This is a genomic window from Limosilactobacillus alvi (assembly GCF_016900115.1).
Lineage (GTDB): Bacteria > Bacillota > Bacilli > Lactobacillales > Lactobacillaceae > Limosilactobacillus > Limosilactobacillus alvi.
The window spans coordinates 1-57,671 of the sequence record NZ_JACJJQ010000001.1; the positions used below are offsets into that span (position 1 = coordinate 1).

The 57,671-nt window shown below is 43.3% G+C and carries 53 protein-coding genes, 2 pseudogenes and 1 other annotated feature (1 of these 56 running past the window's edge); of the genes and pseudogenes, 13 read left to right on the forward strand and 42 right to left on the reverse strand.

Going from position 1 to position 57,671, the window contains the following annotated elements; genetic code table 11:
* Positions 1-129: 129 nt before the first annotated feature.
* Positions 130-783: a histidine phosphatase family protein gene (locus H5993_RS00005; protein WP_204775727.1), complete on the reverse strand. Its 654-nt coding sequence runs from the start codon at positions 781-783 to the stop codon at positions 130-132.
* An 83-nt stretch (positions 784-866) separates the two neighbouring features.
* The gene (locus H5993_RS00010) at positions 867-1,571 is read right to left on the reverse strand and encodes a glucosamine-6-phosphate deaminase (protein ID WP_204775728.1); all 705 of its coding nucleotides are present in this window, start codon (positions 1,569-1,571) and stop codon (positions 867-869) included.
* 134 nt (positions 1,572-1,705) lie between these two features.
* Here H5993_RS00010 and nagA point away from each other — a divergent pair, with 134 nt between their 5' ends.
* Positions 1,706-2,854, forward strand: a complete 1,149-nt coding sequence (gene nagA / locus H5993_RS00015; RefSeq protein ID WP_204775729.1) for an N-acetylglucosamine-6-phosphate deacetylase — start codon at positions 1,706-1,708, stop codon at positions 2,852-2,854.
* Between the two features lie 67 nt (positions 2,855-2,921).
* Positions 2,922-3,491, forward strand: coding sequence for a L,D-transpeptidase (locus tag H5993_RS00020; RefSeq protein WP_204775730.1), 570 nt, complete (start codon positions 2,922-2,924; stop codon positions 3,489-3,491).
* A 133-nt stretch (positions 3,492-3,624) separates the two neighbouring features.
* On the opposite strand, the gene H5993_RS00025 is transcribed toward H5993_RS00020, so the two are convergent.
* Positions 3,625-4,698, reverse strand: coding sequence for a DHHA1 domain-containing protein (locus H5993_RS00025; RefSeq protein ID WP_204775795.1), 1,074 nt, complete (start codon positions 4,696-4,698; stop codon positions 3,625-3,627).
* Between the two features lie 12 nt (positions 4,699-4,710).
* A complete protein-coding gene (locus H5993_RS00030) occupies positions 4,711-6,261 on the reverse strand; it encodes an ABC-F family ATP-binding cassette domain-containing protein (protein WP_204775731.1) in 1,551 nt (516 codons plus the stop codon).
* Positions 6,262-6,407: 146 nt separating this feature from the next.
* Here H5993_RS00030 and H5993_RS00035 point away from each other — a divergent pair, with 146 nt between their 5' ends.
* A complete protein-coding gene (locus tag H5993_RS00035; RefSeq protein ID WP_180870825.1) occupies positions 6,408-6,920 on the forward strand; it encodes a flavodoxin family protein in 513 nt (170 codons plus the stop codon).
* A gap of 78 nt (positions 6,921-6,998) precedes the next feature.
* Here H5993_RS00035 and H5993_RS00040 read toward each other — a convergent pair whose 3' ends face one another.
* The 11 genes from H5993_RS00040 to H5993_RS00090 all read right to left on the reverse strand — a co-directional run bounded on the left by H5993_RS00040 (position 6,999) and on the right by H5993_RS00090 (position 18,464).
* Positions 6,999-8,597 carry an APC family permease gene (locus H5993_RS00040; protein ID WP_204775732.1) on the reverse strand — a complete coding sequence of 533 codons (1,599 nt, stop codon included), beginning with the start codon at positions 8,595-8,597 and terminating at the stop codon, positions 6,999-7,001.
* A gap of 609 nt (positions 8,598-9,206) precedes the next feature.
* Positions 9,207-9,920: an EAL domain-containing protein gene (locus tag H5993_RS00045; RefSeq protein WP_204775733.1), complete on the reverse strand. Its 714-nt coding sequence runs from the start codon at positions 9,918-9,920 to the stop codon at positions 9,207-9,209.
* 17 nt (positions 9,921-9,937) lie between these two features.
* A complete protein-coding gene (locus tag H5993_RS00050; protein WP_180870830.1) occupies positions 9,938-10,312 on the reverse strand; it encodes a 6-carboxytetrahydropterin synthase in 375 nt (124 codons plus the stop codon).
* 20 nt (positions 10,313-10,332) lie between these two features.
* Positions 10,333-11,667, reverse strand: coding sequence for a TIGR03111 family XrtG-associated glycosyltransferase (locus H5993_RS00055; RefSeq protein WP_204775734.1), 1,335 nt, complete (start codon positions 11,665-11,667; stop codon positions 10,333-10,335).
* Positions 11,668-11,669: 2 nt separating this feature from the next.
* Positions 11,670-12,260 carry an exosortase family protein XrtG gene (xrtG, locus tag H5993_RS00060; protein WP_204775735.1) on the reverse strand — a complete coding sequence of 197 codons (591 nt, stop codon included), beginning with the start codon at positions 12,258-12,260 and terminating at the stop codon, positions 11,670-11,672.
* Positions 12,257-13,795, reverse strand: a complete 1,539-nt coding sequence (locus H5993_RS00065) for a TIGR03766 family XrtG-associated glycosyltransferase (RefSeq protein ID WP_204775736.1) — start codon at positions 13,793-13,795, stop codon at positions 12,257-12,259. Before H5993_RS00065 ends, xrtG begins: the two co-directional genes overlap by 4 nt.
* 252 nt (positions 13,796-14,047) lie before the next feature.
* Positions 14,048-14,875 (reverse strand): Firmicu-CTERM sorting domain-containing protein, encoded by an 828-nt coding sequence (locus H5993_RS00070; protein WP_204775737.1) that lies wholly within the window; start codon positions 14,873-14,875, stop codon positions 14,048-14,050.
* Between the two features lie 551 nt (positions 14,876-15,426).
* A complete protein-coding gene (gene rbsK, locus H5993_RS00075) occupies positions 15,427-16,347 on the reverse strand; it encodes a ribokinase (protein WP_204775738.1) in 921 nt (306 codons plus the stop codon).
* A gap of 107 nt (positions 16,348-16,454) precedes the next feature.
* Positions 16,455-16,778, reverse strand: a complete 324-nt coding sequence (gene trxA / locus H5993_RS00080; protein ID WP_180870841.1) for a thioredoxin — start codon at positions 16,776-16,778, stop codon at positions 16,455-16,457.
* The gene (locus H5993_RS00085; RefSeq protein ID WP_204775739.1) at positions 16,779-17,540 is read right to left on the reverse strand and encodes a TerC family protein; all 762 of its coding nucleotides are present in this window, start codon (positions 17,538-17,540) and stop codon (positions 16,779-16,781) included.
* A gap of 15 nt (positions 17,541-17,555) precedes the next feature.
* Positions 17,556-18,464: an RluA family pseudouridine synthase gene (locus tag H5993_RS00090; protein ID WP_204775740.1), complete on the reverse strand. Its 909-nt coding sequence runs from the start codon at positions 18,462-18,464 to the stop codon at positions 17,556-17,558.
* 110 nt (positions 18,465-18,574) lie between these two features.
* On the opposite strand from H5993_RS00090, the gene H5993_RS00095 reads away from it, so the two are divergent.
* Complete coding sequence (locus H5993_RS00095; protein ID WP_180870846.1) at positions 18,575-19,489, forward strand: magnesium transporter CorA family protein; 915 nt, start codon at positions 18,575-18,577, stop codon at positions 19,487-19,489.
* A gap of 30 nt (positions 19,490-19,519) precedes the next feature.
* Positions 19,520-19,734 (forward strand): annotated as a pseudogene (locus H5993_RS00100) (DNA-3-methyladenine glycosylase); the annotation flags it as partial.
* Between the two features lie 254 nt (positions 19,735-19,988).
* On the opposite strand, the gene guaB reads toward H5993_RS00100, so the two are convergent.
* Positions 19,989-21,134: an IMP dehydrogenase gene (gene guaB, locus H5993_RS00105; protein ID WP_180870848.1), complete on the reverse strand. Its 1,146-nt coding sequence runs from the start codon at positions 21,132-21,134 to the stop codon at positions 19,989-19,991.
* Between the two features lie 272 nt (positions 21,135-21,406).
* Here guaB and H5993_RS00110 point away from each other — a divergent pair, with 272 nt between their 5' ends.
* A complete protein-coding gene (locus H5993_RS00110; RefSeq protein WP_204775741.1) occupies positions 21,407-21,673 on the forward strand; it encodes an ACT domain-containing protein in 267 nt (88 codons plus the stop codon).
* A gap of 9 nt (positions 21,674-21,682) precedes the next feature.
* Positions 21,683-23,026, forward strand: a complete 1,344-nt coding sequence (locus H5993_RS00115; protein ID WP_204775742.1) for a PFL family protein — start codon at positions 21,683-21,685, stop codon at positions 23,024-23,026.
* 1,070 nt (positions 23,027-24,096) lie between these two features.
* Here H5993_RS00115 and H5993_RS00125 read toward each other — a convergent pair.
* From H5993_RS00125 to H5993_RS00175, 11 genes are all read right to left on the reverse strand, one after another.
* The gene (locus H5993_RS00125; protein ID WP_204775744.1) at positions 24,097-24,969 is read right to left on the reverse strand and encodes an oligosaccharide flippase family protein; all 873 of its coding nucleotides are present in this window, start codon (positions 24,967-24,969) and stop codon (positions 24,097-24,099) included.
* Between the two features lie 370 nt (positions 24,970-25,339).
* On the reverse strand, positions 25,340-25,663 hold the full coding sequence (locus H5993_RS00130) for an ATP-binding cassette domain-containing protein (RefSeq protein WP_204775745.1): 324 nt from the start codon (positions 25,661-25,663) through the stop codon (positions 25,340-25,342).
* A gap of 212 nt (positions 25,664-25,875) precedes the next feature.
* Positions 25,876-26,646: a DUF1129 domain-containing protein gene (locus H5993_RS00135; RefSeq protein ID WP_180870850.1), complete on the reverse strand. Its 771-nt coding sequence runs from the start codon at positions 26,644-26,646 to the stop codon at positions 25,876-25,878.
* A 37-nt stretch (positions 26,647-26,683) separates the two neighbouring features.
* Positions 26,684-27,781 carry a redox-regulated ATPase YchF gene (gene ychF, locus H5993_RS00140; RefSeq protein ID WP_204775746.1) on the reverse strand — a complete coding sequence of 366 codons (1,098 nt, stop codon included), beginning with the start codon at positions 27,779-27,781 and terminating at the stop codon, positions 26,684-26,686.
* A 21-nt stretch (positions 27,782-27,802) separates the two neighbouring features.
* A complete protein-coding gene (locus tag H5993_RS00145; RefSeq protein WP_180870853.1) occupies positions 27,803-28,012 on the reverse strand; it encodes a DUF951 domain-containing protein in 210 nt (69 codons plus the stop codon).
* Positions 28,013-28,028: 16 nt separating this feature from the next.
* Positions 28,029-28,904, reverse strand: a complete 876-nt coding sequence (locus H5993_RS00150) for a ParB/RepB/Spo0J family partition protein (protein WP_204775747.1) — start codon at positions 28,902-28,904, stop codon at positions 28,029-28,031.
* A gap of 15 nt (positions 28,905-28,919) precedes the next feature.
* Entirely contained in the window at positions 28,920-29,870 is a 951-nt protein-coding gene (locus tag H5993_RS00155) for a ParB/RepB/Spo0J family partition protein (RefSeq protein ID WP_204775748.1), read from the reverse strand.
* A gap of 10 nt (positions 29,871-29,880) precedes the next feature.
* Entirely contained in the window at positions 29,881-30,612 is a 732-nt protein-coding gene (gene rsmG, locus H5993_RS00160; protein WP_204775749.1) for a 16S rRNA (guanine(527)-N(7))-methyltransferase RsmG, read from the reverse strand.
* Between the two features lie 217 nt (positions 30,613-30,829).
* Entirely contained in the window at positions 30,830-31,744 is a 915-nt protein-coding gene (rihC, locus tag H5993_RS00165; protein ID WP_204775750.1) for a ribonucleoside hydrolase RihC, read from the reverse strand.
* Positions 31,745-31,991: 247 nt separating this feature from the next.
* The gene (locus tag H5993_RS00170; RefSeq protein ID WP_204775751.1) at positions 31,992-33,209 is read right to left on the reverse strand and encodes a NupC/NupG family nucleoside CNT transporter; all 1,218 of its coding nucleotides are present in this window, start codon (positions 33,207-33,209) and stop codon (positions 31,992-31,994) included.
* Positions 33,210-34,029: 820 nt separating this feature from the next.
* Complete coding sequence (locus H5993_RS00175; RefSeq protein WP_204775752.1) at positions 34,030-35,379, reverse strand: amino acid permease; 1,350 nt, start codon at positions 35,377-35,379, stop codon at positions 34,030-34,032.
* A gap of 376 nt (positions 35,380-35,755) precedes the next feature.
* Positions 35,756-35,976: a binding site (T-box leader), on the forward strand.
* A gap of 55 nt (positions 35,977-36,031) precedes the next feature.
* Here H5993_RS00175 and H5993_RS00180 point away from each other — a divergent pair.
* Positions 36,032-36,850, forward strand: a complete 819-nt coding sequence (locus H5993_RS00180) for a homoserine O-acetyltransferase/O-succinyltransferase family protein (RefSeq protein WP_204775753.1) — start codon at positions 36,032-36,034, stop codon at positions 36,848-36,850.
* A 12-nt stretch (positions 36,851-36,862) separates the two neighbouring features.
* Positions 36,863-37,996: a homoserine dehydrogenase gene (locus H5993_RS00185; protein WP_204775754.1), complete on the forward strand. Its 1,134-nt coding sequence runs from the start codon at positions 36,863-36,865 to the stop codon at positions 37,994-37,996.
* A 293-nt stretch (positions 37,997-38,289) separates the two neighbouring features.
* Here the strand turns inward: H5993_RS00185 and H5993_RS09430 are convergent.
* From H5993_RS09430 to H5993_RS00205, 5 genes and pseudogenes are all read right to left on the reverse strand, one after another.
* Positions 38,290-38,427 (reverse strand): annotated as a pseudogene (locus H5993_RS09430) (IS110 family transposase); the annotation flags it as partial.
* A gap of 15 nt (positions 38,428-38,442) precedes the next feature.
* Positions 38,443-39,570 carry a trans-sulfuration enzyme family protein gene (locus tag H5993_RS00190; protein ID WP_204775755.1) on the reverse strand — a complete coding sequence of 376 codons (1,128 nt, stop codon included), beginning with the start codon at positions 39,568-39,570 and terminating at the stop codon, positions 38,443-38,445.
* Between the two features lie 2 nt (positions 39,571-39,572).
* Entirely contained in the window at positions 39,573-40,730 is a 1,158-nt protein-coding gene (locus H5993_RS00195) for a trans-sulfuration enzyme family protein (protein ID WP_204775756.1), read from the reverse strand.
* A 385-nt stretch (positions 40,731-41,115) separates the two neighbouring features.
* Positions 41,116-41,859, reverse strand: coding sequence for an amino acid ABC transporter ATP-binding protein (locus H5993_RS00200; protein WP_180870873.1), 744 nt, complete (start codon positions 41,857-41,859; stop codon positions 41,116-41,118).
* A gap of 3 nt (positions 41,860-41,862) precedes the next feature.
* The gene (locus H5993_RS00205) at positions 41,863-43,320 is read right to left on the reverse strand and encodes an ABC transporter substrate-binding protein/permease (protein WP_204775757.1); all 1,458 of its coding nucleotides are present in this window, start codon (positions 43,318-43,320) and stop codon (positions 41,863-41,865) included.
* Positions 43,321-43,928: 608 nt separating this feature from the next.
* Here H5993_RS00205 and tyrS point away from each other — a divergent pair.
* Both tyrS and trpS read left to right on the forward strand, forming a co-directional pair.
* Complete coding sequence (tyrS, locus tag H5993_RS00210) at positions 43,929-45,179, forward strand: tyrosine--tRNA ligase (protein WP_204775758.1); 1,251 nt, start codon at positions 43,929-43,931, stop codon at positions 45,177-45,179.
* A gap of 253 nt (positions 45,180-45,432) precedes the next feature.
* A complete protein-coding gene (gene trpS / locus H5993_RS00215) occupies positions 45,433-46,449 on the forward strand; it encodes a tryptophan--tRNA ligase (protein ID WP_204775759.1) in 1,017 nt (338 codons plus the stop codon).
* A gap of 360 nt (positions 46,450-46,809) precedes the next feature.
* Here the strand turns inward: trpS and H5993_RS00220 are convergent, their stop codons facing one another.
* The 5 genes from H5993_RS00220 to H5993_RS00240 all read right to left on the reverse strand — a co-directional run bounded on the left by H5993_RS00220 (position 46,810) and on the right by H5993_RS00240 (position 51,339).
* The gene (locus H5993_RS00220; RefSeq protein ID WP_180870879.1) at positions 46,810-47,658 is read right to left on the reverse strand and encodes a transporter substrate-binding domain-containing protein; all 849 of its coding nucleotides are present in this window, start codon (positions 47,656-47,658) and stop codon (positions 46,810-46,812) included.
* 204 nt (positions 47,659-47,862) lie between these two features.
* Entirely contained in the window at positions 47,863-48,603 is a 741-nt protein-coding gene (locus H5993_RS00225; protein WP_204775760.1) for an amino acid ABC transporter ATP-binding protein, read from the reverse strand.
* Positions 48,603-49,286, reverse strand: a complete 684-nt coding sequence (locus H5993_RS00230) for an amino acid ABC transporter permease (RefSeq protein ID WP_204775761.1) — start codon at positions 49,284-49,286, stop codon at positions 48,603-48,605. The genes H5993_RS00225 and H5993_RS00230 overlap by 1 nt, the downstream gene beginning before the upstream one ends.
* The gene (locus tag H5993_RS00235; protein ID WP_180870885.1) at positions 49,267-49,926 is read right to left on the reverse strand and encodes an amino acid ABC transporter permease; all 660 of its coding nucleotides are present in this window, start codon (positions 49,924-49,926) and stop codon (positions 49,267-49,269) included. Before H5993_RS00235 ends, H5993_RS00230 begins: the two co-directional genes overlap by 20 nt.
* A gap of 291 nt (positions 49,927-50,217) precedes the next feature.
* Positions 50,218-51,339 (reverse strand): vitamin B12 independent methionine synthase, encoded by a 1,122-nt coding sequence (locus tag H5993_RS00240; RefSeq protein ID WP_204775762.1) that lies wholly within the window; start codon positions 51,337-51,339, stop codon positions 50,218-50,220.
* A gap of 755 nt (positions 51,340-52,094) precedes the next feature.
* Here H5993_RS00240 and brnQ point away from each other — a divergent pair.
* Positions 52,095-53,486 carry a branched-chain amino acid transport system II carrier protein gene (gene brnQ / locus H5993_RS00245; RefSeq protein ID WP_204775763.1) on the forward strand — a complete coding sequence of 464 codons (1,392 nt, stop codon included), beginning with the start codon at positions 52,095-52,097 and terminating at the stop codon, positions 53,484-53,486.
* A 256-nt stretch (positions 53,487-53,742) separates the two neighbouring features.
* Here the strand turns inward: brnQ and arsC are convergent, their stop codons facing one another.
* The 5 genes from arsC to H5993_RS00270 all read right to left on the reverse strand — a co-directional run bounded on the left by arsC (position 53,743) and on the right by H5993_RS00270 (position 57,357).
* Positions 53,743-54,162, reverse strand: coding sequence for an arsenate reductase (thioredoxin) (arsC, locus tag H5993_RS00250; RefSeq protein ID WP_204775764.1), 420 nt, complete (start codon positions 54,160-54,162; stop codon positions 53,743-53,745).
* 81 nt (positions 54,163-54,243) lie between these two features.
* Entirely contained in the window at positions 54,244-55,107 is an 864-nt protein-coding gene (locus H5993_RS00255) for an aldo/keto reductase (protein ID WP_204775765.1), read from the reverse strand.
* A 19-nt stretch (positions 55,108-55,126) separates the two neighbouring features.
* Complete coding sequence (locus H5993_RS00260) at positions 55,127-55,885, reverse strand: NADPH-dependent oxidoreductase (protein WP_204775766.1); 759 nt, start codon at positions 55,883-55,885, stop codon at positions 55,127-55,129.
* 127 nt (positions 55,886-56,012) lie between these two features.
* The gene (locus tag H5993_RS00265; protein ID WP_204775767.1) at positions 56,013-56,552 is read right to left on the reverse strand and encodes a YagU family protein; all 540 of its coding nucleotides are present in this window, start codon (positions 56,550-56,552) and stop codon (positions 56,013-56,015) included.
* 253 nt (positions 56,553-56,805) lie between these two features.
* On the reverse strand, positions 56,806-57,357 hold the full coding sequence (locus tag H5993_RS00270) for a hypothetical protein (RefSeq protein ID WP_204775768.1): 552 nt from the start codon (positions 57,355-57,357) through the stop codon (positions 56,806-56,808).
* 238 nt (positions 57,358-57,595) lie between these two features.
* Between H5993_RS00270 and H5993_RS00275 the strand changes: the two genes are divergently transcribed.
* On the forward strand, positions 57,596-57,671 hold the 5' portion of the coding sequence (locus tag H5993_RS00275; protein ID WP_204775769.1) for an NEAT domain-containing protein. It continues 1,664 nt past the right edge of the window; 76 of the gene's 1,740 nt are visible here — the first part of the coding sequence; its start codon is at positions 57,596-57,598; its stop codon lies beyond the right edge, outside the window.

Genomic DNA, 57,671 nt, shown 5'->3' on the forward strand with positions numbered 1-57,671 from the left:
TTCGAGAATCAAGTGTAACTTGATTCTCCATTGCCTAAACGATTTCCAGATCAAGAGGCACACTGTTGCCTTTTGATCCAGAAGCTCGGTCATTTATGGCCGAGTAGTTCACAATATTATTCTTTTACTTTACTTATCATAAAATTCAACCTTCAAGTCACTATCCGTCATGATTAACTTAGAAAGACTCCCGTTCTTGGGCCGGACCGTAATATCGTACTTACCTTCCCCAAAACGTTCCATCAAACTTAAGACGGTGTTCCCATGACTAACCCACAAAACGTTGGCCTCATCAGGGAGGTCTGTCTGACGAATCAAGTCAATCCCCTGATCCATACGGTGCCAATATTCTTCATTATTTTCGGCATCGTGGAATGGATCAGCTTCCTTCATCCAATCCTTAGCTTGACCAATTGAATACTTGGTAACAATATCCTTGAAAGTCTTGCATCCATGAGGAGCCCCAGCTAAGTACCAAGCTTGGCCCATTTCCGTTCCTTCAAAAACCCCGTAGAATTGTTCCCGGAAGAAGGGACTAATGTGGGGTTCCTTAACGGAATCTTTTTCGTTTAGTTGCAAGATTGTGTGACAGGTTTCAATTGCCCGTGGTAAATCACTACAAAAGGCGGTATCAAAGTGGATATCCTTGACCTTTTCCCCTGCCAACTTAGCATCTTGCTTTCCCTTTGCGGTCAATGGTGAGTTTGACCAGCCTTGAAGCTTATTGTAAATGTTGTAATAGGTTTGCCCATGCCGGACTAAATAAATGTTTAACTTGGTCATTTAATTTTCCTCCCCAAATTACGGTTATCAACAATTTCATTTTACCGCGTTCAGGTGCGAAATAAAAATTAAAATGAAAGCCTTTACTTTAGCTTAGCAGCCGCTGCTTCGTCGACAATCACAATCGCATCTGGATGGCGTTGCAGAATACTTGCTGGAACGGTTTCAGTTACCGGTCCTTGGACCATCTTGGCAACCGCATCAGCCTTCTTTTCACCATAAGCCTCCAGCAAGATTTGATCTGCTTGCATAATACTTCCAATCCCCATCGAGATCGCTTGCTTAGGTACATCTGCTTCCCGATCAAAGAAACGGGCATTAGCAACGATCGTTGATTTAGTCAACGCTACCTCATGGGTTGTCCCATCAAAGGGGGAGCCGGGTTCGTTAAAACCAATGTGACCATTCCGCCCAATTCCCAGTAATTGGAGACCCACATGGTGATCAGCAATAATTTGGTCATAACGGGCACATTCAGTTGCCAAATCACTTGCCATCCCATTTGGCAAGTAAGAAGCGGCGAACGGTTTGGCTTTAAAAAGATGTTCATGCATGTAATAAGCATAGCTTTGGTCATGGTCAGCCGGCAGGCCAACGTATTCATCTAAATTAATCGAAACACAATCTTGAAAATCCAAATCACTCTTAACTAATTCGGCATACGTTGTTTCTGGCGTTCCCCCTGTTGCTAAACCAAAAGTCTTAACGCCCCGTTCTTTCGCCGCCTTAAAAATGTCCAAAGCCGCTTTTCCACCAGCTAGTGGATCCTTAACCGTAATAATTTTCATCGTAAAATCCCCCGTTCTCTTGTCATCGGTCTATACCAATAATATAACTTTTTCCCTTGCTTGTCAAAGACTTGCGTCGTTGGTCTATACCGGCTATGATAAAAATGATTAAGCAAAAGTTGAGGTATAAAACTATGACAACTGTCGTAAAACACGCTACGATCTACACGGGAACGGAAAAAATCGAGGATGGCTACCTCCGTTTCGACCAACAAATTCAAGCCGTAGGACCAATGGCCGATTACCATCCCCTCGTTAGTGACGACCAAGTATTCGATCTAGCAGGGCAAACGATCGTCCCTGGTTTTATTGACGTCCACAGCCACGGGGGTTATGGCTTTGATGCCATGGACGGTAACGCCGATGAAATTGATCAAATGGTCCAAAAAATGACCGCTAACGAAGGGGTTACTTCTTACTTCGCGACGACGATGACCCAATCCCATGAAAACATCGCCCACGCCATGGTTGGGATTAAAAAAGCCGCTACTAAGAACCCGGTTATCCAAGGAATTCACCTGGAAGGGCCATTTGTTTCACCACTCTTTAAGGGGGCCCAACCAGAAAAATACATTGAAGGACCTGATCTTAAAGCCTTTGAACACTGGAACGAATTAGCTGGTGGGATGATCAAGCTCGTCACTTACGCTCCCGAAAATGCTAATTGTGCCGCTTTTGAACGCTACTGCCTAGCACACGGGATTGTCCTTTCCGTTGGTCACAGTAACGCCACTCGGGCCCAAATGAAGCAATCCTTAGCAACCCACGTTACCCACTTGTACAATGCCCAACGAGAACTCAAGCACCGGGAACCAGGGGTAACTGGTCATGCCCTTTTGGAAGACAACATTTACACCGAAATAATTGCCGACAGTTTCCACGTTTACGCTGACATGATCAAGTTGGCTTATCAATTAAAGGGGGCCGATAAGATGGAACTCGTTACCGACTCAATGCGGGCAAAGGGAATGCCAGAAGGGGTGTCCGAACTTGGTGGTCAAAAGGTAATCGTTCAGGATCAGCAGGCTCGGCTTGAAAACGGCCACTTAGCTGGTTCCGTCCTTCAATTCCCTAACGCCTTCAGAAACATCATTAAGTTCACTGGCTGTTCAATTGCTGACGCCGTAAAGATGGCTTCGGGGAACCAAGCCCGGGAATTCAACCTCACCCAAAAAGGCACCTTAGAAGTTGGCAAGGATGCCGACTTAAACGTCTTGGACAGCGAACTTAACTTAGTCCAAACTTTCAGCTTTGGTCGGTCTTTCAACCCGGAAAATAACTAAAAATTAATGTTTTCGCCACAAAGAAGTGCTATACTCTTAAAGTTAATTTGAGGGAAAGGAACTTACTATGCGGAAAACCATTTTCAAACTGTTACTAGTTTTGGGGCTGTGTTTAGCTGGTCTTGGGACAACCTTACCAGTTCAAGCAAAAAGCACCCCATTTTGGCAACGGCCATCAGAAAAAAAGGCCTATCCAAATGTAAAAAAACACCCAAAATTATGGGTGCTCGTTTCAAAGAAGACCGAACGCACTTACCTCGTTGATAACGGCAAAATCCTATACACGATGCTTTCTTCAACGGGTTCAAAAGGTGAAAATAGCACCCCGACAGGGACCTTTACAATTCAGGACGAACGGGGCGACTTTTTCTATAATCAGAATAGTGGTGAAGGAGCTAAATACTGGGTTTCTTGGAAAGATCACGGGATTTACCTTTTTCACTCAGTACCAACCGATCAAAATGGTAATTTCATTACTAAGGAAGCCAACCAGCTTGGTAAACGGGCAAACTCCCACGGTTGTGTCCGCCTGTCGGTGGCTGACGCTAAGTGGTTTTACCAAAATATCCAAACTGGCACCAAGGTGGTCATTTCCAATTCTGGCAATATTAAACATTTAGTTAAAAGCCACTCATAATAAAAAGCGAGTAACTAGCAGAAATTACCTGCTAGCTACTCGCTTTTGTTTTAGCCTCTAAACAAGCTGACGGCCTTAAAGCTAGTTTGTCGTTTTATTCCGATCACCGCCCCAAACCCGGCAAAGTCTTTTTCTACTTAAACAACTTTGCCATCTTAGCAGCGATCTCGGGATCGAGGTTGTCAGCTAGCGAGGTGGTTGATGGTTGAGATTCGGTTTGTTCGCGCTTGATTAATTTCTTAAGATCATCAATTACGGCTTGTTCCCCGATCTTAACCATATTGAGACTCAAACGACCGCCTGCGGCATCGGCGTGGCCCCCACCGTTAAAGTAGGTTTCAGCAAACTTAGCCACGTCAATCTTACCGTTACTCCGGAGCGAAACACTCGTTGGGCTAATTACCATCGCCCCGTCAACATCCGGATGGGCTTCCAAAAGGGCGTGGGCAATTTCGGACTTGTAATCACTGGCGTAAACAAAACCCCAAATATGACCATCAAGCTTAGCTGTTAACACGTCCTTTAAATGGCTCTTTAAATAGTGCGCTCGCCGATCGTTCAAGGTCGTGATTAAAAGTTGGTTAGCTGTCCGGTATTTTTGCCAACCGACCGCAAAAACAGCCTGCACAAATTCTGCCGAATGATCTAAAGGATAGAACCAAAACAGCTGGTTCAATTCATCAGCTGCTTGACGTTCTTCTTTGGTCATATCAGGATCATTTTGCCAGTCCCAGGTGTCGTAAGCCCGAATGAGTTCCACCAGTTCTGCTAACTCGGCCTGGCGGTCAGGAGCCACGGCTGCGAAATTAGGTTGAGTTTGTATCCAATCCCAAACCAAACTGGTAGCACTGGGGTTAATTTTGGGGTTAGCCGGGATAATCGAGTTAACGGCATACTTCTCCCGGGCGGCCGCTTCGGTTTCGTGGTGGTCAAACACTAACCAGTGGTTGGCAAATTTTTCATCCAATTGTTGGAAAGTGTAATCACTGTCCGGGGTCATATCCATCATGTAAACATCGGAAAACTGGCCCATCGTTGGATCCTTAAACCAACGGCTTAGGGCCCCATCAATTTGACCGGCCCCAATGTTTTCAATTTCAAATTCCGTATCCTTAAACATTGTTGGTTGCAAAGCCTGCAATAGCAAAGGCCCTCCAAAACCATCTAAGTCATTATGGGAAAAAACCTTAATCCGTGTTTGTACCATCATTAATCCCTCCTAAGCCTGTTGCTTCAACGATAATTTTTCAACGTTCAAAATTTTATCTAACCAGCCATCCGTAAAGGAAGCTTCGTGACTGACCAAAATCAAATTTCCTGGAAAAGCCTGCAAGGATGCTTTCAAGGCTTCCTTTGTTTCATCATCCAAGTGGTTCGTTGGTTCATCCAGGATTAGGAAATTAGCTGGCGTTAATTCCAACAAAGCCAATTTAACCTTCGTTTGTTCACCCCCAGAAAGGAGATGCAGGGGTTTCATCGTATTTGCCGCGTTGATCCCGGCTGCTGCCAGTTTTTGGCGGATGGTTTTCGGTAACATTGTTGGAAAGTGATCCTGGATTTCTTGAAGGGGTGTCCGATTAGGATCGTCCCACAAGAGGTCCTGGTCAAAGTAAGCAATCTTGGCCGAAGGTGAGAATTCCGCCTCCCCACCAAGTGACTTAATTTTTCCAAGGATCGACTTAATTAACGTCGACTTTCCGACCCCGTTAAAGCCACTTAGAAGGAGCTTTTCGCCTGCGGTTAATGAGAAAGTTACTGGCGATAATAACGGTTGGCGATATCCCACGCTAAGGTGTTCAACCCGAAGTGCATTAGCGGACCCAGTTGATTCATACGGGAAGTGAAAATGGGCCTTTAAATTATCGGCCGGTGGGTCAATCCGGTCCATTCGTTTCAGCATCTTTTCCCGGGACTTTGCCAAAGTTGATTTTGACCCGGCCTTATTTTTCCGGATAAAACGTTCCGCCTTTTCAATTACAACCCGCTGCTTTTCGTATTCCCGTTCTTGAGCCAGTTTGTGTTCTTCTTTTTGCCGCATGGCTTGTTCAAAGCTTCCCCGGTACTTAGTAATTTTGCCAAAAGCTACGTCAATAATCGTATTGGTAACCCGTTCCAAGAAATCATAGTCGTGAGAAATGATCATCGCTGCGCCCGGATAGTCATTTAAGTAGCCAATTAACCATTCAATGTGGGCCGTATCCAAGTAGTTCGTTGGTTCGTCGAGTAAAATTACATCAGGCTTTTCCAAAAGCAACTTGGCTAAAATGACCTTCGACCGTTGACCCCCACTCATGGCCGCTACTTGGTGCTCAGCCCCGAGTTCGGTTAAACCTAACCCATCCATTACTCGTTCGACGGCAAGATCAATTCCGTAAAAATCGTTTCCATCCAGGATTGCTTGCAGGCGGGCCGCCCGATCCATTAATTTGTCATCCCCCGAGCTAGCATAGTCGACGTATAACTGATTAAGCTCATCATTGACCTTGTACAAATCATCAAAAGCGGTATGTAAGAAATCAACTAAGGTGATTTGGCCCGGAATATCAACGTACTGATCAAGGTAACCAATCTTGGTGTGTTTTTGCCACTGCACACTCCCAGCAACTGGCAGCACCTGGCCAATTAAAATCTTAATCAACGTTGACTTGCCAGCCCCATTCTGGCCAACCACCCCTATGTGTTCGCCCTTTTCTAACTGAAAGCTAGCATCATCATAAAGCTTTTTATCAGCAAAACTCATTGATAGTCCTTTTACATCTAAAAGTGCCAAAATATTCCCCTTCCCATTTTCAAATGTCTAGTCCTTAATAATAACACATTTCCAAGTCATCCTCCCGTAAATCTGAGGAAATTAGTGCTACAATAAAGTTGTCTAAGCGAAAAAGTTAACATTCCAAATCGAAGGGGGAAATCCACTTGTCAATTTTGATGATTACCGCAAGTCCCCAACCTAAGGGAGCATTGCAAAATCTGTGTCAACATTTTTTAAACGGGGTCGCTGCAACCAATCAAGCTGTTAAACAGTTTGATGTTGGGCAAGAACCCCTCCCACCATTAACGGTCAACGAAGATGGTAACTTTATTCCACCATCAACCCGGACCAAAGAATTAATGACGGCGATTTCCGAAGCCGATATCTTGGTTTTTGCGACCCCAGTTTACCTTTACGGAATGACGGCCCAACTTAAAGCCGTGATCGACCACCTGGTAACTTGGCCCGGAGCAATTGGCAAAGATAAAACTGCAATTCTCATTGCGGATAGTCCTAACGAAAACTTTGATCAAATTAAGTCCGAATTTAAGGCTATTTTCACCCACTTCGATTGGACCTTTGGGGGCCAGATCTTGGCCGCTAAAGTCCCCGATCAACCAGATGCCGATTTGCGGTTTTATCCCCAAATCGCCGAAGAACTGGGAAAAACTGTGTAAGAAAAAGCGAGACCGGGAAGAAACGCTTGTTTCTTCCCGGCCTCGCTTTTAGTTTAAGCAGGTTTTCTTTCGGCCTGTTTATTCATTTTCAATTTTCACATCCTGATTAACCTGTGCAGCAACTTCCAGATCCGGTCCATTAACCCGAGAATTAACTGCCCAGAGGTAGAAGAAGATGGCCGCAATGATGATCACGATAAAATCATACGGATACTTTAAAACATCCTTTCCGCCAAAGCCGGCACTCCCGAGGTAAGATACTCCGGAAATAAATATCAGGTTAACTAACAACCAGCCAGCTCCCTTTAGTTGCCGACGCATTGGGACATGGTTGTAACGTAAATCATAATAAAAATAGATTGGGAGTCCAAGTAAGACGATCCCAATAACTTCAACTGTAGTGGGCCACATTGCCCAGTAAATTACCAGGTCGGTTAAAACAAAGGAGAGGGGCGCGACCCAAGCCAAGTGTTTCGAATTAAAGGGCCGCTTAAAGTCAGGCCGAAGTTTTCGTAAGGCTACCGCAGTAACCGGACCGGTCGCGTAAGCAACGAAGGTTGAAATTGAAACCACCGTTGCCAACTTACTCCAATCCCGGAAAAAGTAAACCAGGACCATCGCTAAGCTTAAATCCGCAACCATCGCAAAGCGGGGAATCATATACCGCCGGTTCATCCGTCCAACCCAAGCCGGAACGTTTCCATTCCGCGTCATTGCCGCTAAGGTCCGCGCAGAAGTTGCCACAAAGGTCACCCCCGTCCCAAATGGGGAAACAAAGGCATCCAAGTAAAGTAACAAGGACAACCAATGGAGGCCTAATAAGATTGCCAGATCCGCAAACGGGGAAGCGTAGTTAATCCCGTGCCAGCCATATTTCGCTAAACTAGCCGGATCAACCGCACTCACAAAGGCTACTTGAAGTAAGATATAAATCACGGCGGTAATGGTTAACGAAATCCATACCCCTTTAAAAATATTCTTCTGCGGGTTTACCATTTCTCCAGCCATATTAATGACAGTTTGAAAGGCATCATAGGATAAAATAATTCCGGAAACCGCTACGGCTTCAAAGATTCCCCGCGTCCCATATGGCATGAAAGTTGTGGTGTTATGACCAAAATTACCAGCATGAAAACCCGTAATGATTAAAGTTAGGATCGTTAAGCTAGGAATTAAGAGTTTAAAAACCGCCACCAGACTGGTGAAGTGCGTTAATAATTTTACCGACCAGAAGTTAATAAGGGTAAAAACGATCATGATCAAAAAGACCACCATCAGCCCTGCTGTGGTAATCGCTCCATTAGCCATGAAATGCTTCGTCCAATTTGCCCACGCCCAGGGCCAAGTACTCATATATTGTACACAGGCAACCGCTTCGATTGGTAACAGGGTAACCAAAGAAACCCAGTTAGCCCAAGCAGCAATAAAGCCTAGTAAGGGGCCATGACTATATTGAGCAAACCGGCTCATTCCCCCAGACTCAGGAAACATCGTCCCCAATTCAACATAGTTAAACGCAATTAAAATCATAATTGCTGCCCCGATGATCCATGAAATGATGGCGGCTGGTCCCGCCACCCGGGCAGCGGCTCCGGAACCAAACAACCAACCTGAACCAATCAAGGAACTCAAAGCTAGCATGACACCGGAAAATAAGCTTATCTTTTGTTGCCGCATAATTTCCCTCACTTACTGGGATAGTTTTCTAACCCGATTTTGTCAATTTTATCAAAAACTAAAAATAATGGTAACTTTTAGTTTACCACACTTTATTAACTACCTGACCACCAAAGTGAACTAAAAAAGAGGATGGGGAGGCACTTCAGTTTCTCCCACCCTCTTTTTTCATCTCCGAATGTTACTCAGTAACTAAGGTCAAAGAGCACGGCCTTAGCGGATAAGTGCGAACGAAAGGTCGATTCTAATGAATCAACCTTCGTCCTTCTTATCCCAACCAGGCCGTCAAGGAGCTTTTTTCCCAACCTCTTATAAGCTCATATCAAGCTAAAGAGGATCGTACCAAGAAGAGAATGTCCATTTAACTACTGCTCCGGCAGAGCTATAAAAATGAATTTGATTCTATAACCAAAAGCCACCAATTAAGATTGAGTAGCCAAATTATCGTTAGTAGTTTACTGCTTCCGATAAGACCTCGCTATGAAATCACCCTGCTAAACATTGGTGTAAAATGGCCGTTCAAAGTTGGGGCGACTACGTTGCAACCTTTTAGATTGGTGGCTGTCTTTCATCCTTAAAACTTAGACTACCTACCAGATTCAGCGGCCCTTACTTTCTCTCTAGTAGCTTTTTTAATGGCATTGGTCGTTGCCAGAGAAAACCTTGTTGAAGAGTACAGCCCCGCTTTACTAATTGTTGAGCTGTTAAACGGTCTTCCATCCCCTCAACTACCAACTCTAATTCGCGGGAACTAGCTAGTTCATACCATGCATGAGCAAAATGGAGCATATTTAAATGATCCCGATTTTGGAAAATTAATAAAGAGAACTTAATCCGATCTAAGTATGGTGAGTTGTTAATCACCGTTTGTAAACTATTGTAGCCGGATCCAACATCATCCAAACTAATCCGAAAACCATGATCCTGAATCCGCGCTAACAAACTGGCAAACTGCGCAGTATCCTCAGCTTGGAAGTTGTTCCGCTCAGTAATTTCAATACTGACATTTGAAATTGTCCGCCGTAAGGCCGTTAAATATCGCCAAACATCTTGATACTTAAATTGCCATGGATCAAGATTAACATTTACCATGATTTCTGGTCGAGTTTGGGCTAAGATTGCTAAATTAGCTAACAACCACTCCCGCAACTCGTGCCGAGTTCGACGATTACCAGTTAAAGCAATAATTTCATGGGTCTCCAGTGGTCGTCCACCCCGATGCCGCAATAAGATCTCATAATCCTTAACCGTGTACTCTTGCAAGCTTCGCACTGCATAGATTGGTTGACAATACACTTCCAGCTGATCTGTTAATTGCGCCATTTATTTTCCTCCCAAGGCTACTTTTCTCGAACAAGAAAAAAGCGAGTTGGCGACTCACCAACTTCTAACTGTGTTAATGAACATTTGACACTGGCCAATTGACTATCAATTTGGTCAAAAAAGACATCCCCGATATTTTCCAACGATGGATTTTTCTTATCAAACGGAGGAATTTCATTCAAAAACCGTCCTTGCAGGGGTTCAATCACCCGTTGAATGGCATCCTCAATATCATTAAAACGGATGAAAGCTTGATCATCAAGTTTTTTAACTTCACAAATCAATTCCCAAGTGTGCGGATGAGCTTCCCCAATGTTATTATCCCACCGCATAGCATGACTTGCGTTGAGGTAAAACCGTAACCGGTAACGGTGTTGTTTTTGTTTTGACATTTTATCTTTCTTCCTTCATTTTAATCTTCTTTTTCCTCATGATACCTAACTTTCTTTAAATCTCGCCTAAGGACTTGCTTGATGGCGTGGCCTTCCTTATTCAAATTCAAAGCCGTCCACTTAGCAGGTGCTAGCATTGCATTGATTACTCCCATAACCCGGAAAAAGCTGATGACAAAGTTATATCCCGGTATCGTGAAAATCAGCCACCAGTGGTTCCGAGCATACGCTTGTTCCTCAGGTTTAAAGGCTAAGTACTTTAAAACATTGCTAAAATTCAAGGCAGCGATGAACAGATACAAAATGTACATCGCAATTACCGAGTATAGCAACATTACCGGTGAATAACCAAACGGCACTAAAACTAGCATGGCAAAGAGCCAAATCACCTTTAGAAAGGATACGGTGTGGTCAACAATTAATCGACGAACTAAGAAATTCTTCCAAATCTCTTTAAGGTTCAAATGATTTCCCATAAAATGCCGAACCACTTCGATTTCCCCCCGTTGCCACCGTTGACGTTGGACGTATAACTCATTCCAACCATCCGCTGGTTCAACATAAAAAATCGCATTCGGACAGAGGGCCACCCGGCCTTTAAGGTAGTACCGGACTTGGAAAGTCATATCGGTATCTTCGCCCACCGTATCAACATTATACAGGCGTGACTGCATCAAAGCAGCGCGTCGAAAGGCCGAAAAAGCTCCCGACATGGTAAAAATTTGATCGTCCTTTGATTCAACCGTCCGTCCCGCTAAGAAGGCAATTGCGTATTCAAGATATTCGTTAAGGTGAATTAAGCGGTGGTTTGGATCTTGCTTAATCAAAAACTTATTACTTAAAATCGTCCCCGTTTGAGCTTGGGCTTCCGGATGGGCCACAAAGTTTTGCACAATATTCATCAAGGCATGTGGTTCGAGCGTCCCATCGCTGTCCATCGTAATTACATAGTCCCCAGTACTAGCATAGATCGCCGTATTCAAAGCCCGGGCTTTTCCTTGTTCTGCATCTAACCACTGAAGCTGAAGTTCCTTTAGTTCACTTTGGGCCCGTTGGAACACTTGACGACTTTTATCCCGACTCTTATTGTTAGCACAAATAACATTAATTAATTCATTCGGATAAGTCGACTCGGCAATTGACCGCAAACAATTTTCCAGTGTATTAGCCGAATTATAAATTGGAATTAAGATTGTAATCCGTGGCATTCGCCCCGGAAGCTTCCCAGTTGGGACTTTAGTTGGGCGAAAATGATTCCAAAACCAAGCCCGGACCGCTGGAATTAACTCAAAAATTGCCGGAATAATTAACCAGGTTGACCAAAACCCCATCTGGATAAACATGTCACGCAACATACCTACTTACCTCCATAGTTAAAGCGAGAACCGGCTTGATCAAACTGAACCCGTGTAAAGACGTTGTAGTAGAGAATAATTACAAGCACATAGAAAATAATCCGCCCCAAGACCGAGTGAACAATAAAGAAGGCCCCACTTCCAGCATAATACAAGATGGAAGCAATTAAGGCTAAGCGGAAAACGTTCGCTAAGAAAATCCACCCGGTTCCCATAAAGGTCAATTTAATCTTTTGGTCCCGGTCATACATTGGGTAGAACCATAAGAGACTTAAGTAAGCAATGGTTTCAATAATCCCTGAACACTCATAATCAACAAAGAGCAACACGAGGCCATGCGCATTTTTAATACTGATCATCCCGTTAAGGTAGGAACTGGTATAGAGACCCGTTAAGTCGCCCCACCAACCAGTAACCTGGGTCACGACTGCCGACAAAAGCCAAACAAAGTAAGCCCGGGCAGAAAAGGCCATGATTAAGAAGAGGCCAATACTACCGAGCCAAAAGTGAATTGCTTGTAAGTGCGCCCGGTTAACGACCGAAAGCAAATAAAGCCAAACTATCGTCCCTAGAATAATCCATCCATTAATCATTTTGCTTCACGCTCCTTCCGTAGCCCAGTTACAACTAACAGGCGAGCAATTTGTTGCTTGGCAGCTGGTAACAGGAGCGCCCCTAAAATCAACATTTCCGGTAAAACTTGAATTAAATAACGACTTCGGCCCCCTTCAAATAGAAGCAAGAAGGCATAGGTTCCTAAAATTGTTAGTCGGAAGCCATTTACCATAACCCCCTTTTCCTGCCAACCAGCAACTAGAACAATTAACAAGGCAACCCAAGCAATTTGGGCAACAAAACGGAAAGTTGCAACGTTAGCCCCCTTTGGATAAAGGAAAGTCTGAAAGAGCCAGCGCCAATCTGAAGATGGTTTACCGGCATGCATAAAGGTTCCTTCTCCTAACCAACCAAAGGTCCCATCTGCCGTATTGTAACCTTGCTTTTGTATTAAGAACCAAAGGTGACCCCAGAAACCATCTTCTTGTAAGTGTTGCTTTAGCATCTTCTTAGAATAGGCAACCTTATCAGCCCGCTTGGGTAACTTTGCCATTGCAAGCGCTTCTTTTGTACTATATTCTCCCCGGGGTTGACTTTGGCCAATACTTAAGAAGTGAATAGCTGGGACTTCAAGCTCCCGGTTAATCTTAATAAAGGATTGATGATCTTGGTAAGCTACTCCTTGACGGTAGGTTGCATAACCACTCCCCGCCAAAAGTAGCATTAACCAAATGCCCATTCCCAGCCGCTGCCAGGTTAAGTGCCGACAACTAGCAATTATAGCTACAGCCCCGATTCCAATTACCAAAATGATCCCCGATGGCTTCATGAAATAAGTCAAACTCATTCCAACTCCGGCAATCAAGGCAAAGAGACTTCGCCACCAAATTGCCCATTTCTTAGCGGCACCAACTAAACCAACGAGGGTTAATGAAACCAACGGTAAAACCCAGGTATCGGTATAAGGCACGATAATACTCGGGAACAACAATAATCCAAATCCTTGGAGGTACCACATCGTCTTAATTTGTTGCGGATTAATTAGGGCGATCGTCACTACATTTAATAAAGCCGCAATATCAACAAAAACTAAAGTTGCCCAGTCAAGAGTCAGCCAGCTCGTACTCCCCAAGAGTTTTGAGACGCCCACTTCCGCCAAGAGTAACGGCAAGTTATTTGTGTTTTGGCTAAAGTATCCCCGTTGATTAATCCCAGTTGGATCGACAAGGGCCTGGTGAACCATGTAAGCGTCAAAGCCAATCGTTGGGTGGGTAGCTAAAATCAATCCCCCTTGAACTATCAATACCAAAAAACCAAATAAGAGCATCCCCCACCAACCAGTTTTTTGGCGATACCAATTAATTCCCCGGCGGATTGGATTATCCGTAATTAAAATCACTACTAATAGACATAGAGCCGCTAACATTACCAAGGTGACCCAGGTAGTCGTCTCAGCCGCTAATAAAAAATTTTGTGAAAGTAGCGCATAGTATAACGTTAACCCCGTCAACAGGAAAAAGGCCCCCGTGATTAGCCGTCGGACGCCTCGCCAAATATGATCACTTAATCGCATCTATCTCTCCCTTTTGTAATCCCCAATATTTCTACCATTTAAAAATTCCATTATCAGTTCTAGCTAAAATAACCACCATTATCAATTGGTAACCGTGGCCAGCGCTAGAACCTTTGCATTTAATTTCAATGGAGCAGTTGCTAAAGCTCCACCTACTTTCCCAATCGCTATCTGAACTGTGAAGGCTAATGATGCAGTTCGATTTTTATCTAGCGATACGATCTCTCCATTTCTGGCCGCTTTCTTCGTTCATTACAAGGTAACCAACTCATGTTTCCGTTGTTTCCGTTGCCAGAAGAAAATACCACTGCTACCGATTCCGATGCTTAGGATTGCCATTACAACTAGAAAGTATGGACCAGTACTTGAACCAACTTTAGTAATTCCCTGACCGTCATTCAATTGCCCGGGCTGATTAAAATTCCATTTAGTTGACTGATTGGTTTTAACCCCATATTTTCCTAATGCTAGGTACGGAACGGCAAAGGTCATCTCCTGAATACCATTTGAACCTTCATAAACATAGGCCCCGTTCTTAATCGTATTGGTATAGTAATTATTACCGTTCAAATCAACAACTTGGACGTCAACGTATACCCCTTTTCCCCGATTTAGCCCCCATGGGTTAAAGATCGTACCGGTTTGAGGATCCAGGAGATTAATCGAAAATGATTCCCCATTAACCTTAATGATGTAGTCATTTGGTTGTATCTTCACATATCCACCTTGAGCCCCGACCTTATTTGGATCCTGCATCCGGACCCAACCATATACGTTCCGATCGTCAGTCGTAAAACGAGCTTGGTGGAGATTAAAGTTATCATAACTTTTGTGCCAGTCGTCAATCGGATAGTTCTTCCAGTCACTAAAATGGTTTAACCGGATTAAATCATCTTGGTGGGCTTTAAACTCCCCTGTCCGATTATTCCATTTTCCAATATCTTCTCCCCATCTTTCGCCAACTTGAAGGGTGCTGTAGAAATGAGCGGAGGCTGCGGAAACTTTAATTATATTAAAATAACAACTTCCCCCAAAAATAACGCCGAATAAAAGTAATATTTTAACTGTTTTCTTAATCATGATTTCAAAATCATCCCAATATAGTATTTCCAATCCAGTGATCCCTAAATTTTAAATATCCAAACTAACCACTACTTTGTTTTGACCACGCTGACTCCATTATGAATGCCATTTGCTTAACTCCCGGCGAAAAGGAAAGCGTTAACTGTTCCCCTTACCGAAAAAAGGCTTTGCTAGTAATCAATCTGCCAAACCCTTTTACTTACTTTATTAAATCTTACAAATCGATTATTTAATACCTCGTAATTTTAATTTTTTTATCAAACGATTGTCAACACTCTCACGTATTTGGTTTCAAAACTGGTTAAATTCACCGGTACTTGATAAATTAAGCTTTGAGGGAAACTAACTCTCCGTTCAATATCTATACTTAAAAAAATTAAGGATATATATTAAAAAAGCAAACCAGTTATAAACCGATCTGCTTTTCTCGCGAACTTAAATTGTTACTTTTTTTTGCGAAATTTAACCGTTACATACGAAGAAATTGCAAAAACGACAATAAAAATTAAAAGATAAATCATTTTTCTTGAATTTCTGATATCAATCGATTAATCATTAAGTGCTGCTTGAACTTCACTCGCCGTTGGAATTGATGGCATAGCCCCCATCCGTTGAACGGTCAAACTGGAAGCCCGTTGAGCGTATACCAAGGCATCAGCAACATTACTCAAATCCTTCCTCAATTGGGAAGTCAAGGCCCCAATAAAGGTATCACCGGCCGCCGTGGTATCAATCGCTTTAACTTTAAAGGCCGGAACGATACCATGGCCGTGTGGTGTTGAATAAAATACCCCTCGAGAACCCAAAGTGATTAAGAGGTTAGCAACGCCGTGATCCTTAAAGTATTCAGCCGTCTTAAGCATTGCTTCTTCACTATCAACGGCAATCCCCGTCAAAACTTCACTTTCGGATTCATTTGGAATTACCACGTCCGTAACTGCCAAGAGTTCCGGTAAAATTTCCTTTGCTGGTGCTGGGTTTAAAATCGTAACTACCCCGTGTTCCTTTGCTAATTTGAAAGCCGCTGCCGTAACCGCTTGTGGCGTTTCAAATTGGGCAATTAAAAAGTCCACCTTTTCAAGGAGATCTTCTGTCCCGGCCAAAAGGCTTTCATCCATTCCAAAGTTCGCCCCGGGGTAGACCATAATATCATTTTGCCCGTTTGCATCTAGGGTAATAACAGCCGCCCCAGTTCCATGTCGTGGATCATTCTTTAGGAACTTAGTATCAATACCATCTTCTTGAAGGGCTTCACGCATAAACTTTCCTTCATTATCTTCGCCAACCATCCCAATAAAGGAAAGTTGCGCTCCAGAACGCGCCGCTGCTACCGCTTGGTTAGCACCCTTACCACCTGGAGCGGAACTCTTATCGTTAGCTGAGATTGTCTCCCCAGGTTGTGGGAACCGGGTAACATGGTAAGTAGTATCAACATTAATGCTTCCTAAAACGGCGATTCGATTGGTCATGATTTTCCTCCTGCAGTTGGCTTCTAACGTAAAAGGTTTTACGAATATTTCACTTTAAAAGATACCATGATCTCGCCCCACTCGCAAGCGCTTTACCAAGTTTTATTTTACTTTTCTTCAGCTAGCTTCCGATTTAAGTAGTGGGCAAGCTTTTCTTTGGGGTAAATACCGGTCACTTTTTCCTTGGCAACTCCATCTTTAAAGAGAACTAAGCTTGGAATACTCATCACCTTATAGCGTTGAGGAATCGTCTCGCTCTGTTCAACATCGAACTGTACAAACTTTATCCGATCCCCAAATTCCTGTTCTAACTGTTCAAGAACGGGCGCCATGATCTTACACGGTCCACACCAATCAGCCCAAAAATCAACAAGGGTCATTGGTCCACCCAATTGTTCATCAAAATTTGCTGGTGTTGCTTCAATTGCCATTTACTTCTCCTTTGTCTTTGGCTTACGCCGTAAAAAGTGAATTGCGATCGTAGCGGCAAAAATTACTAAAATGAAAGTTCCAAAGGCACCCGACGAGATTTCAATATCAATCGCTGGCACGGTCAAGAAGAGCTTTACAGCAATCACTGCAATTAATAAATAAGCCATCGGTTCCAATTCTGGAATTTTACGCATTAGCTTCATAATCACTTCTGCAATTCCCCGCATACACAAGATCCCAATTAAGCCCCCGATTAAAACGATTACCGGGTTACTTGAGACTGCTAAGGCTGCTAATACTGAGTCAATTGAGAAAACAATATCCGTAAACTCAATCTGTGCTACTACGGCCCAAAACCGTTTCCGACCAGTTAATTTACTAGCGACGCGCTGTTTTTTTCGTTTATGAATTGGTTTCTTACCAAAAAACTTTACGTGGAAGAAACGGTAGGACATGTACATTAAGTAAGCTGCCCCTAAAGCTTTGATCTCCCAAAAATGAATAAGGTAAGTTCCAATTCCAATCACCACAAAACGGAACAAATATGAACCCCAAATCCCATAAAAAAGCGATTCTTCTTGTTCCCGTAAGGTTGGCAAGACCCGCGTCTGGGCCGCTAAAACCACCGCATTATCAACCGACAAAAGGCATTCCATCATAACTAACGACAGGATGATCAGCCAATCCTGTCCCGATGTAACCACCATTTTCCAGTTTTCAAAATCAAAAAAGGGCCCGTAGAGCTGTTGTAAAAGTGACAATTAAATCCTCCTTTATTAATCTGATTGCCATAATTTTACCAAATTATGCGGAAAAGCGGTAGGGATTGGAGCCTGAATTTCACAAACCTGATTGCTAAACGGTAAAACTAACTTTTGGGTAATCCCATGAAGTAACAGCTGTCCACTTTGAACTGGGTTATAAAGCGGATCACCAATAATCGGATGACCGCTGTAAGCTAAATGGACCCGTAGCTGATGGGTTCGGCCAGTCCCTAAAGTAAGGTGGACTAAAGACTGCTGTCCATTAGTCCCGACTACTTGATAATATGTCAAAGCAGTTTGCGCCCCGGACCCATTCACTTGTCGCTTCCGTTTATCAGCTAAATTCCGTCCAATTGGCCATGTAAACTGCCCTTGACTTTGATCAAACTGGCCCTCGACCACGGCTAAGTAAGCACGGTGAATTTTACCGGTACTAATTTGGCGATCCAGAATCGGCACCACCACTGGATTTTTGGCAACGATTACGGCTCCACTCGTAGCCTGGTCAATTCGATGAACCATATAAGCGGCGGCTTGCGGTTGCTTTTGGAGGTACCCAGCAACCTCATTCATTAACGTCCCCGTTTCCCCCTTTTGATTGGGATGGGTTTTCTGACCGGCAGGCTTATTCACTACTAAAAGGTCACGATTTTCATACAGAATTGATAATTGGGGGCTGCGATTCGGAACATAATTTGATGTTGGTGTCCGAAATTCATCCCCTAAAAAGGTTAGTTGAATCCGATCACCGACTGCGACCATTTGATTCATTGAATAATATTGGCCATTCACCAAAACATTTTGTCGGATCCGTAAATAATGGACAAATCGGTGGGGCAAAAGCCAAGTTCGCTCTAGTAATTGGCGAAGTGGTTGCTTTCCTTGGTGTTCACCTACCACTACATCTAGTTGCCATTGCATTTTTCTCTCCTATTATTTCCCAGGAAATTATTTTCCAAGCTAGAACTTTACTTTTGACAAAAATCAGTGTTGAATTAATTATAGGATACTGTTTTTGGAGGTGGAGCTCAATGTTAAGTTCAGTCAAAATTAATGCCCGGGGACACTGGGTTAGCGTCTTTGAGCCCCTCCCCCGGGAACGACAAGATCTTTATAACAAATATGAAGTTACCCCGGCCCTTTTAGATTATGCGATTGACCCTTACGAAAAGGCCCGGGTTGAAATTGATCGGGATGCTGGCGTAACCCTACTGATTTTTGACGTTTATGTACCTACTCACAAGCTTTCAGCTCCCCAAACAGCACCAATCGGGATTATGCTCACCAAAAACAACGTTCTAACTTTTACGAATGCTCAAACTAACTTTGTAAATGGTTTAATCGCCGAACATCTTCGTAAAATGAAGGCGCGGGGAGCAATTGCAGATCAGATTGACTTTATTTTGCCAATTCTCTATACGCTCTCGACCAATTACTTTCAACCAATTCGGCGGGCTGATATTCAACGCCAACAAATCCAACGAAGCTTGGAAGAGCGTACCGAGCGAAAAGCCATTTCCGAATTTTTGGAAATTGAAACGGGACTCGTCTATATTTTAACTTCCCTTCAAGGAAATGTTTCCCTTCTTCAAGAATTTCAACGGCGGTTCGCCACCCAAATGAGCCAAGACCAACAAGACGAACTTGATGATGTCATCATTGAAGCTCAGCAAGGTTTAGAGATGGCGCAAATGACTTCTGACGTTTCGGCACGGGTTTCTGACGCCTACAGTAAAGTCCTCGATTCAAACTTAAACCAAACCATGAAGTTATTAACAATCTTTTCAATTCTCGTTTCAATTCCCCCAATTGTTTCGGGTTTCTATGGTCAAAACGTCAAAACTCTTCCTTTTGCTAATGGTGACTGGGCTTGGCAAATTACCCTCATCATTACCATTATATTGATGGCAATTTCACTAATCTTCATGCGCCGGTGGTGGAAATAAAATGTTAACCCCTTATCAAGAGTTCTTTACCGGACGGCTGATACGGAATCGCTTTATGGACAACCAGGTAACATTTATCTTTACCAAATTCGGGGCCACTATTGCTTTGACGTTGTGGTTCAACCAATTAACATTCCCCAAGGAATTTTAATCCGCGGATTTGAACCCCATGGGGACAGTCCCAAATGGAAGCTAATCGGGGCCAAATTGGCTTAAATCTTAGTAATGGTCCGGCAAAATTAATTTCCAATATATTAAAGCAGATAATAAAGAAGGTGGGAAGAAACTTGAATTTCTTCCCACCTTCTTTGTCATCTCCGAATGTTACTCAGTAACTACGATCTAGCAATAATCAAGTGAATATTGCCTTTTTAACAACATCAGAATAATTACGATGTCCTTAAATTTACATTGACCGCTAGTAATCAGCTTTGGTGCGCTATATTCCAACCCAGCCATCGAGAATGGTTTTTGCTCGACCTTTTCCACTTAACGGGACTTACTTGTTATAGTTAGGGGCATCCTTAGTGATTTGAACATCATGAGGGTGTGATTCCCGTAAACCAGCGTTGGAAATTTGTACAAATTGAGCATTATCAATCAAGGATTGAATATCCGGAGCACCGCAGTACCCCATGCCGCTCCGCAGGCCACCAACCATTTGGAAGATGATGTCAGCAACGTCACCCTTGTATTCAACCCGAGCTTCAATTCCTTCCGGAACCAACTTATTAGCTTCGTTAACGCCACCTTGGAAGTAACGGTCAGAAGAACCATGCGCTTGCGCCATCGCTCCAACAGAACCCATACCACGGTAGGACTTGTACTTTTTACCATTATCTTCAAAGACTTCCCCTGGAGCTTCAGTCGTCCCAGAGAACATTGAGCCCAACATTACGGCATTTCCACCGGCAGCAATGGCTTTAACAATGTCACCTGAGTACTTAATCCCACCATCAGCAATGATTGGCTTACCGTATTCCTTAGCCGCCGTAGCAGCATCGTAAATTGCTGTGATTTGAGGAACCCCAACCCCAGCAATTACCCGCGTGGTACAAATTGAACCAGGACCGATCCCAACCTTGACAACATCAACTCCGGCATCAAAGAGGGCCCGCGTAGCATCACCAGTTGCGACGTTCCCAGCAATCAGAGTTTGCGTTGGGTAATGTTGACGGATTTCCTTAATCTTCCGTAATACCCCAGCAGAGTGACCATGAGCCGTATCGATAACAATCGCATCAGCCCCGGCTTCAAATAATGCTTCAGCCCGTTCAAAAGTGTCAGATGTAACCCCAACTGCAGCTGCAACCAAGAGACGGTTTTGATCATCAACGGCTGCCTTAGCAAAGTTTCCATTTAAGGAAACGCCCTTAACGTTGGCAACTTCACCAGCTTGGGCTTGGATCGACATGTTCTTGTGAATAACGCCAAGGCCCCCTTGTAAGGCCATGGCAATTGCCATTGAGCTTTCAGTAACCGTATCCATCCCGGCACTAATAAACGGTAAGTTCAACTTCAAGTTCTTGGCCAATTGAACACTTAAGTCAACTTCGTTCGGTAAAACATGGCTTTCCGCCGGAATCAATAACACGTCATCAAACGTAATTCCCTTTTTTGCGAACTTTGTATCCCAGTTTGACATTAATCTTACACTCCCTTATGAATTTTAAATCTGAATTGTGACTAGGATACTAGGAATTTACCTAATCGTCAAGGAAAATGTGGGAAAAGAAAAGCATCGCCACAGCTCTATATTTTCGCAACATTCTAGTTAAAAACCAGCCATCATTTTTTTATTTCCGAACTTAAAGAGCTTAACCTTAATATTTAGTTAGGAAATTAGCTATCAATTGCTCACTATTTACTTGAATCATATAATTATAGTCAACATCTTTAGAAGGAAGGTTTATTTTAATGAAAGCAATTCTTACAGTTATAGGTAAAGATCGAGTTGGGATCATTGCACAAGTTAGTCAACTTCTCGCCAAATATCAAGTTAATATCGTTGATGTTTCCCAAACCATTATGGACGACAATTTCGTTATGATGATGATGGTCACCATTCCTTTAGCTGATCAATTTGCGCAAATCGACGCTGAACTGGAAAACTTTGGCAATGAAGCCCACCTTGAAGTCAAGCTACGGAACACAAAGCTTTTTGAAGCAATGCATAACATCTAAGGAGCAACCATGGACGCAAAACAAATTCAAGAAACGACGCAGATGCTAGCTAGTGAAAACCTAGACATTCGGACTATCACAATGGGAATTTCACTTCTGGACTGTATCGATAGTAATAGTGACCGAGCCTGCCAAAAAATTTATGATAAAGTCACCACTAAAGCGCAAAACCTGGTTAAAGTTGGACAACAAATTGAAAGCAAGTACGGTATTCCCATCGCTAACAAGCGCGTCACAGTGACTCCAATTTCATTAATCGCTGCGGCTTCGGGAGATCATGACTACGTTAAGTATGCTAAGGTACTTGATCAAGCAGCCAAAACGCTAGGAATTGATTTTATCGGTGGCTTCTCAGCCTTAGTTGAAAAAGGGTATCAAGCTGGCGACCAGGTGCTAATAAAATCCCTTCCAGCAGCGTTAGCAGAAACGAACTACGTTTGTGCTTCAGTCAATGTAGGATCTTCTAAGAGCGGAATTAACATGGACGCAGTCGCTGACCTTGGCGAAGCAGTAGTTGCGGGATCCAAATTAGACGTGATGACCAATGCTAAACTCGTGATATTTTGTAACGCTGTCCAAGACAATCCCTTCATGGCCGGTGGCTTTCATGGAGTAAGCGAACCAGATGTCGTTATCAACGCTGGCGTTTCAGGCCCGGGCGTTATTAAGGCGGCCCTTGAAAAAGTTAAGGGCGCCCCCATGGATGTGGTCGCTGAAACCATCAAAAAAACTGCTTTTAAGATTACCCGGATGGGGCAATTAGTGGGAAGTGTGGCGGCCGATCAACTTGGCGTTCCGTTCGGGATAGTTGATCTTTCGCTTGCTCCTACTCCCCTCCCCGGTGATTCTGTTGCTGAAGTTTTGGAAGAAATTGGGGTTGCCCAAGTTGGTACGCATGGCACCACGGCTGCCCTAGCAATGCTTAATGACGCCGTTAAAAAGGGTGGTGTCATGGCTTGCAGTCATGTTGGTGGCCTTTCCGGAGCTTTCATTCCTGTTTCTGAAGATGCTGGTATGATTAAATCAGTCGTTGCTGGTAACCTTTCAATCGCCAAACTTGAAGCAATGACCGCTGTTTGTTCGGTTGGTCTTGACATGATTGCTATTCCTGGCGACACTCCGAAGGAAACCATTAGTGCCATGATTGCTGATGAAGCCGCCATCGGTATGATTAATAATAAAACTACTGCAGTCCGAGTAATTCCAGTTCCTGGCAAGCAGGTTGGTGAAACCGTTAAATTTGGTGGCCTGCTTGGTCATGCTCCGATTATGGCTGTTAACCCAGCCGTTAGCAATCGTCTTATTCATCGCGGTGGCCTAATTCCAGCTCCAATTCATAGCTTTAAGAATTAGTTTCATCTTATTTTTCACAAAAAAGAGAGTAAAAGATGAACAACCGCACGTATTGTTTTTCTTCCATACAAAGAAACCCCCTAACTAAGATTTGATGTCTTCAGTATCGGGGGTTCGCCATGTGATTAATAGACGTGTCATTATTCACCGCTTACGATTTATAGTCGATAATTAATTATTATAAAACAATAACCCCTAATCAGATAATATGTCTAACTAGGGGTTATTTATCACAAATGAACCCTAACGATAAATAGCGTGACTTATATAGGCGAACAACAAACTAATTAGATATGGTATTCATAGCAATGTAACAAAATAAGTCAATATTTGCAGAGCTAAATAAAGTTAGGACAATATATTAATACTTAGCAATATGCTTTTTAATCAAAATATAGTGACCCCAATTTTGATAACTAATGTTGAATATATCGATAAGTACTATATAGAATATGAGGAATAGCAGTCCTATAATAGTAGTTGCAATAAATGCCATGAACTTGGTTTTTTCATAAAAGAACGGTGTAAATAAAGTATGACAACCAAAAACGATAGATAGGAATAATAGGTTTAAAACAATTACTTTAAGATGGCTTCGAAAATTAATTTTAAAAAGCTTTATTAATTTGGAATAAGCAAGAATACCAACGAATAGAAAAGCAAAGTCAGTAGTAATTATGGCCCCGTCTCCTTGGAATAAATATACTAATGGATACTGTAAAATTAACTTTATTAGTATGCCTATACACATATATGCCATAGCTTTTTTACTATATCGGAGTCCTTGTAAAACAGTGAGGCCGTTAATTCCTAGTGCCATAATAAGTGCTTGTAAAATGTTTAACTGTAAATATCTACTACCTAGAATGCTATTTTCGTAGAAAAGGCAATTAATATTATAAGAAGTGCTGATAAGTATAATAGTTATTGGCAATAAGACTAATAAAATATACTCTGTGTTTTGTGAAATAAGAGATTTAATTTTAATTTTTTCTTTCTTATTAGCAGCTAGCAGTGGAAGACTTGTTTCTGATATAGAGGTAGCTAAAGCAATTATGACAGTAGTAATTTTATTGGGGTTTGCAGAAAATAATGTATGTATATTGAATCTTTAATAATGAGTATCCCAAAAGGTTATTCATTATTTGTTTAAAAAACACTTGATCTATTAATTGAGTGATGGTTATGCCGGAGCCTACTAATAAGAATGGAATCGATTCAAGGAGTGTTAGACGAGTTAATTTGAAAATCTTTGTTAAACTAATTAACTTTATATCAAACTCGTTTTGGTAATTCTTGAAATAATATTTACATAAATAAAATAGGCTTGCTAATGCACCTATAAAAGCAGCAAAGACACTTGTTTGCACTGCAATAACAAAAGAAAATTTTAGTATATAAAGAACAAAGAATGTAGAAACAAGGATAAATAAAATACGAATAAATTGTTCGATTACTTGGGATAATCCAAAGGGTTTAAGATCTTGATTTCCTTGAAGCCACCCACGGATAACACTCATTACTGGAATAATAAATAGAGTGGGGGATAGTATCTTAATTGTTCTGACTGCATCATGATATGAAGTAACAGGACTATTTTTAGCAATTAAAGGTGACAAGCTAAATAGTAAAGTAGCACAAATGATACCAGAAACTCCCATTATAATTAAGCCAGAATAAAACAAAGAGTTACTCTCTTGATATTGTTTGTTACTTTTATATAATGCTACCCGTCTTGCTATGGCAGAAGGAAATCCAGCAGTTCCTAGTGAAATAAATAAAGCATATGGTGTATAAGCGCTATTAAATAAAGCTTGGGCTGACGCTATATTTGTATGACCTATCATTATAAGCCAGGGAATTAAATAAATAACTCCCAATATCCTTGAAATAATACTCCCAAAAGAAAGCCAAAAAGCTCCTGAAATAATTTTATCGTTCATTATTTTCCACCAGACTTGATTAATTTAATAGTTGATAACATTGATTGCTCTGAAGTAATTCAGTATGAGTACCTATTCCTATAAGTGAACCGTCTTTAAATAGTAATATTTTATCAGTTTTTTTGTAATTTCCATGTGATGGACAATAAAATGATGGTTTTATTCTTTAGTGATAATAAACGATTTAGTATTTTTCTTTCTGTTAATTTATCAAGAGAACTAGTAGATTCGTCTAAAATTAAGAACTTTTGAATTAGAAAGTAAAGCTCTTGCTAGGGCAAGTCGTTGCCTTTGACCACCAAAGTCCAATTTTTGGAAAGCATCGTGTTAAATTTTTGCGGCATATTTTCTATATCAGATGTTAGGTTAACTAGATCGCAAATATATTTAATTTTTCCATGGGCACCTTATTATCTAGACCGTATAATAAATTATCCAGTATAGTATCTTTAAACAAAAAAGGCGTTTGTGGAACATATTGCACTAGTCTACGGATGGTCGATATTGATAATTCTTCAATAGGGTAATTATCGTAAAGTATCGTGCCAGTCTTTAATTGATATAATCCTGATAACACTTTTCCTAAAGTAGTTTTACCTGATCCTGAGCTACTAACTATAGCAATCTCTGATTGGGGTGTGATTGAAAAAGAAACGTTTGATAACCGCACGTATTGTTTTTTTCTTCCATACAAAGAGACCCCCTAACTAAGATTTGATATTTTCAGTATCGGGGGTTCGCCATGTGATTAATAGACGTGTCATTATTCACCGCTTACAAAAGAGAAAGGCTGGGGGAAGAAGGTTAGATTTCTTCCCCCAGCCTTTCTCTTACCTCTGAATATTACACAGAGACTACGGTTGAAAAACCACTTATTTTCGCCCGATTCAATTTTCAAGATTGTTGCTAATTCCGCCGCCGTTGGCTCCCAAAGAGGGCATTGGTAATATTAAACTTCGACCGTAAGTAAAGGTCACCAGCAAAACCAGCTAACCCGAGGATAACGTAGACCCACTTGTTAAGCACAGGGTTAATCACGTTTGGCATTAAAGCCGTTAAACCGTAAACCGCAATCCAAGTTACTAATCCAAGAATAATCACTGCTGTCCGGTACCAAAGTGATCGCTTAACTAGTCGGCCGTTAGCGTCAACCTTAGGCCGAATCAACTTCATTAAGCAACCAAAGAGCGCCCCACCAGCTAAGGCAACGATAATAATTGCCGTTAACCCAGCGTTTCCGTTATGACCACCTGGGGCCAGGGCCTTAGGACTCGTAAAGGCAAGGACTCCAAACATAATCGTAAAGATAGCAAAGAACATCAAGGCATTATCCGCTGCCAACATCCAAATATTGGTATTTTCTTGCTTAGCCTCAACTTCCTTCTTTGGATGTAGCAATTCATGGGCATAGGCCGTTGGAGTCCCAAACATCCCCTTTGCCGTCTTGGCCGTCTTTTGGCCTTCCAAAAGAGCGTCCATCGTCTGTTGGATCAATGCTGATTTCTTTTCGGCCGTTGCTCCTTGAGCATCCAACTGCTTATTCAGTTGGAACATAAACTCTTCGTTCTTCCGGGTTAAACCATACTCTTGAAAAGCCCGGCCCGTTGCTTGTTGTTCTTGCTTTTGATGTTGCTTTTGCCGTTCACCAGCCGCCGCATTCCGTCCTTGTTCACTCACAATAAAAAACTCCTCTTAATTAACCATCACCGCTAAATTAAACATTAAAGCGGAATTCTACAATGTCTCCATCTTGCATGACATAGTCTTTTCCTTCTAGGCGAAGCTTTCCGGCTTCCTTGACCTTAGCTGGCGAACCATATTCGTCTAGGTCGCTAAAGGACATTACTTCAGCCCGGATAAAGCCCCGTTCAAAGTCAGAGTGGATAATCCCGGCCGCTTGCGGAGCCTTCGTTCCCCGCCGGAAAGTCCAAGCCCGGGTTTCCTTACCCCCAGCCGTGAAGAAAGTTTCAAGACCTAGCAGCTTATAGGCCGCCCGAATCAACCGATTCAAGCCCGGTTCCTCAACACCTTCCATTTCCAGGAAGTCCTGCTTTTCTGCTTCATCCATTTCAGCAATTTGTTCTTCGGCAGCTGCCGAAACGCCAATGACTTCCCCTTCGCCGTTAACGTGTTCCCGAATGGCATCCATGTACTTATTACCATCCGGATTAGCCATGTCTTCTTCACCAATATTAGCAACATAAAGAACTGGTTTTGTGGTTAAGAGGAATAAGCCCTTCACAATCTTCTTTTCATCATCATCAAAGTCAATCGTCCGTGCACTCTTACCATCTTCAAGGACTGGCTTCAGCTTTTCAAGGACCGCTAATTCAGCTAAGGCATCCTTGTCCCGTCCTTTAGCGGCCCGTTGAACCTTAGCAAGGCGATTATTAACGGCCTCCAAGTCAGCCATGATCAATTCCAAGTTGATGGTATCGATATCATCAATCGGATCAACCTTCCCCGTTACGTGGGTAATATCGTCATCATCAAAGGCCCGCACAACGTGAACAATCGCATCTGTTTGTCGAATATTTTCAAGGAACTTGTTCCCAAGACCTTCCCCTTTCGACGCCCCTTTGACAATCCCGGCAATATCAGTAAATTCAAAGGTCGTTGGCACAATCTTTTTGGCGGGAATCAGCTCATCAATCCGGTCTAACCGATTGTCTGGAACTTCCACCATTCCCACATTTGGTTCGATTGTGGCAAAGGGGTAGTTAGCCATTTCAGCTCCGGCCTTCGTAATTGCGTTAAACAAAGTTGACTTCCCGACGTTTGGAAGCCCAATAATCCCTGCAGTTAATGACATAGTAATTCTAGTTCCTTTCTCTTAATGCGCTTCGTTTGCTTCTTGATTAGCGGGTTCAAGGACCTTTTTAATCCGCTTGTTAAAGTGATACCGATCCATCATTACAATGTGACCACAGCCCGTACATTCAATCTTCATGTCTGCGCCAACCCGGATAATCTTCCAGCGATTAACCCCACATGGATGCGGCTTTTTCATCATTACAATATCGTTTAATTCGTATTCAACCATGCTTAGCCCTCCATAATTAATCGAAACTTACCCCTAATAATTCCAAAACCCGATTTAACTCGTCAGTTGACTGGTACGGAATTTCAATTTTTCCGTGATCAGGTTGGTTACCGCTAAAGGAAACCTTCGTCCCAAACCGCCGTTGGAGTTGGTCAGTTGCTTCTCGCAGATAAGGGTTAAGCTTTGGCGCTGGTTTAGCTTGCTTAACCGGTTTTACCTGCCCATTTTCCTTCGCCACAATTTCTTCTAGTTGCCGAACCGTTAAGTTTTCCCTAACGGCCCGCTTAGCTAAGGTAACCACTGCCGACTTATCCTTTAGGCCGAGCAAAGTCCGAGCCTGTCCCATTGAGAGTTGTCGCTTAGCCACTAACTCCTTAACTGTATCAGGAAGCCCCAATAAGCGAAGGTAGTTAGCGATATACGGCCGCGACTTGCCAAGGCGACTAGCAACTTCCGCCTGAGTCAAGTTCAATTTTTCAATTAACGTTTGGTAAGCTTGAGCCTCTTCTAGTGGCGTTAAGTCTTCTCGTTGGAGGTTTTCTAAAACGGCAACTTCCATCATCTCCGCATCATTCATCTGGCGAATGATTGCGGGAATTGTCCTTTGGTGAGCCAATTCGGAAGCCCGAAAACGTCGCTCACCAGCGATTAATTCATACCGCGCTAGTTTTGGATCTGGTTGCCGTAAAATTACCGGTTGGAAAACTCCCGATTTTTTAATTGAGTCAGCTAACTCGGCTAACGTTTCCTGATCAAAGCTCCGCCGGGGTTGGTACGGATTGGGACGAATTTCTTTTAAGGCCACCTCTTCAATCACTTCACCAGCGGCTTCTTTCGCCATCAAAGCTTCCATGTTTTTCTTTAAGCGTAAACGTTTTTTCCCTCTTGCCATTCCTTATCATCCATTCTATTTATTGCTATCATTTTGTGGACGCACTGTAATCGTCAATTGATAGCCGTCTGCAAGTTTCTTTTGCCGGACTGTTGCTTTAAAGCCGTTATCCTTCACCAACTTAACCGACTTTTTAATTGTGTTAATCGCAATTTCCGGATCACTAACACTAATCTTTGCCTTTTTCTTCGAAGCTTTCTTTTTAACCCCTTTAGGCGATGTAGCTGGCGTTTCTTTAGGCGTGGTCACCAGCGTTTCATTAGCTAAGGGGGCTTCTTCTTTCACTGGAGGAATTGGTTTAGTTGCTAGATCCGTTGGCAAGACCTGGCCTTGTAATTCAGCAACTGCTTGTTCAGTCTGACGAACATTAAGCTTTTCGTTGACGATCCGCATTAACATATTGCGTTGTTCATCATCAGTTAAACCTAAGAGGGCCCGCCCGTGACGTTCAGTAATCATCCCGTCAAGAATTGCGTTTTGAACCGGTTCAATCAAGTTTAATAACCGCAGTTTATTCGCTACTGTGGACTGACTTTTGCCAACCCCTTTCGCCAAGGTTTGCTGGGTTAAGTGATTCAAGTCCATCAATTTCTTATAAGCCCGAGCTTCTTCAACTGAACTCAATTGGGCCCGTTGCAAGTTTTCAATTAAAGCTAAGGAAGCTGATTCCTTATCACTCATCTTTTCAACAATTGCCGGGGCCTTTTCCCATTCTAGCAGTTGCATTGCTCGAAAACGCCGCTCGCCAGCGATGATTTCGTACTTAGCTGCCTTATATTCCCGCAAAATAATCGGTTGTAGCAATCCGTGCTCTTCAATTGTATGGGCAAGTTCTTGAATTTCGTGCTTATCGAAAACTTGCCGCGGTTGATACCGATTTGGCTCAATTTGCTTGAGTGGAATTTCAACCACCTGATTTTTGGCCGGTGTTGATTTTGAACCGAAATTAAATAATGAAAATGCCATGTTTCTCCCCCTACTTTAATGGCTTTTTACTTGGTAAACCAGGCCGCCGTGGATATTTCTTCGGTGTTGCCGCTACCTTATTAATAAGAATGAGGTTTCGTTGTTCCGGTTCTGGTTTAGTTGGTAAAACCAGTTGCATTGTTGTACTGACCTTCCCACCCAAAGTGGTAATTGCTTTTTGGGCGTCTTGAAGCTCCTCGGCAGCGGCAGCAGCTTTATAAGCCAAGAACTCACCACCAACCTTGACGGCTGGCAAACACAACTCACTCAAAACACTTAGTCGCGCCACTGCTCGCGCGGTTACCAAGTCAAATTGTTCCCGGTAATCACTTTGCTTATTGCTAAAATCTTCGGCTCGGGCATGAACTAATTCAACCTCCGTCAATCCTAGCCTGCCAACCAGTTCCCGTAAAAAGTCGATTCGTTTATTTAACGAATCCACAATCGTTACCTTTAATTGTGGAAAAGCGATCTTTAATGGTAATGACGGAAAACCAGCTCCCGCTCCAATATCGCATAAACGAAGGGATAATTCTTTTAACTTCGGTTCCGCAAACGCCCCCATGATTGAATCATAAAAGTGTTTTAAGTACACATCTTCCTCGGCGGTGATTCGGGTTAAGTTAAGGTGTTGATTAACTTCAATTAAATAATGATAGTATTGATCAAATTGGGCCATTTGGGTAGCATCTAAATCAATCCCCATTTGGGCTAAGGCCGCTTGAAATTGTTCTGGCTTCATTTTATTCGTCCTTTCCGTGGAACATTAATGTTTCACGCTCTTTTTAACTTTATCCTATTTTCCGCTTCAATTCAACCATTCCCAATATTTCCCGGGTAATATTTTCCCTCAAAAAAGGCTACCAATCCAATTCATGTCAAAGCTAAGTTTGCTTTGGCACTAAATTAGAAATTGGTAGCCTAAATTAATTATTAAGTCTAGCAGATTTTCTCTCGTCCTACTTCATATGTGAGACTTCTTCTAAGAACCACTTATTGAAGGCATCGGCATCAATATCGACACATACTTCAGCATTCGTCTTACCATCATGATAAGCGCCCCGGATATCGGCGACCATCCCACCAATTGCGGGGCCATCAGTTTGGATGTCGACCCATAACTTCTTTGTAGTGTAAGCTTCTGGGTGAAGTAAGTAGAAGATCGTGTTAACATCGTGCATTGGGTGACCATCACCACTAACGTCATTGTAATGGCTAATCAAGCCGTACAACATCTTCCCGGTTTCATTCATCGTCTTCAAAGCGTTAAGAGTTTCTGACGTAATTAGGGCCTTTAAGGTTACGTCCAGGCCAACCGTAACAATCGGTACCCCAGAATTATACATAATCTTAGCCGCATCTGGGTCAGTGAAGACGTTAAATTCGGCAATACTGGTCATGTTTCCACCAGAAATGGAGCCACCCATAGCAACAATCTTTTTGATGTGCGACTTAACTTCTGGATATTGGCTAAAGAGTAAGGCAATGTTGGTGTAAGAGCCAGTTGGCACCAAAATCACTTCATCTTCGGCCATGATTGCGTCATGCAAAGCTTCAACCGCTGACTTCTTGATTGGTTCACCATAGTCATCACCAAAGTCGTAACCTTCCATTCCAGAAGCCCCATGAATCCGGGCCGCATCTTCAAATGGCTTGATTAATGGTTGTTGAGCGCCCATGGCAACTGGAATTTCCTTGTCCTTACCAAAGAAGTGAACAATCTTTAAGGCATTCGCCGTCGTCTTATCAACGGTAACATTCCCAGCAACTGCCGTAACCAACTTCAAATCAATTGCAGGGTCATTAATAGCCATCGTTAAAGCAGCTGCGTCATCAATCCCTGGGTCAGTGTCCATAATAATTTTCATGGTCATGATAATTCCTCCTTAAATTAGCTGTAAACGCTTTTACTAAGTGGTAAAAAGAAAGGGCTGGGAAGAAATTCAAGTTTCTCTCCAGCCTCTTTAACATCTCCGAATCTTATTCGGAAACTACGGTCGAAAACTGCGGCCTTAGTGGATAAGTTCAAACCGCAAAACGATTTTAGCAAAGCAACCTTTGCTTTTCTTATCCTTTCTAGGCCGTCAAGCAGGTTTTCTCCCGACCGCTCTTTTTTATTGACTACCAAGCAAAGAGGCCAACGAAGGCTGCTGAAAGCAGTGATACTAAGATCCCTGACAGCAAAAGGTAACCAATATTTTGTGCGATGTAGTCGTTATCTTCCTTACCAACAAGTCCTTTAAAGGCCCCGATAATCATTCCGAGCGTTCCAAAGTTAGCAAATGAAGTTACGAAGGTTGTCAAAACAGCCTTGTAGTGTTCTGGGTAATGCATGATTGAACCAGTTACCTTACCCATAACAACGAATTCGTTCGTAACTAACTTCATCCCCATATCTTGGGCTAAGCCCCAGGCTTGGTCGAGTGGTAACCCCATCAACCAAGCAAATGGGAACATAATCACCCCAAGGATGCTTTCCAAGGAGATCGGTTGCCCAGCAAATGGCTTCCCAAAGAGCGCCAAGATGGCATCAATCAAAGCAGCTAAAGCAACAAAGGCAACAACGTTAGCAATAATGATTAAAATCAGCTTACCAGCGCCCAAGATGGAGTCCCCAAGGAAGCTAAAGAATGGTTCCTTCTTGCCATCTTCATTAGCCTTAACCGTTTCAATGGTATCTTCTTCTTCTGAAACGTGAATTGGGTTTAAAATGGTTGTCGCAATCAAAGCGTTAACAATGTTAATTGGAACGGCTGTCAAAATATATTGACCAGGCATCATTTCAATATAAGCTCCAAGAATTGATGCCGTAACACAGCTCATGGACATCATGGCAATCGTTAAGTTCCGTTCCTTGTTCATCTTCCGAAGTTGCATCCCAGAGATGGCAAGCACTTCAGTGTTTCCTAAGAACATCATTTCAACTGCAAAGAAAGATTCGAACTTTGGTTGACCAGTAATAAAGGAAAGACCCTTCCCAATCCACTTAATGATCCAAGGTAATAATCCGATATAAGTCAAGATATCAAACATTGGAACAATCATCAGGATTGGCATCAAAGCCGAACAAATGAAGTTAAGGTTCTTGGCATCATACCAACCACCAAGAGCAAACACAGTCCCCTTTGCGGAGACGTTAACAATCCAAGCAAAGCCATCAGCTGCTGCCTTAACCCCGGCCCGACCAGCAGGAGAACTAGTCAAGAACCAAGCAAGAATTAAGTTCAAGACAACCATGATACCAACGGCCTTCCAGTTAATCTCTTTCTTCCTCTTGGAGAATAAGAAAGCCACTCCCAAGAAGATGATTAACCCAAGAATATTAATTGCAAGATACATGGATCTAACACCTTTCTATAAAAATACAAGAATAAATGCAAATCATAAGATTCCGTCAGTGTAAGCGCTAGCAAAATCTTATTACTGAAATAAATATACCGGGTGTTGGCAAACTTGTAAACCCACCCAAAATTCCCAACTTTGTGAAATTACTATAACATTTCCCTGAAATGTTCGTCGATATACCGTTTTACTTGGAGAATGAAACCGTATCACCAAAGATAACGGTTTCACAAACTTACCGAAATTTTTTTATTTTTTTCTAGTGAAGACTTATCTAGACCATTTTTGCTTATTAGTGATATTTTAAAATAACACAAACAATTTCAACTCTAATAGAGAAATTATTCCGATTCAACCACCTAATTGCGCTAAGTATTTTCCTTTTACGTAAAACATTTTACTTTTTTATCTTTGTATTCGCTAACAATCAAATTTTTGCAGAGAATCCTTATTTTTAGTCATTAGACCGCTGCTACCTTCATATTTTTGGTCTAATTCCGCAAAAAAACCACCTCGTACGGCACGAACGAGGTGGTTAATTGGGAAAGACTAATTAGCCGTTGCGACCACTGATTTGATTTATCGTATCTCTTAATTAACACATTTACTAGCTTAAATATTTTGCATGTTAAGGGGTAAATGCCCTACTTTAGATTATAGACACTCGACATTAGTCTTTAGGAATTTTAAATGGGTTGGTTTTTATGGGGTGAGTTTCGCTTGATTTACGCAAGCGATTCTTCTTGGCAACGGACTTTATTCTTTCCACAGTCTTATTATATGATAACTATTTAGCGGAAGGCAAATGAAAAGGCTTTTATTTTGCTTGCTTTCCCCAAATTTGCGCGATCAAGAATAGGATTGCGAAGAAAATCAACGAAATGATTAGCGATAACCGCGTCGCCTTAATAAAGAATAAAACGATAATAATTGCCACAAAAAAGGCAATGGTCAGCCAACTTGTGAAAGGAAAACCTGGCATCGCAAAGTTATTTCCTGCCGGTGCCTGCTTGCGGTATTTAATGTGGCAGAGCAGAATAATAATCCAAACAAAAATGAAATTAATTGTGGATACTCCAGAAATTACATTGAAGACGCCTTCCGGAATTATATAGTTTAAAATTACTACGATAAACAGAATTAAGGATGAAAAACGCATCGCATTTACTGGGACAGCTTGCCGGCTTAGCTTTTGGAAGGCCTTGGGACCATTTCCCCCTTGCGATAGGGAGTAAAGGGACCGACTAGTTGAAAAAATACAACTATTGGTGGCAGACATTGCAGCGGTTAAAACGACAAAATTTAGGATCCCGGCTGCACCGGTAATCCCAATCCCGGCAAAGACCTGAACAAAGGGACTGGACGTCATTTTAATATCATGCCATGGGTATACTGCCATAATCGCCAGCATCGAACCAACGTAAAAGAGCCCAATTCGCATTGGCAAGGTATTAATTGCCTTGGGAATATCTTCATTCGGATTAGCGGTTTCACCAGCTGTTAACCCCACCATTTCAATCCCAACAAAGGCGAAGGTTGCCATTTGAAAAGACATTAGAAAACCAACGGGGCCCTTAGGGAAGAAACCACCGTAGTTGACTAAGTTAGCCAAACTGGCCGGCCCACTGGAAGTCTTAGTGTGAAAAATTACCATTAACAACCCGACAACAATCAAGGCTAGGATAGCTATGACCTTAATCATCGAGAACCAACTTTCTAGTTCCCCAAACAGCCCCACATTAATCATGTTTACCAACATTAACAGCATCAGAATAATTAGTGGTCCGACCCATCGTGGTAAGCTTGGGAACCAGTACTGTAAGTAAATTCCAGTCGCTGTTAAATCGGCCATGGCTAGGGTTAACCAACAGGACCAATACGTCCAGCCAGCTACAAATTCCATCCGATCTCCCATGTATTCTTTAACCGAATCGATAAAGGAATGCTTACTTGGATCAGCAAGTAATAATTCCCCTAAGGCCCGCATCATAAAAAAACAAAAAATCCCAACGATTAGGTAAGTTAAAATTAACGACGGGCCGGCCGCATGGATAGCACTCCCGGAACCTAAGAACAATCCCGTTCCGATCGCCCCACCAATAGCAATCATCGTAATATGCCGACTCTTTAGTGAACGCGACAAATGCCGCTCCTGCTTTTCTTCCATAATTCTCTCCTCTCTAAATCAAACTAAAAACGTCCCTAGCTGTACTAGCTAGGGACGTTTATCAACGCGGTTCCACCCAAGTTTAAGGCCTAAAATTAGACCTCCTCTCGGTCGATATTGGAACCACCCAAATTCAATCTTTAATGCCATATTATGACCACCAGTTCTCAACTTCCCTGGCTCTCTGTTAGGTCATCAAGACGCGTGCACGCTTTTGTCTATGTGATTTCCATTATACGGACTTTCTCGCAATTGTCAAACAATTATTGGGATTATTCTCATTTTTATGGTTGGCCAAATTATTCGCAATTGGCGAAAATTAGCGGTTGACTTTCACTCTTCTGATGGTTAAATTAGAGTTAACTTAATTTAAGATGAGAATCCATTGATAAGAAGAGTAACAATGGCCGTCCCTTCCAGAGAGAAAACAGGTGGTGTGAGTTTTCGGGACTTAAGTTGTGAAGATGAGCTTATCGGAAGTAGTGGGGTTAATTAGCTACCACTACCGGTTGCACCCGATATCGTGCCGGGGATGTTTGTCCCTTGAGGCCCTTTTCGGGTAAATTTGGGTGGTACCACGAAGTCTTCGTCCCATTGGTTGTTCAAACCAGGGACGGAGGCTTTTTTGTTTGCAATATAGGAGGAATTTTTTATGACAGTTTATCCAACTAATGGTTTAGCTCGCTGGCATCAACTCTGGCCAGTCAAAACTGAGGCTAATTACCAAATTTTAATTGTTAACTTAATGCCTACCAAGCAAGTTACCGAACTACAATTTTTAAATCTTTTGGCACATACCAACCTTAATTGTCAGGTCACTTTTGCTTATCCAAGCAGCCATCATTTCAAAAACACTGATGCTTCCCTAATCAAACAAACTTATCAACCCTTATCTCAGATCTGGGGGCGCTCCTTTGATGCCTTGATTGTAACTGGGGCACCTGTTGAAAAGCTACCTTTTTTCGCCGTTGATTACTGGCATGAATTTTGCCACTTAGTCCAATGGAGTCAAACCCACTGTGAGCGGGTAATCTTTGAGTGCTGGGCTACCTTAGCCGCCTTATATGTCCAATATCGCATCCCCAAAACTACTTGTTCGCAAAAGCTATTCGGCATTTATCAAGGAGTGTGCGCTACATCGAATCCCCTCTTGCAAGGCCTTAAAGCCTTACCAATGCCTCAATCACGCCATAGCAAGCTCCTTTTACCAACAGTCTTACCAGCTGACCTGCACGTTATCGCCAGTCATCCCCAACTCGACGCCATGGTTCTTGCTAGTCACAATAACCACACTGTTTACATTACTGGTCATCCTGAATATTCCACAATGACTTTGGATCAAGAATATTGGCGTGATCAAGCCCAGCATCAGTCAATTTTACCCCCAACCAATTATTACCAACATCACCAAATCATTAATACTTGGCAAACAGCTAGCCAGACGCTATACCGCAACTGGCTCCAAATTTAGGGAGGAATTGCAATGAAAAAACATCTTGCTCTACTTGGCCTGGGAACAATCGGTCAAGCGGTTTTCAACGAACTCTTAGCCACCATTGCTCCTGACTGGCAATTAGACTGGGTTGTTGTTAAACATCTCAAACGTCACCTGGGGTTGCCTTTACCAACTACGACTCGCCTAACTACCGACTGGCACCGAGCAGTGAACGATCCCCAAGTCGACGTTGTAATCGAATTGATTGGCGGCACCACCGTTGCCAAAAAAATTGTGACCACGGCCCTCCAATTAGGAAAACAAGTTATTACGGCAAACAAAGATCTAATTGCGACCTCTGGTAATGAACTTAGTCGGCTAGCTCACGATAACGGCGGGGCTTTAGCCTATGAGGCAGCAGTTGCTGGCGGAATTCCAATCATTCGAACAATCCAAGAAAGCTTGGCTCCAGATCACATCACCGGGATCAGCGGCATCTTAAATGGAACTAGTAATTATATTCTCACCGCTATTCAGAATCAAGGCTTAACATACCAAGCTGCCCTCAAGCAAGCCCAAATTAATGGCTATGCCGAAGCAAACCCAACCAAAGACCTCAATGGCATCGATGCTAGCTATAAGTTAATTATTCTTGTTCGCTTAATTTTTCGCTCCCGACTCACACTTCAACAATTATCACCGCAAGGAATTGACCAACTTTCACCACGTATTTTTAACGTTGCCAACCATTTTCAGCGGCAAATTAAATTAGTTGCTCAGGCTCAAATGGTTAACGGAACCCTCTATGCTGGCGTCTATCCGCTCGCTTTGACGCCAACCCATCCCCTCGCCCAAGTAAACGGAGTTACCAACGCCATCACTGTCGATAGTGACCTCGTTGGGTCCTCAACTTACCTTGGACCCGGTGCTGGTGGACCCGCAACTGCCAATAGTGTCTTAGCTGATCTGCAAGCTTTTATTCGCAACGATTATCACCACAACAATCCTTGTTTACCAGCGGCTCATTTTGCCTCCCCATTAAACCAACCTCACGCTTACCTAATCGCTGGCAAAACAACCCCTGCCCAAATTACCCCACCAATTACCCCCCAAGCCCTAGCAACCTATCAAGCGAACGATCCTACCCTAGCGTGGGTCGTTGCTGAATCAGAAAGATTATAATTACTATTAATCAGTGAAAAGAGGTTGGGAAAAAAGCTCCTTGACGGCCTGGTTGGGATAAGAAGAACGAAGGTTGATTCATTAGAATCGGCCTTTCGTTCGCACTTATCCACTAAGGCCGTGCTTTGGAGCGAACCAGCCAACTGGTTTGGCGTTTGTGAGCCCATGCAAGGCTGAATCGGTTGGTGCGACCGTCAGGGAAGCAACTGCCATTCAGCTACTGCTTTGACCTTAGTTACTCAGTAACATTCGGAGATGAAAAAAGAGGCCGGAAAGAAACTCATGTTTCTTCCCGGTCTCTCTTCTTTTAAACGATAGTAATAATCAACGATATGGCAAGGCGCATGGTGCTGTTGGCGGATCATATTACCAACCGCAAAGTAGCCTAACTTCCGGGTAATTGGCTTGCCTCGTTTATTAATGTGATCTTTTATAGCGTCCTTTACTTATTTTTCGCTCAACGCTTGTTCCAAATCCGCGATCAAATCTTGGGGATCTTCTAAACCAACTGAGAGACGCAGAAGTTGCGGCGTAATCCCGAGACGGGCTCGTTGATTCTCGGCAACATCGGCATGGGTTTGGTAATAAGGAATCGTAATTAAGCTTTCTACTCCACCCAAACTTTCCGCAAAACTAATGACTTTCACGTGGTTTAAAAGATGTTCAACTTGAGCTTCACTTTGGAGATAAAAAGATACCATCCCCCCTTTTCCGGGATACAAAACCTTCGTTACTTGGGGAGCTTGTTTTAAGTACTCTACCACCGCTTGAGCGTTACTAGTATGCCGTTGCATCCGCACACTCAAAGTCTTCAAACTACGCAGTAATAACCAGGAATCAAAGGTACTCATCGTATCACCCGTCGTGAGGTAGTAATCATAATATTCTTTGGCGAGTTCATCATCTTTACAGACCAACACCCCACCAAGTAAATCGTTATGCCCGGAAAGATATTTCGTAGCTGAATGGACGACAATATCAGCGCCTAAAGTCAATGGCCGTTGATAAACTGGCGTTAAAAAGGTGTTATCGACCGCTACGAGGACCTGCGGATTTTTTGCATGAACTTGATTGGCAATCGTTTGAATATCTAATTGTTTCATCGTGGGATTCGATGGGGTTTCTAACCAAATCAAGCGGGTTTTGGCAGTAATTTGGGCTATTAGATCCGCTACTTTTTCTCCATTCCATTGTTTAAAATGAATTCCAGCATGGCTTTCCAGATAGCGGAAATAGCGGAAATCACCTCCGTAAAGGTCATCCAAAGAAATGACTTCCTCCCCCGTTTTTAAAATACTTAAAGCCAGTTGAATGGCTGCCATCCCGGAACTCAAAGCAAAAGCATGGGTTCCAGCTTCCAGTTGGGCTAAGGTCTTTTCCAACACGCGCCGGTTGGGGGTGGCTAGCCGGGAATAAGTGTAGCCAGTCGTAGCATCAAAGTTTCGGGCGGCTTGTAAACTTAGGTGCCGATAGTTTGACGATAAATACAGCGGAAAGGCAACGGCCCCATTGGGATCAGCGTGACTTCCCGCTTGGGCAGCTAAAGTATCAAAGGTAAGGTTTTCTTTTGGCATAATTATGCTCCCTTCTTGTTAGCTTTTGTAAAAGCTTGACTTAGATCAGTAATTAAATCCTTCGCATCTTCTATTCCGACGGCTAGCCGAATTAAACCGGGTTTAATCCCCGCAGCTAGCTGTTCAGTTGGTGACAACTCAGCGTGGCTCATTTTGCTTGGCAATTCAACTAAACTTTCGACAGCGCCTAAACTAACCGCCCGGGTGAACAGTCGCAAGTGGTTAACGAATTTAACCGGATCTTGACTCGCTGTAAGTTCAAAGGCGACCACAGCGCCAGCGCCTTTCGCTTCCGTTTGAAGGATGGCATAGCCAGGTTGGTCTGGCAACCCAGGATAATAAACCCGATCGACTTCCGTACGTGACTTTAAGAAACGCACTAATTGACAGGCATTGACTTGTTGCTGATTGATCCGGAGTTGCAGGGTTTTGATCCCGCGCGTCAGTTCATTAGCCCCCTCTGGTGATAAGATCGCCCCTAAAGCATTTTGAATGAAGTAAACTTGGTCCGCTAATTTAGGATCGTTAGCCACAACTACTCCAGCTGATAACTCCGAGTGACCTGCTAAGTATTTCGTGGCGGAATGAATGACAATGTCAGCCCCTAGCTTTAGTGGTTGCATCAACGCAGGGCTTAAGAAAGTATTATCAACCAACGTTAATAAATGATGAGCCTTAGCAAAGTCTGTCACTTGGCGGACCGAAATAACTTCAAGGAGGGGATTCGTAACCGGCTCAAAATAAATTGCCTTCGTATTTTTCTGAACTGCCTGTGCCAATTGATCAGGGTCGCGGAGATCAACACTAGTGAAGGTTAATCCCCACCGTTCAAAGAATTGATGAAATAGTCGGAAGGTCCCACCATAAATTTGATTACCAACAATTATATGGTCACCGGCCTTAAAAATTGCTAAAGCCGCGTGAATAGCGGCCATCCCCGAAGCAAAAGTAAAGGCCTGCCCACCACCTTCAAGAGTTGCAAGTTGCTTTTCGACGGCCAACCGCGTCGGGTTGCCAGAACGTGAATAGTCGTACTTTACGGGTGCCCCAATTGCTGAGAAAGCATAAGTTGTTGCTTTATACACTGGCGTTGCGACCGCTCCGGTTTGATTATCATTAACAGCTGGTCCATGAACTAAATTGGTTGTAAATTCTGCCATTTTGATCCCTCCTAAAATCCGGTACCAAAAAAAGCGCCCCCGAACAGTTACCTGTTCAGGGACGCTATGCGTGGTACCACCCATTTTCACTAACTAATTACCTAGTTAGCCTTATCAGCACCATTTAGATGCCTAGAACGATATCGGGTTCCACCGGGTTTTGAGCCCATTAACCAGACCCAACGACCACGCTCCGAGCTCATCTTCAGTTAATTACTTAATCCGCCTTCGCACCATCAGCGGTCACTGAGCTTAAGGCCTTAACTTACTCTTCTCATCATCACGTAAAATTAAAATTTGATTAGATTATAGTTAAGAAAGGGTGGATTGTCAAGGGAGAAAATGAGTTGGTGAGAAAGGCCGATGCTAGTGAATTAATCTGCATTTAAACATTCAGCACCTTATCCAAGAAACTCTTGGTGTCTTCATGTTGTGGATGATCAAAAATTTCATCTGGTTTTCCTTGTTCTCGGATAACCCCATCGTGGAAGAAGACTACCCGGTCGGCCACCCGCTTGGCAAAGCCCATTTCGTGGGTTACAACGACCATTGTCATCCCTTGCTTAGCTAAAGTTTGCATAACTTCCAAGACATCCCCAACCATTTCCGGATCTAGGGCACTTGTAGGCTCGTCAAAGAGCATTACGTCCGGCTTCATGGCCAAGGCCCGGGCGATTGCCACCCGTTGCTTTTGCCCCCCAGATAAGGTGGTTGGGTTTACATCAGCTTTTTCCTTTAAGCCAACAATATCTAAGTAATGTAAAGCCGCTTTGCGCGCTTCGTCCTTAGTCATTTTCTTGAGTTGAACCGGCGCCAACATAATATTTTCGGCCACCGACATATTCGGGAAAAGGTTAAAATGTTGGAACACCATCCCAATGTTTTGCCGCACCAAGTCGATATTTGTTTTCTTATCAGCAATATCATAGCCGTCAATATAGACATGACCACTATTGGTTTCTTCCAAGCGATTTAAACACCGCAAGAAGGTACTCTTTCCACTCCCAGATGGCCCAATCATGCAGACCACTTCGTTTGGTTTGACGTTTAAGTTAATTCCCTTTAGGACTTCATTATCACCGTAGCTCTTGTGGAGGTCCTTAACTTGAATTTTGTATTGCTTATCCATTTGCTAGGCCACCTTTCTTTGCACGTAGTTGGATAACCAGGTTAAGAGGGTAATGATGACAATGTAGATTACCCCAATAATTAACCACATCTTGAATCCTTCTAGGTTCCGGGAAATGATCACCGTCCCGGTTTGGGTCAATTCCATCACCCCAATGGCGGAAAGAATTGAAGTATCCTTTAAGGTAATGATGAATTGGTTAACCAAAGATGGCACCATGATCTTGATTCCTTGTGGCATGATGACCTTAACTAAGGCCTTGGAGTATGGGAGCCCCAGCGAACGAGCGGCTTCCCATTGGCCACGATCAACAGCGTCAAAGCCACCCTTAACGATCGCCCCAACGTAGGCCCCTTCATCAAGCATTAGGGTAATTACCCCAGCCGTAAAGAGGGGAATCTTGTGACCGATCAAACCTGGCATCCCAATGTAAATGAAGAAGGCCAAAACGATCATTGGCATCCCCCGGAAAATGTAGATCAAAGTTGAAGAAATCCCGGTCAAAACTTTGTTTTCGGCAATTCCCATTACCCCAAGTACAATCCCGAAGACAAGGGCTAAAAAGGCTCCCACGATCGTTAACTTCAAGGTTTCAACTAACCCAGCGGACAAAGCACCGGCGTTGTTCTTAATCAAAGCAGGAATCGTCCGCTGACTAGCCGAGTCAGCCTTGGAAGCTGAACCCTTCGTGTACTTATCCAACAGTTTTTGCATCCGGCCCGTCTTTTGCATCCAAGTAATCCCATCGTTTAACTTGTGAAGGAGTTCTTGATTTTGGCCCTTCTTGATCCCCATAGCTACTGGTTGGGAGTTAACTGCCTTGGTAACAACCCTTAACTTCATCCCGTTTCGGATTCCGTAACGCAGTACTGGTTCATCATCAAAGGTGGCAGCAGAGTTCCCGTTGGCCACATCAGACCACATCGTATTATCGGTCTTGTAGTACTTAATCTTAAAGCCATACTTGTTAGCAATCGACTTAGCATAAATGGCACCACTGGTCCCAGACTTAACGGCGACGGTCTTACCCTTTAATTGCTTTAACGACTTAATGTTACTATTACTTGCGACGGCCATGACAACCCCAGAATCATAGTAAGACTTAGTAAAATCAATCGTAGCTTTCCGTTCGTTAGTAACACTCATCCCACCCATGGAAGCATCAATTTGACCTGCTTGTAAGGCAGTTAAGGTTGCGTCAAAACTCATAACCTTTAAGCGGTACTTAAAACCTTCATGCTTGGCAATTTGCTGAAGCATTTCAATTTCAATTCCTGGGTTTTTACCATTGTATGTACCCCGGTTGTTTGGAATTTCAAATGGTTCAAAACTATCAACGGTCCCAATTGTATATGTGGGTTCGCTCGCAGCGTGGATCGGTTCCTGCCGACCCATCACCAATCCAAAGCCGACTAGAACCGCCAAACTCATTAGCAATTTAATTAGCCAATGTTTTCTCATTGCACGCCACTCCCTTACTTAACTTTTTTAACTTTTATAATTGGTTAATACTCTAACACGATGATTTGACTTTCGACACAATCATAAGACGATTGCGTAAATTAAAAAGTTGTAATCAATTTCTAATCATGTTTTCTAAATTAAGTTAGGAGAAAAAGTTAATTTAATTAAGCTTAAATTTTAAAGCTTGAATTCATCATTTTAGCAAAATTAGCACCGCACAGATCTGGGATCCGGCGTAATTTGACGTAGCTTGCGCAGATTTTTAGATCTGTTGGGTGCAAAAAACAATATTTAATAATGATCGCCATTCCCGCTGGAAACTCCTTCTTTTTCTCTTGACACCCCGCCCCAAACATTGTTTAATGAGCTTAACTATTTTTCGTCGAAGTAGTTAGCTAGTTCCCTGACAAAGAGAGGTAACGGCGCTGGAAGTTACCGCACAGCTAGTTAACGAATTACAGCGAAAAGCTAAAATTGAATCGGGTTAAAATGAGGTACGTTAAGTACAAAGTTGGGTGGTACCACGGTTAAGATCGTCCCATGGCTAAATGTCATGGGACGATTTTTTATTAACCCGAAAGCCAAAATCAACGGAGGATCTGAATATGAATATCGTCGATGAATTAAAATGGCGCGGCGCCTTAAACCAAGTAACGGATGAAGCAGGACTCAAAAAGTTAACTAGTGAAAAAAAGATTAGCCTTTATTGCGGAACGGACCCAACGGGTGATAGTCTCCACATTGGGCACTTAATTCCCTTTATGATGCTCAAGCGGTTCCAATTAGCTGGTCACCATCCCGTCATCATCATTGGTGGCGGAACTGGGGCCATCGGTGACCCATCCGGCCGGAAGACGGAACGGACCCTGCAAACCGAATCCCAATTGGAACACAACAAGCAGGCTTTAACCGCCCAAATGGTTAAGCTCTTTGGCACCGAAAACTTTACCATTGTTGATAACTACGACTGGTTAAGTCAATTCTCAATGATTGACTTCTTACGGGACTTTGGGAAGCTCTTTAACATCAACACGATGCTAAACAAAGAAGTGGTGGCTAGTCGGTTAGCTTCCGGAATTTCCTTTACTGAATTCACCTACCAAATCCTCCAAGCCGTTGACTTCTTGCACCTCTACAAGCACAACGACGTCCAACTTCAAATTGGGGGTTCGGACCAATGGGGTAACATCACTTCCGGAATTGACCTGATCCACAAGACGGAAGGGGCTGACGCTGAAGTTTACGGTTTAACAATCCCATTGATGCTTAAGGCTGACGGCACCAAGTTTGGCAAGACCGCTGGGGGTGCCGTTTGGTTAGACGAAAAGAAGACCTCCCCTTACGAGTTCTACCAATTCTGGTTGAACCAAGATGACCGGGACGTTATCAAATACTTGAAGTACTTTACTTTCTTAAATCAAGACGAAATTAACGCCTTAGCTGAAAAAGTAAAGACCGAACCTTGGAAGCGGGAAGCACAAAAACGGTTAGCTGCCGAAGTTACCACCTTCGTTCACGGGGAAGCTGCCACGGAACAAGCCATCAAGATTTCCCAACTCCTCTTCTCGGGGAACGTCCAAGACTTGAGCGTTGATGAAGTGGAACAAGCCTTTGCAGGTACTCCCTCCGTTGCAGTTAGTGCGGAACCAAAGAACATCATCGACTGGTTAGTTGATACCAAGATTGAACCATCCAAGCGCCAAGCTCGCGAAGACGTAAAGAACGGGGCCATCCGGGTTAACGGCGAAAAGGTTACTGACGAAGCAGCCACTATTAACCCTGCTGATCACTTTGATGGCAAATACGTCATCATCCGGCGGGGGAAGAAGAACTACACCCTAGCCAAGGTCGACTAAAGGCTTGCATTTCCAAGCTAAAAAGTTATAATCAAAATTAATTGCACCGTGTTAGAGTAGGTCGCCAACCTAACAGAGATGGGTTCTTGTGCTGAAAAGCCCGCCTGGTAGACCGAAGTGGACCACGGCGAAAGTTGAATCACCCCGCATAAAGTGGCGAAGTATTTCGCAAAGTAGGTGGCACCGCGGTCCAATCGTCCTACGCTCAGTCGAGCGCGGGGCGATTTTTGTTTACTTAGAAAGGAAGATTATTATGACAGCAAAGAAAATTGTTTTAACCGGGGATCGGCCCACCGGAAAGCTTCATATTGGCCACTACGTTGGTTCTTTAAAAGAACGGGTTAAGATGCAAAACAGTGGCAAATACCGGCCTTTCATCATGATTGCCGACCAACAAGCGTTAACTGATAACGCTCGTGATCCTGAAAAGGTTCAAAACAGCCTCTTACAAGTGGCCTTGGACTACTTAGCCGTTGGTTTGGATCCTAAGAAGTCAACGATCTACGTTCAATCCCAAATTCCGGCCCTTTCCGAATTAAACATGTACTACCTAAACTTAGTTACAGTTTCCCGGTTGGAACGGAACCCCACGGTTAAGAGTGAAATCCAACAAAAAAACTTTAATCACTCCATTCCCGCTGGTTTTTTAACCTACCCAGTTAGCCAAGCAGCTGATATCACGGCTTTCAAGGCGGAACTTGTTCCCGTTGGTGACGACCAAGAACCAATGCTTGAACAAACCCGGGAAATTGTCCGGACCTTTAACAACATCTACGGGGATGTCTTAGTTGAACCGCAAGGGGTTTTCCCACCAAAGGGCCAGGGCCGGATTCCTGGGCTGGATGGGAACGCCAAAATGAGTAAGTCTTTGGGCAACGCCATCTATCTCGCTGATGATGAAGCCACTTTGAAAAAGAAGGTCATGTCAATGTACACCGACCCGAACCACATCCACATTGAAGATCCTGGTCAAGTCGAAGGTAACGTTGTTTTCACCTACTTAGACATCTTTGATCCGGACAAGGCAAAGGTTCAAGCATTAAAGGACCAATACCGTCACGGTGGCTTAGGTGACGTGAAGATCAAGCGTTACTTGCTGGAAGTCTTAAATAACGAACTTGCCCCAATTCGCCAACGCCGGGAAGAATTTGCCAAGGACCCTGCCGCTGTTTACGCCATGTTAAAAGCTGGCAGTGACGCTGCTAACGCGGTTGCCGCTAAGACCCTCGATGAGGTTAAGGACGCAATGGGAATTAATTATTTTAAGTAAACATACGATACTAGCCAGGTTCATGGCGGTCAGCTTATCTCAAGGATCGCTTTTGAAGCGGAACTGGAGGAGCTTTTTCTCCATCCTCTACCAAATGACTGCATAATCTTAAAGCAAAAACCACCCATCTAATCATCTCCGACTAGATGGGTGGTTTTCTGTTAGGAGCTAGAGGTTGGGAAAAAAGCTCCTTGACGGCCTGGTTGGGATAAGAAGAACGAAGGTTGATTCATTAGAATCGGCCTTTCGTTCGCACTTATCCGCTAAGGCCGTGCTTTTTGACCTTAGTTACTGAGTAACCTTCGGAGATGCAAGAGAGCCTGGGAAGAAATACGAGTTTCTTCCCAGGCTCGACTTCATTTACTTTTCTAAAATAATATCGTTAGCCTTAACTTCTTTCCCGAAATATGGCTTCAATTCTTGGTTAAAGTCCTTTTCAAAGAACCCGTTCTTGTTCAATTTAGTGATTTCTTTGTTTGTCCAGTTTAAAAGCGACTTGTTTCCCTTCTTAACGGCTGGTGAAATGGATTGTTGGGCTCCAAGATGCTTAATACTTACCGTGTAAGATGGATTGTTCTTAACCCAAGCATAAAGGTAAGAATTGTCATCGGCTAAAGCTTGCGCCCGGCCGTGCTTCAAAGCGTTAAATTGTTGAGTCTTGGAATCAAACTTCAATTGGGTAACGCCAGTTTGGTGTTGTGTGAAGTAGTTTTCGGCCGTCGTCCCCTTGTTAATGATTAACTTCTTCCCCTTCAATTGACTTAATTTAGTAATTGGGTGACTCTTCTTGGAAACGACCCCCACTGAAACCTTCATGTATGGCTTAGCGAAGTCAACGATTTGCTTCCGTTCCTTAGTAACCGTGAAGTTAGCAAGGACCAAGTCGGCCTTGTTAGAGTTTAAAGTGTCCACACGGTTGTTAGCGTTAACCTGAACAAACTTGACCTTAACCCCAAGGTCCTTCCCGATTTGACGGGCTAAGTAAACGTCGTAACCAACCCGCTTACCGTCTTGGTTCACCCAACCATATGGCTTGAGGTCACCAAAAACAGCAATCCGAATTACACCCCGCTTCTTAATGGCAGCAACCGAAGATTGATTGGCCGCCGCTTGGGCATGGGTTTGGTTGGCGGCTAAGCCTGCCCAAAGACCAGATAAAGCAAGGACTAGGCTCGCAACAACTAAGATAATTCGCTTAAGGTATTTCATGATTTTTCCTCCTCAGATAATGAGTGTTTTAATTGTAAATTATTTACTTTATGGAATATGCAACTTGTTTGAGGTAACATTCTGCACAATCCGGCTTTGCTAGGGTTGACGCTCTAGATAAGTACATGATCTCAAATCCAGTTAAAGTTGACTTTAGCGAGTATTTTATTCTTATCATCGCCTCAACTTGGCAAAACAGTTTTCTTAATAATCCATACTTGCCAAGAACTCTTTGGCCCGGTCGGTTTGGGGGTTGGTGAAGAATTGCTTGGCAGAAGTGGTTTCACGGAGACGGCCATCTTCAAGGAACAGGACCTGATCGGCAACCTTAGCGGCAAAGGTCAACTCGTGGGTCACAATGATCATTGTCATGTGGTCCTTTTTGGCTAGTTCTTGCATAATGTTTAAGACTCCCCGAACCATTTCGGGGTCAAGCGAGGCGGTAACTTCATCAAATAACATCAACTTGGGATGCATAACCAGTGCCCGGATAATTGCGATTCGTTGCTTTTGTCCCCCAGAAAGTTGCCGCGGATAGGCATCAGCTTGATCCGCTAATTCAAACCGTTCCAGTAACTTTTGGGCTTCTGCCTTCACTTCGCCTTCATCTCGTTTTTGAACCTTGGTTGGTCCTAAGAGAATGTTGCCCATCACCGTTAAGTTCGGGAACAAATCATAACTCTGAAAAACCATCCCAATTTCTTGGCGTAGCTTTTGCCAGCTTACCTTATCGGGAGTCACCTTTTTTCCTTCAAAAGTGATCGTCCCCTTTTGATAAGGTTCCAAACCATTTAGGGTTCGAATCAAGGTACTCTTTCCGGAACCCGAAGGCCCAACTAAAGCAATTACCTCTCCTTCGTGAATCGAAAAGTTAATATTATGCAGAGCCTGCCAGTCACCATAATACTTGTCTAAATGATCAACCCGCATTAATTCAGTTGCCATTACTTAACCTCCTTACTATTCTTTCGCAACCGTCGTTCCCACCAGGATAAAGGATAATCGACGATAAAATAGAGGATAAAAATTAACCCGTAAACCCAGAAAACCGTGGTTGGATGTTCGTTGTTATTCGCTTCGATGATTTGTTGGCCAATATTGATCACATCCATTACGCTAATCAACATCAATAAAGAAGTGGTTTTAATCACCCGGGTTGCCAAGTTAATCGTTCCGGGCAAAGCCAATTGAAAGGCTTGTGGAAGAGAAACGTACCAGAATAATTGACGATCATTTAGCCCCAAAGCTTCCCCCGCTTCAATTTGGTGTTTTGGAACTGACTCCAAAGCGCCGCGCACAATATCAGAGTACTCGGCAGCTACCCAGAGCGTGAAAGCTAGCACCGCCATCCAGGTTCCGGGCCAGTTTACATTAAATTGTCGTGGCAAAATATAGTAAACCAAAAACAATAACACAACGGTTGGAACAATCCGGAAGAATTCAAGATATAAGCGAAAGATCAGTTTCACTAAACGGTTCGACCGGGTCCGTAAAAAGCCAAAAAGGATTCCTAAAATTCCGCCAAAGAGGATCGACAAAGCGGCGATCCAAACTGAGGTCCATAAACCGCCCATTAGCCGGGCAAAATTATGTCCCGCAAAGAGGACGTTAATTCCCGAATGCGCCATGGCGAACCCTCCTTTCAAGCCAATCTAAAAACAGAATTACTGGAATTAAAATTACGGCATAGGCTAAAACTAAAACTAACAAATACTCGTTGCTCCGATAGTACAAGCCAATTAAGTCCAGGGCCGTATTCGTCAATTCTGGAATCGCCACCACGGAGAAGATTGAAGTTTCTTTGATCAAGAAGATCACGTTAGCAGCAAAGGCCGGTACGCTCAAGGCTAACCCTTGCGGGAAAACCACGTACCGAGCAAGCTGCCAATCGCTCATCCCCAGGGCCTTACCACTTTCAATCTGAGTTTTGCTTACCCCCTCAAAGCCCCCGGTAAAGCCATCAGCCATGTAGGCCCCACCTAAAAAGGTTAGGCCTACAATCCCACAGGCTGTAGCTGACATTTTCCAGCCTAATACCGGAAAGGCATAGTAAAGAAAGAATAATTGCAACAACAACGGCGTATTCCGCGCCACTTCTGCATAAACTGTTAGGACCTGCCGCAAAACCGGAACCCGGAAATACTCAGCTAAGCTAACGATTAACCCAACCAGGGCTGCTAAGGCAATCCCAACTGCTGACATCCAGATCGTTACCCACAACGCCTTTTCAAACGTCGGTAAGCTCTGGACAATCACTGACCAACTCAAAAGCTTCTCCTCCTCTCAAAGAAAAAAAACACCCGCTATCCCCAACGGAACAGCGAGTGCTTTCAAATCATCGGTTTTAACCTAATGATCCCTTCGGAACGCTGAAATTTGAGGATGCCCAAATAACCGGTTGTTTGAACAACAACACGGCATCGTCATCATTTGCATTTGGGAATCCCAAACCATTTCGTTTCCTCCTGTTTTTCATTGATCTTTAATTTAAGTTTAATCCTAGTCGTTTGATCGACAAATGTCAACCACCTGAGCTTACTTTTTATGAGAAACCACTAATTATTGAAAAGCTCCTGGCCAAACTGTTTCAGCAACTTCCCTTACCAGACGGACCTTGGCCCATTCTTGGTCTTCAGTTAACAAGTTTCCTTCTTCCGTAGAAGCAAACCCACATTGCGGACTCAAAGCAAGATTGGTCAACGGCACGTGAGTACTTGCTTCTTTTAAGCGCGCCTTTAACTTAGCTGGCTTTTCAAGCGCCCCATCCTTGGAAGTAATTAAGCCAAGGACCAAGGTAATGTTCGACCGTTGGTTCCAAATCGTCGCCAAGGGAGAAAAGTCCCCGGACCGGTCATTGTCGTATTCCAAGAAGAAACCATCATAATTAAGTTGCCCAAGGTACTTCGCTACTGGTCCATAGCCACCGGCAAATAAGAAGGTTGAGCGGAAGTTTCCCCGGCAAATGTGGGTCGTGACCGTTAAATCTTCTGGTAAACCAGCCAAAGCACCATTGATTACCGTTACCGCGTCTTCACATAAAGCAACATATTTGGCGTGTTCCTCCGGTTGCTCCTTCGTATCATTGAGCTTAGCAATCAAGAATGCCCAGGTCGTATCATCAATTTGAAGGTACCGACAACCCAAATCATAGAAGTGTTGAATGGTTTGGTGGTAGGCCTTAGCAAGATCAGTTAAGTAATCTGCCCGGGTATCATAAAACTTTGGCCAGTTATCAGAGCGATGGTCACGGAAAAGCATCGTCGGTGATGGAATCGTTTGTTTAGCTACCACCCCATGCTCTTGAGCCAGACCGTGTAAGAACTTAAAGGCGGCAAAGAAAGGATGGTCTGGATTATAAGCTACCTTCCCTGCTAATTCCGCATTATCAGTCCGCGTCTTCTTGCCATGAAACTTGTATGATTCATGCCCATCATACTTAGCAACTCCGTTAAGGCCCCAAAGAAAGTCTAAATGCCACCAGCTCCGGCGAAATTCACCATCGGTAACGGCTTGGAGCCCGTTATCAACTTCTTTTTGAACCAAGTCCGTAATTAAGCGATCTTCAACTGCCGTTAAAGCATCCCGGTCTAATTCACCAGCAAAATACTTTTGCCGCGCTACTTTTAATTCTTGTGGCCGCAAAAAACTCCCTACAATATCGTTCTTAAATGGTGCTGTCATCCTAATCATCCTTTCTAACACTAAAAAAGAGCCCCTTGAACCAACCGGCTCAAGGGGCTCCGATAATCTCGGTGCGGTACCACCCTAGTACTTATCACTCAAACAGAACTAAGCATTCTGTGGGTAGTTAACGGGCCCAACCGCAATTGGCTAATTATTCGCCAATCGATCCGCTCCTAGACCATCTTCACTTTTTAACTAATCGTGGTTCCCATCATTTCCACTTCGCTGGAGATTAGCGCCAAAAGTTACTCATCTTTTCTTAGCGTTCTTTAATTTTTGACTTGTAGCAAGTATAACACTTTTGCTTCTAAGTGCAAATATTCTTCCTGGATTTAAATTTATTTCCACCTAAAAGTATTGATTTATCAGCCTTTCTTAAAACAAATAAAATAAAATTCACTTTTAAGGTTGACGATTAGAGAAAAATTAACTAAGATTAGAGCCAACTTAAATCATTCGAACACAATGAGAAAGAAGAGTAAGTTTATTTCACCAGCAGCGAACCCCGATTGGTGCGAGGGGGTAGGAACGATTTAAACTGAAAATCACTTTCGAGTCCGAGCCAGCCAAGGTTCGGTGGTGGCACCCATTACCGTGCACGCGTATCGTCAGTTTGCTGACCGTACGTAGTAAGGTGGCAGTAGTGATATTGCCATAGTAACGGGTGGTACCGCGCTGAGGCGTCCCGCAGTTAGTTCAAGCTAATTGCGGGACGCCTTTTTTCATTGGGTTCGAAGATAGGAGGAATACATATGCAATCATTATCTTCACGAAAACTTACTTGGCGTGAATATTTCGTTGTCGCTTCGTTGCTTTTTGGTCTTTTCTTTGGGGCTGGGAACTTGATTTTTCCACTTCACCTTGGTCAATTAGCCGGTGGGCATTGGGGTCCAGCCGCTTTAGGATTTCTGGTAACTGGGGTCTTATTGCCGCTACTTTCCGTCATGGCAATCGCGGTTACCCGTTCCGAAGGGGTCTTTGATGTTGGGCGCCCACTAGGAGTTGGCTTTGCCTTAACCTTTATGGTTTTGATTCACGCAACGATCGGTCCTCTTTTTGGGACCCCACGGACAGCGACTGTTTCCTTCACGGTTGGGGTCGCCCCATTTGTGCCCGCCCACTACCAAAAATTAGCCTTGTTAGTCTTCTCCGTTGTCTTCTTTGGGTTAGCCTTCGCTTTTTCTTACCACGAAAATAGCATTCTTGCTAACGTTGGGAAGGTTTTGAATCCCATGTTCTTAGCACTGTTATTCTTGATGTTTTTGGTTGCTTTCTTAATGCCAATGGGCAATCCAATGCATGCAACATCAACGGCTGCTTATACTCACGGTGCAGTTGTTAATGGCTTCTTGGAAGGTTACAACACAATGGATGCCCTCGCCGGTTTAGCCTTCGGGGTAACGGTAGTTTCCGCTGTTCGGCAAATGGGCCAAAAGAAGAGTACTGATGTTTCAAAAGTTGTTGCTAAGGCCGGCTTATTAGCCATGACCGGAGTAGGATTAATCTACCTTCTCTTAATTGTCGCTGGGGCCATGTCCCTTGGTCACTTTAAGCTTTCGGCTGACGGTGGGGTTGCCTTTACTCAAATTGTTCACTACTATGGTGGTGCCTTCGGTCAAGTAGTCCTTGCTGTCTTAATCACGGTTACTTGTTTAACTACCGCCGTGGGATTAGTTGCGGCCTTTGCCCAAGACTTCCACAAGCACTTTCCCAAAGTTTCTTACCACACTTGGTTAGCCTTGACGACCTTGGCATCCTTTGGAACCGCTAACTTTGGGTTGGAACAAATCATCGCCTGGTCCACGCCGATGTTAATGTTCCTCTACCCCTTAGCCATGGTCTTGATCCTCTTATCCGTTTTCTCAAACTTCTTTAACCGGGACAGTCGCATCTACTTCTTTGTCGTTCTCTTCACCGTTGTCCCCGCCCTTGGTGACATGGTCGTTTCCTTCCCGAAAGTGGTTTCCGCTAGTGCTTTTGGTCAAAGCGTCGCTAGTTTGCGGGCAATGCTACCACTATCAGCTCTTGGCCTATCTTGGTTAGTTCCCGCTCTCGTTGGTTTAGTTCTTGGTTTAGCTGTTCACTTTGTTAAGCCTCAACCACAGGTCGCTTTACAACCAGCCCGGGTTGACGATGAGGATTAACTTTTCTGAATAAATGTAAAACACAAGAGGGGCTGGGAAGAAACGCACGTTTCTTCCCAGCCCCTCTCTTTTCATCTCCGAATATTAGTCAGCAACTAAGGTCAAAGCAGTAACCAAGTGGGCCCTACCCGCCTTGCAGTCGGCTACTACTTATTACACGATATGTGGACAAACGATCTGCACTCAAAGTTGTGTTAGCTACGTTTCAACCTTTATTTAAATTAGTGGTCTTGATAGTTTCTTCCTAAATCATTTTCTACTTTGTCATTTCCGCTTTCAATTTAAGTATCCGGCGCTTAATTTCATCCCGAACCTGACGAAAAACCACTAAGCATTCAGCCGTCGTTCCTTGCGCTTGAGCTGGATCAGGTAAAGCCCAATGGAGGTGTTGGGCTCCAGTTGGTAAGGTTGGACAATGATCCCGGGCATCCCCACAAAGCGTCACCACCAAGGTAATATCTTTAAGATAAGCTGGATCAATTGCTTTCGCATATTGCTGACTAATGTCCACCCCATCTTCTTGCATAACCTTAACTGCTAAAAGATTGAGTTGGTCTGGCTGGGTCCCCGCACTCCGGACTTCAAATTCATTTCCCGGGAAATACTTTTTCGCATACCCTTCAGCGATTTGGCTCCGGCATGAATTTCCCGTACAGAGAAAGTAAAGTTTTTTCATGTCTTGCTCCTAGTTTCCATGATTGGATGCAAAAAGCCACTAAGTAAAGTTACTTACCTAGCGGTTAATTAACTATCACCATTAGAAATCAACTTCATCGGGATCCTTGCATTGCCCACCAAGATCCTTCAAAGCTGAAATTTCAGCCATTTCAGCATCAGACAATTCAAAATCAAAGACGTCCATGTTTTCCTTTATCCGATTAACGTGGACGGACTTTGGTAATGGCAAAACGCCTTGTTGGATTACCCAACGGAGACTAACTTGAGCCGTGGTTTTTCCATGGGCGGCCGCAATCTTTTCCATTGTTGGATTAGTCAAAACAGTGGCCCCTTGGCCCCCAAGCGGTCCCCAAGCTTCAACTTGGATATTCATCGCTTGAATCTTCTTAATTTCTTCGCTATGTGACCAACCTGGGTGAACTTCAATTTGGTCAACCATTGGCTTAATCTTGGCCGTCTTCATCAATTCAGCAACGTGGTGCGGCATGAAATTACTCAACCCGATCGCCCGAATCTTGCCGGCTTCGTAAAGTTCTTCCATTGCCCGCCAAGTTTCAGCGTTAATCCTAGAGGCTTCCGGGCCAAATTGCTTTTCGTTCGCTGGCCAGTGAATCAAGTAAAGGTCGAGGTAATCCAAGCCTAGACGATCCAAACTCTTTTGGAAAGCTTCCTTCGTCGATTCGTAACCACGATCCGTATTCCAAAGTTTACTCGTAATAAAGAGGTTCTTCCGGTCAACACCAGACGCCTTAATCCCTTGGCCAACCCCTTCTTCATTATGGTAAATCATTGCCGTATCAATGTGGCGGAAACCGGCCTGAATGGCGTCTTTTACCGCTTGAGCGGTTACCGCTGGGTCTGTCCGGAAAGTTCCGTAACCAACACACGGAATTTCAACCCCGTTATTAAGCTTTAATGGTGAATTTACGTTTTCTAAAGTCATAACTATTTTCCTTTCTAAATTACTGCCAATCTAAGGCTAATCCTTGATGCTTTAGAAGCCCAGCTAACTTATCGCGCTCAATGGTCTGCTTGGTTAACTTACTGCCCGTAATCTGCTTAGTAAAGGAATCAATCCGCCGATTAGCATTGCGTAAATCATAGTAAGTTTGAACGATTTTATCATAATCAGCCAAACTACGAACATCAAAGTCCCTTGGATATTCATTTTCAAAGGCAATTTGGTTAATTGGTAGCCGCGGTTTTAATTGGGGTTCTTGGTTTGGCACTCCAACTTGCAGGCCTAAGATTGGGAAGGTTAATGCTGGTAAATTAAGCACCTTTACTAATTGCTCTGGATCATCGTTAACCGATCCCAAAATTACGGCGCCAAGGCCCATACTTTCAGCAGCTGTTACCGTGTTTTGCAAAGCCAAGACCGTATCTTCAACCCCCTGCATAAAAACATCAAAGGTGTGAAGACGCCCATCATCAAAGCCCAGTTGTTGACGGATTTGTTGATTCCGGTGCAAGTCAACAATATATACGAACAGGTCCCCGTTTGCGCCAATATATTGTTGACCCGAAATCGCCCGGATTGCCGCTCGCTTGGCCAGATCCGTAACGTGCAAAATACTAAATTGTTGTAGAAACATACTCGTCGAAGTATGACTTGCTGCCGTATATAAGGTTTCTAGTTGTTCTGGTGACAAGGTTTGGTCTTTAAAAGACCGAATCGTGCGGTGGTTAGCAATTAAATCTGTGGTTGTAGTATGAATCATTGTTAAAACCTCCACTTACTTTTTGTCATTCACTAACATTAAACTACCGATTAAAGATCAACGTCAACTATTTTTGTAAAACAAAAACAGGAACCGACATTCGTCGAATTCCTGTAATTAATAGCCATTATAAATATTTAGTAGTAAGGTCTGAATGCTTTGATTTTGCGATCATAAAGTAGGAAACTGCCGCAATTGCCCAAGCCCAAACAATGTGGCCGAAGAATTCGGAGAAATGTTCTGCGAATGGTTCGTTCCACGGAGCTGGGGTAGTTCCGAAGGCTGGCATAATAATGATGTGCCAAGCAACCCAAATAATAATCCCATAAAGGGCTCCTTGCCAAGCCGCAATCCACTTAGTTTTTTCGAATTGGGCCAAGTAGATGAATAACCAAGCAAAGAAAATTGAGAAGCTAAAGTGCAAAATTAAAGCAACCCAGAACACCTTTTGATCCGTATTATAGTACACGTAGGTGTGAGTAAACTTAGCGGAAGCTCCTAATTGTTGTAACATATGTTGCGGCGGATTCGTAGCGTCCCGTGCTAACGTCCGGGGTGGGAGAATCTTTTCCCACCCAATCTTAACCATTCCGGAAATCATTCCGGCAATAATTCCAACCCATACGGATTGCCAAAATTGGCGTCCCTTAGAAATCTTTTCTGACATAATGAATAATTCCTTCCTCTCTTGTGATTAAACTCACGATTGATTAGTATAGGGATTCACTTACTTTATGTCAACCCTTTGTCATAAAATGATTTGACATTGCTTACCGGTTTGGTCAGGTTTGAGGTCGGTTCCTTATCTGAAGCACCAATTTCAAATCAAAAACGAGGTTGGCCCTTTATCACCAACCCCGTTTTTTCAATTTATTAGTTAATTTAATTTAAACTTATTTAGTAATTACTTCACTAACCCTTTAACTGGCATGACTAGCATGCTCATTAATGCTAGCTAAACCAGACATTTCGTTCATCGTAGGCATCCCTGGTACCTCAGTATTAATCGTCACCCCAAGAAGATAGCTTGTTGCTGCAGCCGTTGGTAAATCCGCGTTCTTAGCTAAGCTTACTTGCCAATCTGCCGTACTCTTTGTAGAAACTTGGCTTGCTTTTACAAAATCAAGGTTTTCATTTTCTAAGTGGAAGTTACTAATCATGTGGGCCATGTTGGTCGAATGAATGGTTACGTTTACCGCAGTTTCATCAGTTTTAATGTCAGCTGAACCGCTAAACATGCAACTCAATTCTGAAGGTTTATTAGTTTTTTGACCTTGATCGCCAGACTTTAAAAAACTAACTTGCGCTACCGCACTCTGAGCAGTCGTCACTTTATTTCGATCCCTCGTTACCATATTTTGTTTATCGGTAGATTGGTTAATGGCGGTAGTTTTTGTTGTGCCAGCATGAATCGACGGCTGATTAGCAACAAAGCCCGTAGTAGCAGCCAATCCAGTAACCGAAACCGTCAAAATGCCGCCTTCTTAAATTTTTTCTTATACATAGTTCATCCTCTGCATAGTAACTAAAAATTTAAAGATTATAAAATTTTAAATTGTGATGATTATGTCATCTTTCGATTAAAAGCGCAGTCTAACTATTGAAAGATTAGGATTATTACCTATAAATGCGAAATTTTATTGAAATAAAGTAAGCGAACGATTAAACTTAAGATAATCTTATCCTTTAAAGTCTAAGGAGGCGTTTTCAGTGAAGTCCGGGGTCAAAATTGCCTATCGAGTGATTACATCAGTGTCACTTTTGGGCTTACTTGGATCATACGGAG

Bases quoted from the DNA above. Each gene is read 5' to 3' on its own strand.
- H5993_RS00005 (WP_204775727.1), bottom strand. From the start codon at position 783: ATGACCAAGTTAAACATTTATTTAGTCCGGCATGGGCAAACCTATTAC.
- H5993_RS00010 (WP_204775728.1), bottom strand. From the start codon at position 1,571: ATGAAAATTATTACGGTTAAGGATCCACTAGCTGGTGGAAAAGCGGCT.
- nagA (WP_204775729.1), top strand. From the start codon at position 1,706: ATGACAACTGTCGTAAAACACGCTACGATCTACACGGGAACGGAAAAA.
- H5993_RS00020 (WP_204775730.1), top strand. From the start codon at position 2,922: ATGCGGAAAACCATTTTCAAACTGTTACTAGTTTTGGGGCTGTGTTTA.
- H5993_RS00025 (WP_204775795.1), bottom strand. From the start codon at position 4,698: ATGGTACAAACACGGATTAAGGTTTTTTCCCATAATGACTTAGATGGT.
- H5993_RS00040 (WP_204775732.1), bottom strand. From the start codon at position 8,597: ATGCGGCAACAAAAGATAAGCTTATTTTCCGGTGTCATGCTAGCTTTG.
- H5993_RS00045 (WP_204775733.1), bottom strand. From the start codon at position 9,920: ATGGCGCAATTAACAGATCAGCTGGAAGTGTATTGTCAACCAATCTAT.
- H5993_RS00050 (WP_180870830.1), bottom strand. From the start codon at position 10,312: ATGTCAAAACAAAAACAACACCGTTACCGGTTACGGTTTTACCTCAAC.
- H5993_RS00055 (WP_204775734.1), bottom strand. From the start codon at position 11,667: ATGTTGCGTGACATGTTTATCCAGATGGGGTTTTGGTCAACCTGGTTA.
- xrtG (WP_204775735.1), bottom strand. From the start codon at position 12,260: ATGATTAATGGATGGATTATTCTAGGGACGATAGTTTGGCTTTATTTG.
- H5993_RS00065 (WP_204775736.1), bottom strand. From the start codon at position 13,795: ATGCGATTAAGTGATCATATTTGGCGAGGCGTCCGACGGCTAATCACG.
- H5993_RS00070 (WP_204775737.1), bottom strand. From the start codon at position 14,875: ATGATTAAGAAAACAGTTAAAATATTACTTTTATTCGGCGTTATTTTT.
- rbsK (WP_204775738.1), bottom strand. From the start codon at position 16,347: ATGACCAATCGAATCGCCGTTTTAGGAAGCATTAATGTTGATACTACT.
- trxA (WP_180870841.1), bottom strand. From the start codon at position 16,778: ATGGCAATTGAAGCAACACCAGCAAATTTTGATGAACAATTGGGTGGA.
- H5993_RS00090 (WP_204775740.1), bottom strand. From the start codon at position 18,464: ATGCAATGGCAACTAGATGTAGTGGTAGGTGAACACCAAGGAAAGCAA.
- H5993_RS00095 (WP_180870846.1), top strand. From the start codon at position 18,575: ATGTTAAGTTCAGTCAAAATTAATGCCCGGGGACACTGGGTTAGCGTC.
- guaB (WP_180870848.1), bottom strand. From the start codon at position 21,134: ATGTCAAACTGGGATACAAAGTTCGCAAAAAAGGGAATTACGTTTGAT.
- H5993_RS00110 (WP_204775741.1), top strand. From the start codon at position 21,407: ATGAAAGCAATTCTTACAGTTATAGGTAAAGATCGAGTTGGGATCATT.
- H5993_RS00115 (WP_204775742.1), top strand. From the start codon at position 21,683: ATGGACGCAAAACAAATTCAAGAAACGACGCAGATGCTAGCTAGTGAA.
- H5993_RS00125 (WP_204775744.1), bottom strand. From the start codon at position 24,969: ATGAACGATAAAATTATTTCAGGAGCTTTTTGGCTTTCTTTTGGGAGT.
- ychF (WP_204775746.1), bottom strand. From the start codon at position 27,781: ATGTCATTAACTGCAGGGATTATTGGGCTTCCAAACGTCGGGAAGTCA.
- H5993_RS00145 (WP_180870853.1), bottom strand. From the start codon at position 28,012: ATGGTTGAATACGAATTAAACGATATTGTAATGATGAAAAAGCCGCAT.
- H5993_RS00150 (WP_204775747.1), bottom strand. From the start codon at position 28,904: ATGGCAAGAGGGAAAAAACGTTTACGCTTAAAGAAAAACATGGAAGCT.
- H5993_RS00155 (WP_204775748.1), bottom strand. From the start codon at position 29,870: ATGGCATTTTCATTATTTAATTTCGGTTCAAAATCAACACCGGCCAAA.
- rsmG (WP_204775749.1), bottom strand. From the start codon at position 30,612: ATGAAGCCAGAACAATTTCAAGCGGCCTTAGCCCAAATGGGGATTGAT.
- rihC (WP_204775750.1), bottom strand. From the start codon at position 31,744: ATGACCATGAAAATTATTATGGACACTGACCCAGGGATTGATGACGCA.
- H5993_RS00170 (WP_204775751.1), bottom strand. From the start codon at position 33,209: ATGTATCTTGCAATTAATATTCTTGGGTTAATCATCTTCTTGGGAGTG.
- H5993_RS00175 (WP_204775752.1), bottom strand. From the start codon at position 35,379: ATGGAAGAAAAGCAGGAGCGGCATTTGTCGCGTTCACTAAAGAGTCGG.
- H5993_RS00180 (WP_204775753.1), top strand. From the start codon at position 36,032: ATGACAGTTTATCCAACTAATGGTTTAGCTCGCTGGCATCAACTCTGG.
- H5993_RS00185 (WP_204775754.1), top strand. From the start codon at position 36,863: ATGAAAAAACATCTTGCTCTACTTGGCCTGGGAACAATCGGTCAAGCG.
- H5993_RS00190 (WP_204775755.1), bottom strand. From the start codon at position 39,570: ATGCCAAAAGAAAACCTTACCTTTGATACTTTAGCTGCCCAAGCGGGA.
- H5993_RS00195 (WP_204775756.1), bottom strand. From the start codon at position 40,730: ATGGCAGAATTTACAACCAATTTAGTTCATGGACCAGCTGTTAATGAT.
- H5993_RS00200 (WP_180870873.1), bottom strand. From the start codon at position 41,859: ATGGATAAGCAATACAAAATTCAAGTTAAGGACCTCCACAAGAGCTAC.
- H5993_RS00205 (WP_204775757.1), bottom strand. From the start codon at position 43,320: ATGAGAAAACATTGGCTAATTAAATTGCTAATGAGTTTGGCGGTTCTA.
- tyrS (WP_204775758.1), top strand. From the start codon at position 43,929: ATGAATATCGTCGATGAATTAAAATGGCGCGGCGCCTTAAACCAAGTA.
- trpS (WP_204775759.1), top strand. From the start codon at position 45,433: ATGACAGCAAAGAAAATTGTTTTAACCGGGGATCGGCCCACCGGAAAG.
- H5993_RS00220 (WP_180870879.1), bottom strand. From the start codon at position 47,658: ATGAAATACCTTAAGCGAATTATCTTAGTTGTTGCGAGCCTAGTCCTT.
- H5993_RS00225 (WP_204775760.1), bottom strand. From the start codon at position 48,603: ATGGCAACTGAATTAATGCGGGTTGATCATTTAGACAAGTATTATGGT.
- H5993_RS00230 (WP_204775761.1), bottom strand. From the start codon at position 49,286: ATGGCGCATTCGGGAATTAACGTCCTCTTTGCGGGACATAATTTTGCC.
- H5993_RS00240 (WP_204775762.1), bottom strand. From the start codon at position 51,339: ATGACAGCACCATTTAAGAACGATATTGTAGGGAGTTTTTTGCGGCCA.
- brnQ (WP_204775763.1), top strand. From the start codon at position 52,095: ATGCAATCATTATCTTCACGAAAACTTACTTGGCGTGAATATTTCGTT.
- arsC (WP_204775764.1), bottom strand. From the start codon at position 54,162: ATGAAAAAACTTTACTTTCTCTGTACGGGAAATTCATGCCGGAGCCAA.
- H5993_RS00255 (WP_204775765.1), bottom strand. From the start codon at position 55,107: ATGACTTTAGAAAACGTAAATTCACCATTAAAGCTTAATAACGGGGTT.
- H5993_RS00260 (WP_204775766.1), bottom strand. From the start codon at position 55,885: ATGATTCATACTACAACCACAGATTTAATTGCTAACCACCGCACGATT.
- H5993_RS00265 (WP_204775767.1), bottom strand. From the start codon at position 56,552: ATGTCAGAAAAGATTTCTAAGGGACGCCAATTTTGGCAATCCGTATGG.